This window comes from Acinetobacter sp. YH12235, assembly GCF_013417705.1.
Taxonomy (GTDB): domain Bacteria; phylum Pseudomonadota; class Gammaproteobacteria; order Pseudomonadales; family Moraxellaceae; genus Acinetobacter.
Genome location: NZ_VPDL01000003.1, coordinates 1 through 57671 on the forward strand (window position 1 = coordinate 1; position 57671 = coordinate 57671).

The 57671-nt window shown below is 43.4% G+C and carries 44 protein-coding genes (1 of these 44 running past the window's edge); 23 read left to right on the forward strand and 21 right to left on the reverse strand.

Annotated features, from left to right (window positions below; translation table 11 throughout):
• Positions 1-234 precede the first annotated feature (234 nt).
• The 3 genes from ilvC to FTV13_RS02425 form a co-directional block, all read right to left on the reverse strand.
• Entirely contained in the window at positions 235-1251 is a 1017-nt protein-coding gene (gene ilvC / locus FTV13_RS02415; RefSeq protein WP_005232140.1) for a ketol-acid reductoisomerase, read from the reverse strand.
• A 107-nt stretch (positions 1252-1358) separates the two neighbouring features.
• Complete coding sequence (ilvN, locus tag FTV13_RS02420; RefSeq protein ID WP_004782091.1) at positions 1359-1850, reverse strand: acetolactate synthase small subunit; 492 nt, start codon at positions 1848-1850, stop codon at positions 1359-1361.
• Positions 1847-3574: an acetolactate synthase 3 large subunit gene (locus tag FTV13_RS02425; protein ID WP_180010859.1), complete on the reverse strand. Its 1728-nt coding sequence runs from the start codon at positions 3572-3574 to the stop codon at positions 1847-1849. Before FTV13_RS02425 ends, ilvN begins: the two co-directional genes overlap by 4 nt.
• Before the next feature lie 681 nt (positions 3575-4255).
• Here FTV13_RS02425 and FTV13_RS02430 point away from each other — a divergent pair.
• The 4 genes from FTV13_RS02430 to holA all read left to right on the forward strand — a co-directional run bounded on the left by FTV13_RS02430 (position 4256) and on the right by holA (position 9170).
• The gene (locus FTV13_RS02430) at positions 4256-4606 is read left to right on the forward strand and encodes a DUF4124 domain-containing protein (RefSeq protein WP_180010861.1); all 351 of its coding nucleotides are present in this window, start codon (positions 4256-4258) and stop codon (positions 4604-4606) included.
• A 122-nt stretch (positions 4607-4728) separates the two neighbouring features.
• Positions 4729-7350 carry a leucine--tRNA ligase gene (gene leuS, locus FTV13_RS02435; protein ID WP_166139080.1) on the forward strand — a complete coding sequence of 874 codons (2622 nt, stop codon included), beginning with the start codon at positions 4729-4731 and terminating at the stop codon, positions 7348-7350.
• A gap of 278 nt (positions 7351-7628) precedes the next feature.
• Positions 7629-8162, forward strand: coding sequence for a hypothetical protein (locus tag FTV13_RS02440; RefSeq protein WP_180010862.1), 534 nt, complete (start codon positions 7629-7631; stop codon positions 8160-8162).
• A 9-nt stretch (positions 8163-8171) separates the two neighbouring features.
• Positions 8172-9170 (forward strand): DNA polymerase III subunit delta, encoded by a 999-nt coding sequence (gene holA, locus FTV13_RS02445; RefSeq protein ID WP_179992379.1) that lies wholly within the window; start codon positions 8172-8174, stop codon positions 9168-9170.
• On the opposite strand, the gene FTV13_RS02450 is transcribed toward holA, so the two are convergent.
• Positions 9167-9616 carry a bacteriohemerythrin gene (locus FTV13_RS02450; protein WP_166136355.1) on the reverse strand — a complete coding sequence of 150 codons (450 nt, stop codon included), beginning with the start codon at positions 9614-9616 and terminating at the stop codon, positions 9167-9169. The genes holA and FTV13_RS02450 overlap by 4 nt on opposite strands.
• Before the next feature lie 600 nt (positions 9617-10216).
• Here FTV13_RS02450 and FTV13_RS02455 point away from each other — a divergent pair.
• From FTV13_RS02455 to FTV13_RS02465, 3 genes are read left to right on the forward strand one after another with little or no spacing between them, the layout of a single operon-like run.
• The gene (locus tag FTV13_RS02455; protein ID WP_180010864.1) at positions 10217-11590 is read left to right on the forward strand and encodes a MacA family efflux pump subunit; all 1374 of its coding nucleotides are present in this window, start codon (positions 10217-10219) and stop codon (positions 11588-11590) included.
• Positions 11591-11592: 2 nt separating this feature from the next.
• A complete protein-coding gene (locus FTV13_RS02460; RefSeq protein ID WP_180010866.1) occupies positions 11593-13569 on the forward strand; it encodes a MacB family efflux pump subunit in 1977 nt (658 codons plus the stop codon).
• A 10-nt stretch (positions 13570-13579) separates the two neighbouring features.
• Entirely contained in the window at positions 13580-14992 is a 1413-nt protein-coding gene (locus FTV13_RS02465; RefSeq protein WP_180010868.1) for an efflux transporter outer membrane subunit, read from the forward strand.
• Positions 14993-15048: 56 nt separating this feature from the next.
• Here FTV13_RS02465 and FTV13_RS02470 read toward each other — a convergent pair whose 3' ends face one another.
• Positions 15049-16863 (reverse strand): tetratricopeptide repeat protein, encoded by a 1815-nt coding sequence (locus tag FTV13_RS02470; RefSeq protein WP_180010870.1) that lies wholly within the window; start codon positions 16861-16863, stop codon positions 15049-15051.
• 102 nt (positions 16864-16965) lie between these two features.
• Complete coding sequence (locus tag FTV13_RS02475; RefSeq protein WP_180010872.1) at positions 16966-17736, reverse strand: ThiF family adenylyltransferase; 771 nt, start codon at positions 17734-17736, stop codon at positions 16966-16968.
• A 198-nt stretch (positions 17737-17934) separates the two neighbouring features.
• Here FTV13_RS02475 and FTV13_RS02480 point away from each other — a divergent pair, with 198 nt between their 5' ends.
• Positions 17935-18183: a hypothetical protein gene (locus FTV13_RS02480; protein WP_159124233.1), complete on the forward strand. Its 249-nt coding sequence runs from the start codon at positions 17935-17937 to the stop codon at positions 18181-18183.
• A 35-nt stretch (positions 18184-18218) separates the two neighbouring features.
• Here the strand turns inward: FTV13_RS02480 and orn are convergent, their stop codons facing one another.
• Complete coding sequence (orn, locus tag FTV13_RS02485; protein WP_004782074.1) at positions 18219-18773, reverse strand: oligoribonuclease; 555 nt, start codon at positions 18771-18773, stop codon at positions 18219-18221.
• A 125-nt stretch (positions 18774-18898) separates the two neighbouring features.
• Between orn and rsgA the strand changes: the two genes are divergently transcribed.
• From rsgA to secB, 4 genes are all read left to right on the forward strand, one after another.
• Complete coding sequence (gene rsgA, locus FTV13_RS02490) at positions 18899-19957, forward strand: ribosome small subunit-dependent GTPase A (RefSeq protein ID WP_179992385.1); 1059 nt, start codon at positions 18899-18901, stop codon at positions 19955-19957.
• 93 nt (positions 19958-20050) lie between these two features.
• On the forward strand, positions 20051-20458 hold the full coding sequence (locus tag FTV13_RS02495; protein WP_005232169.1) for a rhodanese-like domain-containing protein: 408 nt from the start codon (positions 20051-20053) through the stop codon (positions 20456-20458).
• 21 nt (positions 20459-20479) lie between these two features.
• On the forward strand, positions 20480-20734 hold the full coding sequence (gene grxC / locus FTV13_RS02500; RefSeq protein ID WP_004782071.1) for a glutaredoxin 3: 255 nt from the start codon (positions 20480-20482) through the stop codon (positions 20732-20734).
• 35 nt (positions 20735-20769) lie between these two features.
• Positions 20770-21228, forward strand: a complete 459-nt coding sequence (gene secB, locus FTV13_RS02505; RefSeq protein WP_004782070.1) for a protein-export chaperone SecB — start codon at positions 20770-20772, stop codon at positions 21226-21228.
• A 51-nt stretch (positions 21229-21279) separates the two neighbouring features.
• On the opposite strand, the gene FTV13_RS02510 is transcribed toward secB, so the two are convergent.
• From FTV13_RS02510 to FTV13_RS02545, 8 genes are all read right to left on the reverse strand, one after another.
• A complete protein-coding gene (locus FTV13_RS02510) occupies positions 21280-21678 on the reverse strand; it encodes a cytochrome b562 (protein WP_180010873.1) in 399 nt (132 codons plus the stop codon).
• A 189-nt stretch (positions 21679-21867) separates the two neighbouring features.
• Positions 21868-22674 (reverse strand): enoyl-ACP reductase, encoded by an 807-nt coding sequence (locus tag FTV13_RS02515; RefSeq protein WP_004782067.1) that lies wholly within the window; start codon positions 22672-22674, stop codon positions 21868-21870.
• A gap of 128 nt (positions 22675-22802) precedes the next feature.
• Entirely contained in the window at positions 22803-23624 is an 822-nt protein-coding gene (locus tag FTV13_RS02520; protein WP_171505610.1) for a TatD family hydrolase, read from the reverse strand.
• Positions 23621-24583 carry an RsiV family protein gene (locus FTV13_RS02525; protein WP_180010875.1) on the reverse strand — a complete coding sequence of 321 codons (963 nt, stop codon included), beginning with the start codon at positions 24581-24583 and terminating at the stop codon, positions 23621-23623. The genes FTV13_RS02520 and FTV13_RS02525 overlap by 4 nt, the downstream gene beginning before the upstream one ends.
• Before the next feature lie 49 nt (positions 24584-24632).
• Positions 24633-25460, reverse strand: a complete 828-nt coding sequence (locus FTV13_RS02530) for a hypothetical protein (RefSeq protein WP_180010877.1) — start codon at positions 25458-25460, stop codon at positions 24633-24635.
• Between the two features lie 95 nt (positions 25461-25555).
• The gene (locus tag FTV13_RS02535; protein WP_180010879.1) at positions 25556-27148 is read right to left on the reverse strand and encodes a peptide chain release factor 3; all 1593 of its coding nucleotides are present in this window, start codon (positions 27146-27148) and stop codon (positions 25556-25558) included.
• Positions 27149-27435: 287 nt separating this feature from the next.
• Positions 27436-29493: an EAL domain-containing protein gene (locus FTV13_RS02540; RefSeq protein ID WP_180010881.1), complete on the reverse strand. Its 2058-nt coding sequence runs from the start codon at positions 29491-29493 to the stop codon at positions 27436-27438.
• 426 nt (positions 29494-29919) lie between these two features.
• Positions 29920-32109 (reverse strand): carboxy terminal-processing peptidase, encoded by a 2190-nt coding sequence (locus FTV13_RS02545; RefSeq protein ID WP_180010883.1) that lies wholly within the window; start codon positions 32107-32109, stop codon positions 29920-29922.
• Positions 32110-32308: 199 nt separating this feature from the next.
• On the opposite strand from FTV13_RS02545, the gene nagZ reads away from it, so the two are divergent.
• On the forward strand, positions 32309-33331 hold the full coding sequence (gene nagZ / locus FTV13_RS02550; protein ID WP_180010885.1) for a beta-N-acetylhexosaminidase: 1023 nt from the start codon (positions 32309-32311) through the stop codon (positions 33329-33331).
• Positions 33332-33454: 123 nt separating this feature from the next.
• Positions 33455-34318, forward strand: a complete 864-nt coding sequence (locus tag FTV13_RS02555; RefSeq protein WP_180010887.1) for a class I SAM-dependent methyltransferase — start codon at positions 33455-33457, stop codon at positions 34316-34318.
• A 30-nt stretch (positions 34319-34348) separates the two neighbouring features.
• Here the strand turns inward: FTV13_RS02555 and FTV13_RS02560 are convergent, their stop codons facing one another.
• A complete protein-coding gene (locus FTV13_RS02560; RefSeq protein WP_166136318.1) occupies positions 34349-35686 on the reverse strand; it encodes an alpha/beta fold hydrolase in 1338 nt (445 codons plus the stop codon).
• Positions 35687-36010: 324 nt separating this feature from the next.
• Between FTV13_RS02560 and FTV13_RS02565 the strand changes: the two genes are divergently transcribed.
• The 3 genes from FTV13_RS02565 (at position 36011) to pta (ending at position 41098) form a co-directional block, all read left to right on the forward strand.
• Positions 36011-37276 (forward strand): glutamate-5-semialdehyde dehydrogenase, encoded by a 1266-nt coding sequence (locus tag FTV13_RS02565; RefSeq protein ID WP_180010888.1) that lies wholly within the window; start codon positions 36011-36013, stop codon positions 37274-37276.
• 406 nt (positions 37277-37682) lie between these two features.
• A complete protein-coding gene (locus tag FTV13_RS02570; protein WP_166136315.1) occupies positions 37683-38906 on the forward strand; it encodes an acetate/propionate family kinase in 1224 nt (407 codons plus the stop codon).
• 53 nt (positions 38907-38959) lie between these two features.
• Positions 38960-41098, forward strand: a complete 2139-nt coding sequence (gene pta / locus FTV13_RS02575; RefSeq protein WP_180010890.1) for a phosphate acetyltransferase — start codon at positions 38960-38962, stop codon at positions 41096-41098.
• Between the two features lie 307 nt (positions 41099-41405).
• Here the strand turns inward: pta and FTV13_RS02580 are convergent, their stop codons facing one another.
• Positions 41406-41645 carry a DUF2171 domain-containing protein gene (locus FTV13_RS02580; RefSeq protein WP_166136309.1) on the reverse strand — a complete coding sequence of 80 codons (240 nt, stop codon included), beginning with the start codon at positions 41643-41645 and terminating at the stop codon, positions 41406-41408.
• 777 nt (positions 41646-42422) lie between these two features.
• Here FTV13_RS02580 and FTV13_RS02585 point away from each other — a divergent pair.
• Positions 42423-43949, forward strand: a complete 1527-nt coding sequence (locus FTV13_RS02585; RefSeq protein WP_005232211.1) for a fumarate hydratase — start codon at positions 42423-42425, stop codon at positions 43947-43949.
• A gap of 60 nt (positions 43950-44009) precedes the next feature.
• Here FTV13_RS02585 and FTV13_RS02590 read toward each other — a convergent pair whose 3' ends face one another.
• The 4 genes from FTV13_RS02590 to tig all read right to left on the reverse strand — a co-directional run bounded on the left by FTV13_RS02590 (position 44010) and on the right by tig (position 48361).
• Positions 44010-44726, reverse strand: a complete 717-nt coding sequence (locus tag FTV13_RS02590) for a DUF2846 domain-containing protein (RefSeq protein WP_004781989.1) — start codon at positions 44724-44726, stop codon at positions 44010-44012.
• Positions 44727-44893: 167 nt separating this feature from the next.
• Entirely contained in the window at positions 44894-46204 is a 1311-nt protein-coding gene (clpX, locus tag FTV13_RS02595; RefSeq protein ID WP_004781987.1) for an ATP-dependent protease ATP-binding subunit ClpX, read from the reverse strand.
• A 29-nt stretch (positions 46205-46233) separates the two neighbouring features.
• Complete coding sequence (clpP, locus tag FTV13_RS02600) at positions 46234-46839, reverse strand: ATP-dependent Clp endopeptidase proteolytic subunit ClpP (protein WP_004781985.1); 606 nt, start codon at positions 46837-46839, stop codon at positions 46234-46236.
• Positions 46840-47029: 190 nt separating this feature from the next.
• Positions 47030-48361, reverse strand: a complete 1332-nt coding sequence (gene tig, locus FTV13_RS02605) for a trigger factor (protein WP_004781984.1) — start codon at positions 48359-48361, stop codon at positions 47030-47032.
• A gap of 503 nt (positions 48362-48864) precedes the next feature.
• Between tig and FTV13_RS02610 the strand changes: the two genes are divergently transcribed.
• From FTV13_RS02610 to FTV13_RS02630, 5 genes are all read left to right on the forward strand, one after another.
• Complete coding sequence (locus tag FTV13_RS02610; protein WP_180010892.1) at positions 48865-51102, forward strand: TonB-dependent siderophore receptor; 2238 nt, start codon at positions 48865-48867, stop codon at positions 51100-51102.
• Positions 51103-51514: 412 nt separating this feature from the next.
• Complete coding sequence (locus FTV13_RS02615) at positions 51515-53770, forward strand: catecholate siderophore receptor Fiu (RefSeq protein WP_180010894.1); 2256 nt, start codon at positions 51515-51517, stop codon at positions 53768-53770.
• Between the two features lie 79 nt (positions 53771-53849).
• Positions 53850-54533, forward strand: a complete 684-nt coding sequence (locus FTV13_RS02620) for a Fe2+-dependent dioxygenase (protein ID WP_180010896.1) — start codon at positions 53850-53852, stop codon at positions 54531-54533.
• Complete coding sequence (locus FTV13_RS02625) at positions 54533-55639, forward strand: alpha-hydroxy acid oxidase (protein ID WP_180010898.1); 1107 nt, start codon at positions 54533-54535, stop codon at positions 55637-55639. The genes FTV13_RS02620 and FTV13_RS02625 overlap by 1 nt, the downstream gene beginning before the upstream one ends.
• Positions 55640-55955: 316 nt before the next feature.
• Positions 55956-57671: the 5' portion of a TonB-dependent siderophore receptor gene (locus FTV13_RS02630; protein ID WP_180010900.1), read on the forward strand. The gene runs 603 nt beyond the window's last position; the window shows 1716 of its 2319 coding nt (coding positions 1-1716); the start codon lies at positions 55956-55958; its stop codon lies beyond the right edge, outside the window.

A 57671-nucleotide genomic window follows, 5' to 3' on the forward strand; every position in this document is an offset into this window, starting at 1 on the left:
TTCGCAAGAGATGCGATGGATGTCTGGTGATTTGTAGTCATAAATTTTAGTCCCCACTTGTTTTTAAGTGGGGACTAAATTAAGGCTTATAGGATGAATTCATAAGGTGTGTTCAGCGGACGCTTACGATCTTTCATCTTATCTTTTTATATTTATTTAAATTATTATTCGACTATATAAAAAAACCCACTCTAGTGAGTGGGTTTTCGCATTCAAATCAATTGATTTGAGAAATTAGTTTTTCTCTTTATCAACGATTTTGTTTGCTTGAATCCAAGGCATCATCGCACGCAATTTAGCACCAGTTTGTTCGATACCGTGTGCAGCATTTTGACGACGACGAGCAGTCATAGATGGGTAGTTCAACGCACCTTCTTGGATGAACATCTTCGCATATTCACCAGATTGGATACGTTTAAGTGCATTACGCATTGCTTCACGAGACTGTTCGTTGATTACTTCAACACCAGTTACGTATTCGCCGTATTCAGCATTGTTAGATACTGAGTAGTTCATGTCAGCGATACCGCCTTCGAACATCAAGTCAACGATCAATTTAAGTTCGTGTAGACATTCGAAGTAAGCCATTTCTGGAGCATAACCAGCTTCAACCAGAGTTTCGAAGCCCATTTTAACCAGTTCAACAGCACCACCACAAAGAACCGCTTGCTCACCGAACAGGTCAGTTTCAGTTTCTTCACGGAAAGAAGTTTCGATGATACCTGTACGGCCGCCACCTACACCTGAAGCGTAAGAAAGAGCTACGTTACGTGCATTACCAGAAGCATCTTGGTGGATCGCGATTAAGTCAGGAACACCTGAACCACGTTGGTATTCAGAACGTACAGTGTGACCAGGAGCTTTAGGCGCAACCATGATTACGTCTAGGTCTTTACGTGGAACAACTTGGTTGTAAAGAACAGAGAAACCGTGAGCAAATGCTAGAGTCGCGCCTTCTTTGATGTTTGGCTCGATCACGTCGCGGTAAAGTTGAGCTTGGAACTCATCTGGAGTCAAGATCATGACTACGTCAGCTTGAGCTACAGCAGCAGGAACTTCAGCAACTTTAAGACCAGCGTTTTCAGCTTTTTTCCAAGAAGTAGAATTCGCGCGTAGACCAACAGTTACGTCAACGCCAGAATCTTTAAGGTTAAGCGCGTGTGCGTGACCTTGTGAACCATAACCAATGATTGCTACTTTCTTAGATTGGATAATAGATAAGTCGCAGTCTTTATCGTAAAAAATTTGCATTGCTGTCTCCGCTTAAATGCTTGTGTGTCCGTTTCATCAGGCAATGATCCTTGATCACATTGCCTGAAGCCCCCTTCTTATTAGAATGAGGAAATAATTTAAAAAATTTAGATGGTTAGTACTTTTTCGCCGCGTGCAATACCCGACACGCCTGAACGCACCACTTCCAAAATCGTGTTTTCTGCTAATGCGTCAATAAAACCGTCGATTTTTTCAGTCGTACCTGCGATTTGAATCGTGTAAGTTGTTGGCGTTACGTCAACCACCTGGCCACGGAAAATATCGGTCGTACGTTTGATTTCATCACGGGTTGCGCCTAAAGCTTTCACTTTGATCAGCATCAATTCACGTTCAATGTGTGCACCTTCAGACAGATCCACCACTTTAACCACTTCTACCAGCTTGTTCAGCTGTTTGGTGATCTGTTCGATCTTGTGATCATCACCATACGTGGTCAAAGTCAGACGTGAAAGTGTTGGGTCTTCAGTTGGCGCAACGTTCAATGTTTCAATGTTGTAGCCGCGTTGTGAGAACAAACCTACCAAGCGAGAAAGCGCGCCTGCTTCGTTTTCTACGAGTACAGAGATAATATGTCTCATTTCGTGCGCTCCCCTTTTGCTAACCACATATCCTGCATCGATTGACCCGCAACTAGCATTGGATATACGTGTTCTGTACGGTCAACCATTACGTTAATAAATACGCACTTATCATTGATTGCCATCGCTTCTTCAAGCTTAGATTCAAGCTCGTCTGCGTGGTCAATCTGAATACCTACATGACCATAAGCTTCCATCAATTTTGCAAAGTCAGGTAAAGACTCTACATAAGAGCTAGAGTGACGGCCTTCGTAGTTCATGTCCTGCCACTGTTTCACCATACCCAAGGCACGGTTGTTCAGGCACAAAATTTTTACGTTCAAGCCATACTGCTTACAGGTAGAAAGTTCCTGGATACACATCTGAATTGATGCTTCACCGGTGATACACACTACTTGCTGATCCGGGAATGCAAGTTTCGCCGCCATTGCATATGGCAGACCTACACCCATCGTACCTAGACCACCAGAGTTAATCCATTGACGAGGACGTTTGTAGCGATAGTGCAACGCGCCGAACATCTGGTGCTGACCAACGTCAGAGGTGATGATCGCTTCACCATTGGTGACTTTGTCTAGAGCACGAACCACTTGCTGTGGCTTCATAGAACCATCAGTCGGTACATCAAACTTCAAGCCATGAACCTGACGCCATTCATCAATCTGTTTCCACCATGCCGCAATCGCTTCAGGATTTGGCTTGGACACATTCATTTGCTTCAACTGGTTCAGCATTTCGTTCAGTACAGGTTTTACTGCACCCACGATTGGAATGTGCGCCATGATGGTTTTAGAAATGGTCGCCGGATCGATGTCAATGTGAATGACTTTGGCATTCGGACAGAATTTCGCCGGGTTATTGGTTACACGGTCATCGAAACGTGCGCCTACACACAGAATCACGTCTGCATTGTGCATGGTCATGTTGGCTTCGTAAGTTCCGTGCATACCCAACATGCCGATGAATTGTGGATCATCGCCTGGGAATGCGCCAAGGCCCATCAGGGTATTGGTAACCGGGTAACCCAATAGATGTGCAAGCTCAGTTAATTGTGCTGAAGCATTGCCCTGAACCACGCCGCCGCCTGAGTAAATGACTGGGCGTTTCGCATGAATCAGTTCATCAATCGCTTTACGGATTTGACCTGAGTGACCACGATATGGTGGTTGATACGAACGCATCTTCACTTTTTCAGGATATTCGTAAGCAAATTTCTCTGCCGGGTTGGTTGCATCTTTAGGAATATCAACTACAACTGGACCTGGACGGCCAGATGACGCGATATAGAATGCTTTTTTGATAATTGAAGGAATTTCGCTGGCATGGCGAACCTGGAAGCTGTGCTTCACGATTGGGCGAGAAATACCGACCATATCAGTTTCTTGGAACGCATCCTCACCGATCAAATGGCTTGCAACCTGACCAGACAGGATCACCATTGGAATGGAGTCCATATAAGCCGTTGCAATTGGAGTAACGGTATTGGTCGCGCCTGGGCCAGAAGTGACCAGCACAACACCAGTTTTACCTGTTACGCGTGAGTAAGCATCCGCCATGTGACCGGCAGCTTGTTCGTGACGTACGAGGTAATGATTAATTTTGTCTTGTTGAAATAGCGCATCATAAATATGCAGTACTGCGCCGCCTGGATATCCAAAAACATGTTCAACGCCTTCATCCGCTAATGCGCGAACGAGCATTTCACCACCAGATAGAAGTTCCAACGTGATTCACCCTATATTATTCACTGCACAAATGGGAGGCATTTGCAGTGTTCATTCATTAACTGTCTGCACTGTTATAGCACACAAATTTCATAGTTTTCAAAGCAATAGGAATAAAAAATCCGATCTACCTGCTGTTCGAGCAATACAAGATCTAAAACATGTTGGGGTAAACATATTTTGTTCGCTTTGTTCAATTTTTCGGCTAGAAAAATTGCCCATTGCATGACATGACACTTATTCGAAGGGTGATCGATCTAAGGCATATAAAACTATTGCTGCATTCTTGTGTTTTCAGCCTTTAAAGTCAAGTTTAAAAAACAGGCTATTATTGTTTATACGTCTAAAATTTGCTGCTTTTACAGGCAATTTCGACTTTAACTCTGGTTTTTAGCTTTAAAATTCTAATTTAAATTAATAAATTTCATATACTTAAAACTTTAATTTTATAAATTTTTAATATGTCTTATATAAAAAAATTGAATGAATTTTTAAGAAATTCAATGCAACTGTTTATAAATAAATTTTTTTTATATAAAATTACTCTTTTTAGTTATCAGCTCAAAACATTAAGATCACTACTGATCACAAAATTAATTGAATTAAAAATCATCTTATGGCAAAAAATTCTCTACAATAACAACTCTATTTAACCGCTTGAAATTTTCAGGACTTTTACTCATGAAAAGATCTTTCCTGACCGCAGTAAGTTTTGCCACTACGCTTGTTTTAGGTGTAGCAAGCAGCCCTGCTTTAGCGATTGAATATTATAAATGGGTCGATGCCAAAGGCGTGACTCACTATACCAAAACCCCGCCTCCTAAAAATGCCAAGCATAAAAGCAAAGTAGAAACCTATGGCTGGACCAATTCCGCGCCTACCCCAGCAAGAACAACCGAAAATGAGAACCGGACCGAAACGGGTAACTCAAACTCATCTGCACCTGTGCCTGTCGTTTCTGAAAATGAGCAGCAACAGCGTGAAGCCAATGAAGCTTTACAACGTGGTCAGTCTGAGCATGTAGCCTTCTAATCATACTCGTCTGCCAATTTAGATTTTTCCTGCAGAATCCCGTACGCAAAATTCACTTTTAGGTGCATTTTGCGCTATGCTGTGCCTTATATTTTTTTTAACCGTTCTCTTGTATTACGTATATGACTACTCACATTGACTCAGAATATCAAGCCAGTGCGATTGAACCTCAAGTCCAGCAGGACTGGGAATCTCGCAAAGCCTTTAAAGTTGCCGACACTGTAGAAGGTCCACGTCGTTATATCCTCTCGATGTTCCCTTACCCAAGTGGCAAACTGCATATGGGTCATGTGCGTAACTATACCATTGGTGACGTGATCAGCCGCTTTCACCGTTTAAAAGGTGAAACTGTATTACAACCCATGGGTTGGGATGCTTTCGGTCTTCCTGCGGAAAACGCTGCAATTGCACACCAGGTCGCTCCTGCAAAATGGACTTTCGAAAATATTGATTACATGCGTAATCAGTTGAAGAAACTTGGCCTGTCTGTAGATTGGGACCGTGAATTCGCAACCTGTACACCAGAATACTATCGCTGGGAACAATGGTTATTCGTTCAGCTTTATAAAAAAGGTCTGATCTACCGTAAACTTTCCACTGTGAACTGGGACCCTGTCGACCAAACCGTTCTTGCCAATGAACAGGTTGAAAATGGTCGTGGCTGGCGTTCAGGTGCATTGGTTGAAAAACGTGATATCCCAATGTACTACTTCCGCATCACTGATTATGCGCAAGAATTACTGGACGATCTTGAAACACTGAAAGACGGCTGGCCACAACAAGTCCTGACTATGCAACGCAACTGGATTGGTCGCTCACAAGGTATGGAAATCACCTTCCCTTCAGCGAATCCGGAAGTCTATGCAGACGGTTTAACTGTATTTACCACGCGTGCCGACACATTGATGGGTGTAACTTATGTTGCAGTTGCAGCAGAACACCCAATGGCGTTAAAAGCTGCGGAAAATAATCCTGAGCTTCAAGCATTCATCGAAGAATGCCGTATGGGTTCTGTGGCAGAAGCGGATCTTGCGACTGCTGAGAAGAAAGGCATGGCAACAGGTCTTTCTGTGAAACACCCTGTAACAGGTGAAGAAGTTCCAGTCTGGATCGCAAACTACGTTCTTATGTCTTACGGTTCAGGTGCGGTGATGGCGGTGCCTTCACATGATGAACGTGACTTCGAATTTGCCAATAAATATGGCTTAACCATCAAGCAAGTGATTGATGCCAAAGGTGCAGAAGATACAGACTTTGACGCAACTCAATGGCAAGAATGGTACGGCTCTAAAGACGGTAAACTGGTTAATTCAGGCGAATTTGACGGTTTAGACTTCCAAGGTGCGTTTGATGCATTCTTGGCGAAACTTGAACCACAAGGTCTTGCGAACGTTAAAGTTCAATTCCGTCTACGTGACTGGGGTGTATCTCGTCAGCGTTATTGGGGTTGTCCAATTCCAATGATCAACTGTGACAAATGTGGTCAAGTGCCAGTGCCTGAAGATCAACTGCCTGTGGTACTTCCAACTGACGTGGTTCCAGACGGTTCAGGTAACCCGCTGAACAAGATGCCTGAGTTCTACGAAACTAAATGTCCATGCTGTGGTGGTGACGCGCGTCGTGAAACAGATACGCTAGACACATTCGTAGAATCATCTTGGTACTATGCACGTTATGCATCTCCAGACTTTACTGATGGCATGGTAAAACCTGAAGCAGGTCAAACTTGGCTTCCTGTAAACCAATACATCGGTGGTGTTGAACACGCGATTCTGCACTTGCTCTATGCACGTTTCTTCCACAAATTGATGCGTGACGAAGGCGTGGTACAAGGTAACGAGCCGTTCACTAACTTGCTCACTCAAGGTATGGTGCTTGCGGATACTTATTACCGCGAATCTGAGTCTGGCAAGAAAACCTGGTTCAACCCTGCCGACATCGAACTTGAGCGTGATGAGAAAGGTCGCATCACTTCTGCGAAATACAAAGGTGATGGTCAAGATGTCATCGTTGGCGGTCAGGAAAAAATGTCGAAATCGAAAAACAACGGTATCGACCCGCAAGCGATTATTGACCAATACGGCGCAGACACTGCACGTGTGTTCATGATGTTCGCAGCCCCACCTGATCAATCACTTGAATGGTCTGATGCCGGTGTTGAAGGTGCAAACCGCTTCCTGAAACGTGTATGGCGTTTGGCAACCGGTTTCCTTGAAAAAGGTAATACCGCGACTGACTTCGATAAAGCCGCTCTTTCTACAGCTGCGCAAGATTTACGCCGCAAGACTCACGAAACCATCCAGAAAGTGGGTGATGACATTGAACGTCGTCACGCATTCAACACTGCGATTGCAGCAATGATGGAACTGTTAAATGCGAACAACAAGTTTGAAGCGAAAGATGATAATGACGTTGCTGTAGCACGTGAATCGATCACTACGCTTCTTACTTTATTGGCACCATTTGCACCACATTTAAGTCAGACTTTATTGGCTCAGTTTGGAATCGAGTTAACTCAAGCGCAGTTCCCACAAGTGGATGAATCTGCATTGACTCGTAATACCCAAACCATCGTGGTTCAGGTCAACGGTAAACTTCGTGGCAAACTTGAAGTGTCTGTGGATGCATCTAAAGATGACATTCTTGCTCAAGCCAAAGCATTGCCAGAAGTTCAGCAATTCTTGACTGGCCCAACCAAGAAAGAAATTGTGGTACCGAATAAGCTAGTGAACTTGGTGGTTTAATTTCCTTGAAGCCTCCTTGAGCAAGATATAAAGCACTGCTTTATATTGAAGCGCAAGAAAGGGAGGTTTGGAGGGATTTAATCTCCCCTAACCCCTCTTTAATAAAGAGGGGAATTCCCGTCCATATATAAAAAATGGGTTCTCCTCCCTTTTTTAAAGGGAGGTAGGGAGGGATTAAAAAACAATTCCAAACAAAGCCCGTTGCCAGCCAACGGGCTTTGACTTTACAATCCGGTTCAGGATTTCAAATATTTCCCTGAGGGAAAAAGAGGATACTCATGCATTTAGGCAAACGTTTAGCAGAAATTGTTTTAACTTGTGGTCTAAGTGCAGGCCTCGTTGGCTGTGGCTTTCATTTAAAAGGAACCAATCCGAGTTCCGCACCTGTAGCTTACTCAGTCATGAGTCTGGCCTTACCTGACAATACTGAAGATCTTCAGGAAAAACTGGCTGTTTACCTGGGTGCTGCTGGAGTACAGCTGAGTAATGCACCTGATGCTTATGTCTTACGTGTCCTAGATTACACCCCTCGCCGTTTAGAATTGAATGGCAAACTGGTGGAAACCTTATTGCGTCTGAATGTGACTTTCCGAATCGAAGATGCACAAGGCAATCCGGTGACTGAACCTCGTACGGTAATTGCGACCCGTACCTATCAATATGATATTGAAACCGTGAATACGGATGACCAGGAACAAAAATTCTTAAATCAGGTCCTGATTGATGATGTGGCCCAGCAGATTGCCCGTCAAATTTCATCGAATCGTTTGCCATTGGCAAAACCAGAAACTTCGACTCAACCAGCCCAATAAGACGACCCAATGAAACTTGACTACCTCCAGGCATTAAAACGTGTCAATGAAGCTCGCGGTGCCTGGGTGTTACATGGTCAGGAGCCTTTGCTGGAACAGAATCTGGTAGATGCCTTTCGTAGCAGCTGGCAAAGCCGTGAAGTTGAACGCCAGCGTTATGATATTAGCTCTGCCTCTGACTGGAAAAATGTCTTCAATGCTTTAAACAGCCTGTCATTATTTTCTAGCCAACTGGCAATTGAAGTGCATGGCAATATCAAACCGGATGCCAGCGGTCTCAAACTGTTAAAAAGCTATCTGCAGCAGGACAGTGATAACCTGCTGTTGGTGGTCATGCCGAAACAGGATGCCAGCAGCCTGAAATCCAGCTTTTTCCAGACCATTGATGCCAATGGCGTAAATGTATCGCTAGTGGCCAACTACCCAAAAGATCGTCAACAGATCCTCGGAATTGAAGCGGAAAAACTGGGAATTAAGCTGGCCAATGACGCCTGGCAATGGCTAGAGCAGCATCATGAGCACAATTTGCTGGCAGCCAAAAATAGCCTGATGCGCGTAGCAGATACCTTTGCTGAAGTAGATATTATCCAGATTGACCATCTATATGCCTGCTTGCAGGATCAGTCCCGTTACAGCACCTATGATCTGAGTGATGCCTTGCTCAATGGGAATTTGGCACAATCAATTAAGATCTTTCAGTATCTGATTGCCTCAGGTGAACCGATGAGCCTGATTTTGTGGAGTATCAGCAAAGAAATGCGTCTATTGATGCAATTATTTGAACAGCCACAAAATGCCTTACAAATCGGTATCTGGAAGACTAAAGTGAGCTTATATCAGCAAGCCTTGCGTCGTTTAAGTCCACAGCGCTTTTTAAGCTGGCCTCAGCTTTTGATCCGGATCGATGCTGCAATCAAAGGGATGTCCAGAGAGAACCCTGAACATCTGATCTTGCAGGCCATTGCTGAAATGTGCGGTCAAAGCTTGTTTGCATCTCCGAGTGCCTAACTAAAGAAACGCGCAAACCAGCCTTTGCCTTTTTTCTTCTCCTGCGTTCGCAGGTAGCTCAGCATATTGTCCCGTACTGCTTCTACATAATCCTGATCATCGTGCTGAATATGGTTGATGAGCCATTTGGACAGAAGACGATATAAATCTTTTTCAATGGACTGACCTTGCTCAAACTTCAGACGATAATCATTTAATTTTTTGACAAATAATTCATGTATGCCGCGATGTGAAGGCAAATATTGATAACTCACCTGTTCCAGCAGGTTTTCTTCAAAGCTGAAATGTGACTGAGTATAGTCGATCAAATCATCTAAAACCTCCCGGATTTTATCGCGATCTCCGGTACTTTTGACCTGCTCTAAAGCATTTATATAGTCCAGAATCTGGCGATGTTGATGATCAATCACCTCAATTCCAATATTGTAACTTTCATTCCATTCCATCTATGAACCTCATCAATTTTCTTAGTAAAGTCGTATTATTTTTCCGCTCATTAAATGATCATATTCTCTTAATGAATAAACCCATATTTTTTTTATGGAATTAGATATTACAAACTTTATTTGCTTAAATCTATATGTAAAACATAGATTTTTTAAATTTTAGTAGAACACATCGTTCGAAAAATTAGATTAAAAATGAAAGAGGTTGGCTTTAGCGCAGAATTATTTTTACAACAAATATCATTAAAAACTTCCATGATATTGAGCAGCATTATGGCGTATTTTTACCAGCAGTTTAGTGGCCAGGTTTTTGCATGCAGTATGTCTGAGAAGTACTTTATACTCCCATGAAGTTTTAATTAATTCATCATATGATCAATATTTTTTGGATAGCTAAATCGTATAAAATTTCACCTAAAAAAGATGATTCCAATAGGAGTAGGTCAATGAATCCTTTATATAAAATCAGGTTTTATCTTATATGCTTTTTTAAACCAGGCAGTGGAAAATAGTTCTCATTTTAAATAAAAAAAATTCACGTTTTATCCTAATTTCGCTTTTATAATCAACTGTTATCCTACGACCCGAATCTGAATCCATATGCCAAAAATAAAACCTGCGAAACTCATTATGGCGATTGTAATTGCCATCCTGGTGGCAGTCACTGCCTGGTATTTTCTGAAACCAAAAGAGCAGCAGCCACAATACATTACAGCTGAAGTGACCCAAGGGGATATTGAAAATTCGGTACTGGCAACTGGTGTACTTGAAGCCACCAAAATGGTCAGTGTCGGTGCCCAGGTTTCGGGTCAGGTTAAAAAAATGTATGTGCAACTCGGCGATCAGGTCAAACAAGGCCAACTGATTGCCCGAATTGACTCTGTTCGTCAGGAAAATGATTTAAAGACTGCTGAAGCCAGCATTAAAAACCAGATGGCACAGCTTGCCGTGAAACAGGCCAACCTTGCCAAGGTGGAAGCCGAGTATAAGCGTCAGCAAGCCATGTATGCCCAAGATGCAACCTCGCGTTCAGAACTGGAATCTGCATTAGCCAGCTACAAAACCGCTCAGGCAGATATCACTGCGATTAATGCACAGATTGAGCAGTCACGTTTAACCTTGGCAACCGCGAAAGAAGATCTCGGTTATACCCAAATCGTGGCACCCATGGATGGAACTATCGTAGCGATCGTGACTGAAGAAGGTCAGACTGTAAACGCCAATCAAAGCGCACCAACGATTGTGAAACTGGCACAACTGGATACCATGACGATTAAGGCTGAGATTTCCGAAGCCGATGTCATGAAAGTTCAGGAAGGCCAAACAGTGTACTTCACTACTTTGGGTAATACTGATAAGAAAATTTACGCCAAACTTCGTCAGGTTGAACCTGCACCAAATTCAATTAATACCGAAACCAATACTTCAAGCTCAACTTCAGGCTCTGCAGTGTATTACAACGCCCTGTTTGATGTACCGAATGAAGATGGCAAGCTGCGTATTGATATGACGGCGCAAGTCTATATCGTTCTTGATGAAGCACGAAATGTACTGACTGTTCCGGCGGCTGCCATTCAAGGTTCAAACCGTCCACAACGTCCGAATCGTGGTGAAGGCTCTTGCGGTGCCGTTGACCCATCTGCACGTGGTGAAGGTCAGGATCAAGCCCGTGGCGATAGTAAACGTCCGGCAGGTGACCGCCCTCCTCGCTTAGAACTTTCTGATGCTGAACGTGCCCTGGTTGAACAAGGTAAAGCTCAGCGTGCCATGGTTCGTGTATTGCAGGCAGACGGAACAGCAAAACCAACCCCTGTCCTGATTGGTCTGAATAACCGTGTAACCGCACAAGTGATCAAAGGCTTGAAACGTGGTGATCAGGTTGTGATTGCAGATGGCTCTGATACTTCTAATGACGGTGCTAAACGTGGCGGCAGTGGCCGTGGTCCTGGTGGCGCCGGCCCAATGAGAATGTAAGCATGAATCAACAACAGCAACCTCTACTCGAGGTCAAGAATCTGGTTCGTGAATTCCCTGCGGGTGAAAGCACGGTCCAGATTTTAAAAGGGGTCAATCTGGAGATTTATCCGGGCGAACTGGTCGCCATTGTCGGTCAGTCCGGTTCGGGTAAATCCACCCTGATGAATATTCTGGGCTGTCTGGATAAGCCAACCAAGGGCAGCTATAAAGTTAAAGGCCGTGAAACCCGCGAACTTGAAGCTGATGAACTGGCGCAGTTACGTCGTGAATATTTCGGCTTTATTTTCCAGCGCTATCATCTGCTCGGTGATTTGAGTGCGGCAGGTAACGTCGAAGTTCCAGCGATTTATGCCGGTGCAGATTCAGATGCCCGTCATGAACGTGCTGTCAAGTTACTGACTGATTTAGGCTTGGGTGAAAAAACTCAGAACCGTCCGAGTCAATTGTCTGGTGGTCAGCAGCAGCGTGTTTCGATTGCCCGTGCCCTGATGAATGGCGGTGACGTGATTCTTGCTGATGAACCGACTGGTGCACTGGATAAGAATAGCGGTATTGAAGTGATGCGGATTCTGCGTGAGCTGAATGCCAAAGGTCATACCATTATTCTGGTCACGCACGATCATAATGTGGCAAAAAATGCGACGCGCATTATCGAGATTTCAGACGGGAATATTATTTCAGATAAACCAAATGTCCCTGAAGTTGATGATGGTTTCGAGAAAGAAAATCTGGTTCGAAATGAACAGAAGAAAATCTCGAGCTGGCGTTCCGCGGTAGACCGTCTCGGTGAAGCTTTCCGTATGGCTTTATTGGCCATGAATGCACACCGGATGCGAACCTTCCTGACCATGCTCGGGATTATTATCGGGATCGCGTCGGTTGTTTCAGTCGTTGCGCTCGGTAATGGTTCACAAAAGCAGATTCTGGAAAATATCAGCAGTCTCGGGACCAATACCATTACCGTATTCCAAGGCCGGGGCTTCGGGGATAATTCACGATCCTCCCAATCTAAGACGCTAATTCCCGCTGATGCCGATGCACTGGCAGAACAGCCTTATGTGGATGGGGTCAGCCCATCGGTCAACAGCAGTGTGACTGGACGCTTCAAAGAGATCGAAGCATCGACCACTGTCAACGGCGTTAGTGAAGACTTCTTCTATGTCAAAGGTATGACCTTTAAATCAGGTCAGCCATTTGATAAAGAAAGTATCATTGAACAGGCGCAGGATGTGGTGATTGATACCAACACCCAAAATACTTTCTTTGCAGATGGCACCAATCCTGTCGGTCAGGTACTGCTCTTAGGCAGTGTACCGAGCCGGGTGATTGGCGTCATTGATGCGCAAAAAGGCATGATGGGGAATAATGATAGCCTGAATGTCTATCTACCCTACTCTACCGTCATGAGCCGTATGCTGGGTCAACCGAATGTGCGTCAGATCATTGTGCGTATTAAGGATGAATATCCAAGTGCAGCCGCGGAAAATGCCATTTTAAATCTACTGGTCCAACGCCACGGTGCGCAGGATGTGTTTACGCAAAACGCAGACAGTATCCGTGAAACGATTCAGCAAACGACCCAGACCATGACCTTGCTGATCTCGGCAATTGCAGTGATTTCACTGGTTGTCGGTGGGATCGGGGTAATGAATATTATGCTGGTTTCCGTGACTGAACGTACTCAGGAAATCGGAGTACGGATGGCGGTCGGTGCGCGCCAAAGTGACATTCTGCAGCAGTTCCTGATTGAAGCTGTTCTGGTTTGTATTCTGGGCGGTATCTTAGGCGTATTGCTGTCACTCGGTATCGGTCAGCTGATTACGCATTTTGCTGGAGGAACCTTCCAGATGGCATACTCGACCACATCGATTGTCGCGGCCTTTGTCTGCTCAAGCCTGATCGGTATTGTGTTTGGCTTTATCCCGGCACGTAATGCAGCCCGTTTGAATCCGGTCGATGCACTTTCTCGAGAATAAGGAATCTGATATGCATACTCTTACCAAACTTGCCAGTGCCCTGATTCTAGGGAGTTCATTGGTCGGCTGTGCGGCCGTGGTGAAAACGCCGTATGAACAACCTGCTGTACAGGTGCCTAACAACTTTCAAAACAGTAAAGCTGTAAGCCAGCAAATCCATGCTGATATTCTGGCAGATCAATGGTGGACTCTATTTAAAGATCCGCAATTGAATAGTCTGGTGAATGACGTACTGGCAGCCAATAGTGATCTGGCCGTAGCCGGGATTAATTTGCAGCAAGCCCGTATTCAGGCCAGACAGACACAAAGTCAGCAAGGTGTACGCATCAGTGATGCAGGACTAACCACGCGTAGAAGCTTTGATCTGGAAGATGGCAGTAGTTCATCCGGTTTTGGGGTTAATTTCCCTGGCTTAAGCTATGAACTGGATCTGTTCGGTAAATTGGCCAATCAGACTGAAGCAGCACGCTGGGAAGCCCTGGCATCTGAAGAGGACTTGCAGGCGACTGCACAAAGTCTGATTGGTACGACTGCTCAACTGTACTGGCAGCTGGGTTATCTAAATGAACGTTATAGCGTAGTTCAACAAAACCTAGCGACTGCACAGCGTACCTATGATCTGGTCAATGTCCAGTATCGCGCCGGGGCAGTATCTGGTCTCGATCTGACTCAAGCTGAACAGGCGATCCAAAGCCAGCAAGCGACCTTAAGTCAGATTGAACAGCAACGTGTGGAAACGCGTACGGCGCTGGCAGTACTCATGAATATGCCTGTGCAACAGCTTTCGATTCAGGAACCTAAACGTTTACCGAATATTACTTTACCGTCGATTGAAGCCGGCTTACCTGCTAGCCTTCTCTCCCGTCGTCCTGACTTGAGAGCCACTGAACTGCGTTTGCGTAAAGCCTTGGCCAACAAGGATGCCAATAAAGCCAGTTATTATCCTTCGATCAGTCTGACTGGCAGCCTAAGTACCGGCGTGGGCACCAGTTCATCATTGTCAGATGCACTTAAAAATCCGGTGGCGACCTTAGGTGCTGGACTCAGCCTGCCATTCCTGCAATGGAATGACATGAAGCGTGATTTGCAGGTGAATGAACTGGAATATGAAAAAGCGATTATCCAGTATCGTCAGACCATGTATGAAGCTTTTGCCGATGTAGAGAATGCCTTGTCTAATCGTACTGAACTCACCAAACAGGTTGCGTTACAACAGCGTAACGTTGAACTGGCTGAACGTACTGAACGTTTGACCGAAGTGCGTTATCGTAATGGTGCAGTAGCATTGAAAAATCTGCTGGATGCACAGGAAACTACGCGGAATGCCCGTCTATCTTTGGTGCAAACCCGACAAAGCCAATACAATGCTTATGTGACCCTGATGCAAGCTTTGGGTGGTAGCCCGATCAAACAACTACCTTAAGCAATATATTTGACTCAAAAAAGACCGCTGTTAGTCAGCGGTTTTTTTATTGAAGTTTACATATGCAGATAAGCATTTACATTGTTGAGCTGTTCAATAGAAGGCTCATGTCCTAACAGACTGCCTTTTTCTAGCCATTGACGGGCAATTGCAATATCACGTTCTACACCAATGCCTTTGGTATATAAGCGCCCCAGATGACTATAAGCATCAGCATTCACCTGCGCAGCCGCTTTACGATAGCACTGGATTGCCTGATCCAAATTGGCTTCAATGCCAATTCCTTGTTCCAAAGCCTCACCTAAAGCATTTAGTGCGAGACCATTATGCTGGCTCGCAGCCTGTTCCAGATATTTCAGTCCTAAAGCCGTATCCTGCTCCACCTTTTTGCCCTTTAAATACATTAAGCCTAATTCGGTCTGGGCTTGTGCATTGCCCAATTGAGCTGCCTGATGCAGATAACGTTTGGCCTGTTCCTCATTCAATTCAAAGACTGGATAAAAACCAGAATATGCTTGATACAGATACCAGGCAGCCTTACTTGATCCTTTCGCCACCGCCTGATTCAAATATTGAATTGCCTTTTCTCGGGTCGGCAGCGGATATTCAGGCAAGCCATAAAAACGTCCCACTATATAAATCAGATCAGCTTCAGACTGTGCTACAAGTTGCTCTTGCTGTGCAATTGCCTGAATCATTTGGGTAGCTTTAGCCGTATCTTTGGCTATACCTACTCCGTTTAAATAACAGAGTGCCAGGCCCATCTGACTGAAGCCATGATCAGGATCATTTTGCAAAGCATGTTGATAGAGTTCAAATGCTTTCTCCGGTTCATGTTCGACCAGATAGGATTCAAAATATAGTGCAGCAATCAGACTCAAGGCCTGAGAATGCTGGGTTTGTGCTGCTTCAGACCAGTAACGAAATGCCATGGTTTCATTTTTTTGCACATACCAGCCATGAAAATAAGCCAGACCGATCAGGGTTTTGGCCTGTGCATCTTTATGTTCTTTGGACTGCTGTAATAGATGCTTAAACACCCGTTGACGTTGATCAGGATCAATAGTACCGAGTAACACGCCGGCATAGTAATCATATAAACCACTCTGATCACCGAGATGAATACAGCGTTTAATGAAACTCAAAGCCTGCTGTTGATCTTTGGGCAAGATTTTGCCATTTGCATAGGCTTCGGCAATATCCTGATTGGCCGCCAAGTGGTCCTGCTGTGCTGCCAGAAACAGATAGTGAATACCCAGACTTAAATCTTGCGCTGCACCATCCGCCAAATAATATTGGGCTAACTGATACTGTGAATTGGCATGTCCCTGCTCGGCATTTTGAATTAACAGTTGCAGACGTTGCTGTTCTGCAGTGTCATGGTCAGATTCAGCCAGCTCAGTGATGCGATACTGCGCATCCAGATGACCACGCACGACCGCATGCCGATACCAGTACAAGGCTTTTTCAGGATCATTTAATTGGTATTGATGACCATCATAGATCTGGCCTAAATGATAGGCCGCATCCTCACCACCTAAACTATAAGCTTTTTCAAGAAAACTAATCGCTTTTTCTGTGCTCTGCTCACAGCCCTGTCCGTTTAAGTGCATTAGGGCCATGCCCACATAAGCCTGCGGCAATTCCTGCTGCTGGGCCAGCCCCTGATAAATTTGATAGGCACGTCCATAGTCCGGGTGATGCGGATCCGTACTTAGACGGGTTGCATACTTCAATTGAGCATCAATCTGTTCAATCCATAGATCATGATGCACGGCTTTGGCCTGATCACGTTTCACCGGATCAGGACGTTTCCACATCCAGATTGCTAAAGCCCCAATCCCCAAAACCAGCACTAGCAAAAACCACATAGCTGCTCCAAAACCAAAAGATTGTTTTTGTTATATGTATAAAAATTCATTTTAAACTTAGCATAAAAAAAAGCACAGATCGTGTGCTTTTTTTTGACTCAATCAGGCTTTAAGTCTTTTACTATCGAGCTTTTTCAATACTTCCGATACCGCAACCATGGCGAAGCTAGATGTCACTACCACTGCAGACCCATAACCACCACAGCGTAAGCCTGCGCTTGCACAAACATCTGCACTCGAGAATGGGTTATCGATAGAGTAGACACAAGTGATGCCAAATTTTTCTTTTGGCTTTTTACAGATGCCTTTAGCACGTAATTGCGCACGTAATTTTGCCAGCATTGGATCCTGTTCGGTTCTGGATAAATCGGCTACCCGGATTTTTAAGGGATCCAGTTTACCGCCTGCTCCACCGGATACAATCAATGGAACCTTGTTAAAACGGCAATGCAGCATCAAGGCAAATTTCGCTTTGACGTCATCGATACAGTCCAGAATGATGTCAGGATTTCCTGACAGAATTTCTTTCACATTTTCTGGCGTCAGATAATCGTCAATCAGATTGATCTTGATGCGTGGATTAATCGAACGGCAGCGTTCTGCCATGATTTCGATTTTTTCACATCCTAGTGTCGCCGTCATAGCTGGTAACTGACGGTTAATATTCGATGCTGCGACCACATCCATATCGACCAGTGTGAGCTCACCAATCCCGGTACGTGCCAATGCTTCGACTGCCCATGAACCAACACCGCCAATTCCGATCACCATCACGTGACTGTTTTCATAATGATGAAAGCTATCGTTACCATAAATTTTGGCTACACCCGCAAAACGGCGGTCATACTCATCATCTTGAAGCAGATCAGTCATAGGTCATCAATAGCAAGAAAAACACCAGAGCATTTTAGCAAAATCATGGACACTTTACTGCCACTAAAATTCAGATACAAAATCAGTCAAAAAAGCTTTCTTGTGCCATCGTTAACACACGTAAAATCGATCAAATTACAACCATCATAAACTTCACAATATTTCAATTATTATTGTCCTAAAGGGAGCCAGATCAGCATGCTATTTAACGCCCTTTTTGCCCTGATGGTTTTCCTGTTCCTGCTCTATCTTTACGGTTTAACCTTTAAAAAGCAGAAAAATTATTATCTCAGTATCATGATCCGTATCCTGACTTTGGGATTATTTGCTTTGATTATCTTGGATCAATATGAAACCCAAACCCATCTTGCTCTGGTGCTTCTGACCTGGGTACTGTTTGAAAGCAGTGAAAACTTTTATCACAAGAAACTTTCTGCCAAGCAATAAAAAAGAAGCTTTCGCCTCTTTTTTATTTGCTCGGATTATTTATTCATAATGAAGAAATATTCACGATAATATTTCAGTTCAGCAATCGAATCACGGATATCATCCATCGCTAGATGCGAAGCATTTTTCTTCAGACCACTCATGATTTCAGGGCGCCAGCGTTTTGCCAGCTCTTTTACTGAAGATACGTCTAGATTACGGTAATGGAAATACTGTTCCAGTTCAGGCATTAAACGGTGCAGAAAGCGACGGTCCTGACAGATCGAGTTACCACACATCGGCGATACTTTTGGATTGACCCATTTTTTCAGGAATTCAATCGTTTCACGTTCTGCATCCTGAGCAGTCAATTTACTGCGGCGTACACGCTCAATCAGGCCAGACTGACCATGCTGGCGAGTATTCCACTCGTCCATCGCATTCAGGATACGGTCAGATTGATGCACAGCTAGCACGGGCCCTTCGGCAAGAATATTTAGGTTATCGTCCGTTACAATCGTGGCAACTTCAATAATCTGGTCATTATCTGTATCCAGACCTGTCATTTCCAGGTCAATCCAAATCAGGCGGCTATCCGGGGTGCTGCTCATAAATGTGCAATCTTATTAGGCTATAAAACATTTATAGTAGCAAATTTATTACGTCGATGCTGTAACTGACACCCCGCTTCATGCTATTTTTGCCATCTCGCTCCCATGGTTTTTTTAGGATTTGAATGGCTTTAATACGTAAACGTCGTTTAACTGAACAACAACAACGTCGTATTCAAAAACAGCACAAAACGCGTCAGGAAGAGATCGATACCTCTCAAGACCTGGAAGGACTGGTCGTGCAGCATTATGGCCGCCAGCTTGAAGTCCAGGCCTTGTCTGTACCTGAACAGCATCCTGAAAAACCGGTCGTGGCTGAAGGTGAACCTGAGCCATTCTGGAAGCCGATTGAACTAGGGAGTGTCTGGCGCTGCCATACCCGAACTAACCTGGAATTGCTGGTAACAGGTGACCGGGTCAAATGGCAGGCTGATCCCAATACCGGACTCGGCATTATTACAGCGATTCATCCGCGCACTTCTTTGCTGACCCGTCCTGACCGTTACCACAAGGTTAAACCGGTTGCCGCCAATATTTCCCTGATTGTGATTGTGTTCGCCCCATTGCCTGAACCAGCACCGGGTTTGATTGACCGTTATCTGGTGGCTTGCGCAGATGCAGAGATTCCAGCACTTTTAGTTCTGAATAAATCAGATTTGCTTAAGGAAAATGATCCAATTCTGGATCTGCTTAAAGAATATAAAGATTTGGGTTATGAAGTGATGCAAACCCAGTCCGATGGCGATCTGACAGAACTATCCGCTCGTCTGAATGAGGAAACTGTAGCGTTTGTCGGTCAGTCTGGTGTAGGTAAAAGCACGCTGATTAATGCGATCGTCCCGGATGCTGCACAGAAAACTAATGTCATTTCTGAAAACTCGGCACTGGGTCAGCATACGACGACCTCCACACGTCTGATTTCCTTTGGCGATGGCGCTGCTCTCATCGACTCACCAGGGATTCGTGAATTTGGTCTCTGGCATCTGACCTTGGATAAAGTCCAAAGTGGTTTTCCGGAAATTGAAAACTTGCTCGGTCACTGCCAGTTCCGTAACTGCACACATAAGCATGAAAAGCAGTGTGCCTTACGTCAGGCAGCATCAACAGGGGAAATTTTGCCGCGCCGGCTGGAAAGCTATTTACGTTTAATCGGCGAAATTAACGAAGCGCAGCAAAAAAATTAATTTTCTTAAGGCTTAGCCCTTGAAGCGGTGATTTTGATCACCATATTTATGAGCTATACTCTTGGCAATTTTAAAATTGTAATTAGGTGAATTGTGGAACGTTGGTTCGAGTTTATGGGGAATCACCCCTTCTTGTTTGGAACACTCGCGGTACTCGTGGTTGTCTTCTTCATCATCGAAGGTCAACGTAATGGTCGCAAAATCTCTCCGCAATCGCTGGGAATTTTAGTTAAAGCAAAAAATGCCATGCTGATTGATTTACGTGATGCCAAAGACTTCCGTGAAGGTCACATCAGTGGTAGCCGTAACATTCCATACAGCCAAATTACAAAACACGTTGATGAGTTAAAAGCATCTGATCGCCCGTTGGTGTTCATTTGTAATCTTGGGCAAGTTGCAGGTTCTGCGCTTCAACAGGTAGGTCATGCAGATGCCTACCGTCTGGATGGCGGCATTACAAACTGGAAAGCTCAAGGTTTACCTTTGGTGAAAAGCAAATAATCTGCGAACAGGAGATTGATCATGGCTGAAGTTACTATCTATTCGACGACAGTATGTCCGTATTGTATCCGTGCAAAACAGCTCCTTGAGCGCAAAGGTGTTGCATTCAAAGAAATTAATTTATCGAATGAAGCCCCTGAAGTGCGTCTTGAATTGATGCAACGCACCAATCATCGTACCGTGCCACAGATTTTTATTAATGAACAATTTATCGGCGGTTTTGATCAACTTTATGCCCTAGAGCGTGAAGGCAAACTAGACGAATTATTGGCTTAATTTACTAAAACCTACCTCATATCAAGGATTAAAGAATGAGTGAAGAACAACAAGCTCAACCACAATTGGCATTAGAGCGTATTTACACTAAAGATATTTCTTTTGAAGTTCCTGGGGCACAAGTTTTTACCAAGCAATGGCAACCTGAGTTAAACATCAACCTTTCTTCTTCTGCAGAAAAAATTGATCCGACTCATTTTGAAGTGGCTTTAAAAGTTGTGGTTCAAGCAACCAATGAAGGTGATACAGCGTTTATCGTTGACGTGACTCAAGCAGGGATTTTCCTGATTGATGGCGTTGAAGAAGAGCGTCTGCCATACATTCTTGGTGCTTACTGCCCGAACATTCTGTTCCCGTTCCTTCGTGAAGCGGTGAATGATATGGTCACTAAAGGTAGCTTCCCGCAATTGCTGCTTACTCCAATCAACTTCGATGCTGAATTTGAAGCGAACATGCAACGTGCGCAAGCTGCTGCTGTTGAAGGTCAAGCTTAATCACTTGATCTTGAAGTTAAAAAAGACCGCAATTGCGGTCTTTTTTATGGCTTATTTAAAGGCTTGATGCCCCTGCTTTTTAATCTGATCCATTTTCCCTGTCAATGTTTGTGCTTTGGCTAGCTGATTGGCTGCAACAAGTTGCTCAGCTTGTTTAATCTCTTTCAATAAGTCAGTTAACAATCCCTGATAAGCCGTAATTTTTGCATCTTTGGATTTTAGCTTTTGTAGACCTGAGGGTAAATTTTTCTGGCAGACTTCCACAGATTTTTGCATGCCTTGCAATGCTGCCCGCGCTTCTTTGCTATCCTTGGCAGATTTGAAATTTTTTAAATGATGGTCAAGTTCATGCATATTGTCATGATAGTGATTGTCTGCTGCCATGCCCGACGTGGTGATCCCCACAGTTCCCATCACAAAAATCATGCTGATTAAAAAATTTTTAAACATCCTTAATTGTCCTGTATTGTTTTTATATTAAGCATCTTAGTGGGAAAGTCCTGAAAGATAAATTATTTTGATCCAAATTCTTGTATCACTTGTCATCAGACTTACATCATTAACAATTAGAGTTAAAAATAAAAAACCCTCAAAAACTTGAGGGTTTTTCTCTGCTGAGAATTAATCTCTTAAAGAGACTTATTCTGCATCCAGCATCAGTTCAGCACTCATGCCCACTGTATTATAACCAGCATCGACATACATGATTTCACCAGTAATCCCGTTCGCCCATGGTGAGCACAGGAACAATGCTGCATTACCGACATCTTCAATGGTCACATTGCGTTTTAGTGGAGCCACTTTTTCATTCAGATCCAGCATTTTACGGAATGATTTAATGCCAGATGCTGCCAATGTACGGATTGGACCAGCTGAGATGGCATTCACACGGATACCTTCTGCACCCAGGCTAGATGCCAGGTAACGTACACCTGCTTCTAAAGAGGCTTTCGCCAGACCCATCACGTTGTAGTTTGGCATCACGCGTTCAGAACCTTGGTAAGTCAGCGTTAACAGGCAGCCTTGACGTGCAGCCAGTAATGGCTTCGCAGCGCGTGCCATCGCGATAAAGCTGTAAGCACTGATATCATGGGCAATCTTGAAACCTTCACGGTCAGTCACATCAGTAAAATCACCATCTAGGGTATGTGCTGGTGCAAAACCGATTGAATGTACGACACCATCCAGACCATCCCAGTGTTTTGCCAGTTCTGCAAATGCATTGTCAATTTCAGCATCTACGGCCACATCACAAGGAAAAACCAATTCCGAACCGAATTGTGCAGCAAAATCATCTACACGTTTTTTCAGCTTTTCATTTGGATAAGTAAAAGCGAGTTCTGCACCTTCACGATGTAATGCCTGAGCAATACCAAAAGCAATTGATAATTTACTTGCAATACCTGCGATCAAGAAGCGCTTACCCGCCAATAGTCCTTGTGCCATGTGAATCTCACTCAAAATAATTTATATGCATGATGCCAAGTCTAAAGCATTTTAGAAATTGCATAATGCACCTTTTTTCACTGGATCATACATTGAAATACGCTTTCCGACCGATGTAGGGTTTTATCTTAGATCGCCAGATGTAAAGCCTGATGGGTGTTTTTCCAGAGCTGCTGTGCCAGTTCATCCTGATCCATATGCAGACTCTTGGCCAAGCCTTGCAGGACATAAGGCAGATTGGCAGGCGTATTGCGAGTCCGCTGTTCTGTCGAATGCTGGCAACATAAGGGCGTCATGTCCGGACAATCGGTTTCAAGTACCAGATGTTCCGGTCCTACCTGCTGTACTACCTGATGCAGTTTTTTGGCATTCGGATTGGTGATTTGTCCTGTTATTCCAAGCTTGAAGCCCAGCTTGATAAAGGCTTTGGCTTCTTCAATCCCGCCACCAAAGGCATGGGCAATACCGCCCTGTTTAAACTGATGCTGTTTTAGAATCTGTAAAACATCGGCATGAGATTTGCGGATATGCAGTAACACAGGTTTATCAAACTGCTGCGCCAGTTCCAGCTGTGCAGCAAAAAAATCTTTCTGTTTCTGAAAAAGTTCCGGCTGTTTATGCCGTTTATCGAAAGTATCCAGACCAATTTCACCAATGGCAATACAAGGCTCTGTGCTTAATAACTGCTCCAGATCCTGTAAATGCTCAGGTTGATGCTGCTCAATATAAAATGGATGCAGGCCGGGTGCCAGATGACTTTGAGGCGCATTGTCTAACTGATTAATAAAATGATGCGTCTGCAATAAATCCTTAAACCGGCTCTGTAAAAAACCGATTAAAACCAGATGCTCCACCCCTGCTGCTTTGGATGCATAAGCCAGCTGTTCCCGATCATGATCAAAATCGGGAACATCAAAATGGGTATGGGTATCAAATAACGAAACCATCAGCGTGCTTTGGCAGGAGTTGCAGGCTGGGCTTCTGAAGCAGCGTTCTCTGTTTGAGGCAGATATTCAGGTTTCAAAATGCCATTCAACTGTTCATAAGGAATGACCAGACGTGGCAAACCGACCACATAAGGACCAATTTCATATTCAGCATATTGCAGCGCCAGTCCCTGTTTAGACAGATAGAAATTATCCGTCAGTTTGAATTTCCAGGCCTGTTCATATTCGGCTACATCATTGGCCAGTTTAGATTCCATCACCCAGGTTTTAAAAGCCTCATAAGCTTTGGCTTCGAGCTGAGCCTTTTGTTTAGGCAGAATGATATCGTCCAGCTTAAACAGCTTTTTCTGCTCAAGATCAAAATTGTAGTAGGTTTGAGCAGAAGCGCCATGCGCACCACCGAGATAATGAGTACTGTTTAAGACCACAGTCGCGAGTGGATCACCAGACTGTAGAATTCTCGGTTTGATCATCAGGCTAATACTATGACTGGCACTGAGTGCTTTCAACTCCTTATCCAGATTCAGGAAAGTCTGCATATGCGGCTGAATCTGCTGTTCAAGCTGCTGTTTTGGAGTTTTGACATTGGCTAATGCGGTTTGCGGTTCGGAAGCAGCGGCTTCAGCTTCACTGGCAGCCGATGCTTTCGCCGGTTCGATCGCATCAATAGACAAAATACCCTGTAGCTGCTGCAGAATCTGCTGATCTATCCATTCATCAATAAATGGCTGATTGCTTTTCAATCGCTCAATAGAAATCTCAGGACAGTTTTTTCCTTCACATTCAGGCAAGGCCAGTTTCAGCTTCTCAGTATCACCGCTCAGCTTCAGCACTTCAGGCTGAGCCTGTACCACTTCAGGTGCAGCAGGTTCTTTCGGCTCTCTTTCCTTAGGCTGGCAGGCACTCAGCAAAACTGCTGATGCCAATACTGACAGACATAAAACATTCTTATAATTTGACATGCATTAACCTTTATTCAACATCATCATTTATCCTTGCAGGACCTACCTGTTAGAACATATTCTGATAAATATCCACTTTCAAGACTTGTTGTGTTTGTTCTTTGGTTAAATAGATGTCCAGTTGTTTGGCATCTTTGCTAATTTCCTGACTCCGATAATGTAGACCAATTCCTTCCTGATCAAAGAACCAGTCCGCCTGCCCCCAATACAGTTTTTTTGGAGCTTTCTGCTGGACTTCTGCATTATTGTCCTTTAACCATTTTTGGTAAGCCTGCTGCACAATTTGGTCCATCTGCAACTGCTGTTCAGGATTGATAATATCCAGAGGACTGAGTATTTTTTGCTGCAGCCGGTCAGCCACAAAAAAATAATAGCGTTCATTAACGCGGATATTTTCCTGTGTGCTGTCTACCCCAATTTGCATTAACACAAATTGATTACGCTGATAAGGAATGCGGGTATAAAGAGATAATTCGTAGGCCTTATTCAGTTTGAGCTGGGCTTGCCAGGCATCGGATTTTTTTACATAGGCATTAACCGCCTGCTGCAGGCTCATATCCTGCTTTAGGCCAATTTGATCCTGAATCACTTTCGCCTGCTGCTTTTCAATAGACTGGTTTAGCCAGGCATCGGCTGTCTTTAAGGTCTGAATATCCAGATTAATACAGTTTTTGGTCTCACAAAATGGCAAGGCAATATCGGCCGATTTCTCCTGAATATTCAGGTAAGGCAAAAATTTGGCTTTTTCTTCAGGGGTGACTGCTGCAGATTTTTTTTGTTCTGTCGCTGGCTGTTTTTTTTCATTTTTATCACATGCTCCAAGTAACAAACTACAGCCAATGACTGAACCGAGCAGGATTTCCTTACTAAACTTCATGATTTTTTAGAGATATAAGTAATGAGTGGTTTAAATGTAGCACAAAATAAAACAGCTTCCGGAGAAGCTGTTTAACATTTTCCAAGCCTGAAGGCTTAGTGTTCGCGTGTATTACGGAATACGATATCTGGATAACGTTCTTGCATCAGCTGTAAGTTCACTCGGCTTGGTGCAAGATAAGTCAAATGACCCCCACCATCAACAGATAACTGGTCATGGGCTTTTTTCTTGAATTCGTTGAATTTCTTCTCATCTGCACAAGACACCCAACGTACTGTATTGATGCTCACTGGCTCATAAATACAGTCCACCTTGTACTCTTCTTTCAGACGATATGCTACCACTTCGAACTGCAGCACACCCACAGCACCAACAATCAGGTCATTGCTGTTTTGTGGCATGAATACCTGAGTCGCACCTTCTTCAGAAAGCTCTTTCAGACCTTTTTGCAGCTGTTTTGACTTTAATGGATCTTTCAGACGGACACGGCGGAACATTTCCGGTGCAAAGTGCGGAATACCAGTAAATTGCAGTTTTTCACCTGAAGTGAAGGTATCACCGATCTGGATGGTACCGTGGTTATGCAGACCGATAATATCACCCGGCCATGCTTCTTCCAGATGCTGACGGTCACCAGCCAGGAAGGTCAAGGCGTCGCTAATGCGGATATCTTTATCGATACGCACATGCTTCATTTTCATGCCTTTTTCATACTTACCTGAACAGATTCGCATGAAGGCGATACGGTCACGATGTTTCGGGTCCATATTGGCCTGAATCTTGAAGATAAAGCCTGTGAAACCTTCTTCATCTGCCTCTACTTTACGGTCTTGAGTCGGATGCGCTTTGGGAGGCGGTGCATATTCGCTAAATGTATCCAGAACATGGTCGACACCGAAGTTACCTAAAGCTGTACCGAACAGCACTGGAGTTTGACGGCCTGCCAGGAATTCTTCACGATCTAATGGCTCATTCGCCATTTGTACCAGTTCCAACGATTCTTCAAACGCAGCCCAAGCCAGCTCTCCGACTTTTTCACGTAAGTCTGCATGATCATAGCCATCACGAACTTCGATATCAGTAATCACTGAACCAAAACCGGCTTTATAGACATAGAACTTTTCTTCGAGCAGGTTATAGACACCTGCAAAGTCACGTCCTGTACCGAGTGGCCAGGTAATCGGCACACATTTAATTTTCAGGACATTTTCAATTTCATCCAGCAGCTCTAAAGGCTCACGGATTTCACGGTCCATTTTGTTGACGAAAGAAATGATGGGGGTGTCACGCATACGACACACTTCCATCAATTTAATGGTACGTTCCTCGACACCTTTTGCACCGTCAATCACCATCAGCGCTGAGTCTACCGCAGTGAGGGTACGGTAAGTATCTTCCGAGAAATCTTCATGTCCCGGGGTATCGAGCAGGTTAATCATCTTGTCCTTGAACGGGAACTGCATGACGGACGTGGTGATCGAAATCCCACGCTCTTTTTCCATTTCCATCCAGTCAGAAGTGGCTGCACGATCCGATTTACGGCTTTTCACCATACCTGCAACCTGAATGGCCTGACCCCATAACAGCAGTTTTTCTGTCATGGTGGTTTTACCGGCATCGGGGTGGGAAATAATGGCGAATGTACGTCGCTGAGCGACCTGTGCCGCTAACTCATCTTTAAAACTCATGGAAAATACCTACTGCAGAACCGCAGTGCTCAAGATCAAATACGATCAATATGAAAAATTGACGATATTGTAGCAGATTTCTAGAGCCAATAAGCAGCCCTATAAACTGGAGAAATCGCAGTTTCCCATTCTCTTTTCTGGTTGAACTGATATTTTTTTGGCTCGTCGATTTAACGGATTTAATTCACTACCCAATCTAGAAATTATAAATCGATAACCACATAAATTTTATAATTTACAATTGATTAGTTTAATAATAAAAAATTCTAAATAGTGATTTACCGGGTTCAAGAAACAAAGGCCCTAGCTTCAAGTTGCTCGACATCCATCGGTTTACCCAGCAGATAGCCCTGCATCTGCTGACAGCCCAAACGGGTTAAAATTTCTGCCTGCTGCACAGTTTCAATTCCTTCAGCTGTCACTTTTAAACCGAGTTTAATGGCCAGCTGAATAATACTTTCAAGAATCATTTCTTCCTTGGAACCTGCACTCAGACCCTGAATAAATTCCTTGTCAATTTTCAGCTCATCGACAGGCAGGTTTTTTAAATACAGGAAGCTAGAATGCCCGGTACCAAAATCATCAATCGCCAACTGGATGCCCATTTGACGCAACTGCTGCAAAGTCCGGATACTCGAATCAATATGATGCATGGCAGTCGATTCGGTAATCTCGATCATCAAATGTTGAGGATCAATTTCATATTGATTCAGAAGTTGTTCCAGTGTGCTGATCAGATGCTTATGCTCAAACTGAACCGCAGATAAATTGACGCCGATTGGGAAAAAATCAGCATGATCAGCTTCCCAGAGCTGAATCTGTTTGCAGGCCTGCTCTAGAGCCCAGTAGCCCATCGGAATAATCAAACCGGTTTTTTCTGCTCCGGGAATAAACATATTCGGACCCAGCAAACCATGCAATGGGTGCTTCCAGCGGATTAGCGCTTCTACACCACAGATCTGCTCATCATGGGTAAATTTTGGCTGATAAACCAAGATAAATTGCTGTTCTTCTACTGCCTTATACAGATCATTGATCAGTTTACTCTGGCTTTTGCTTTCATGCTGATCGGTCGAGAAATTAAAAACAGAATAGGTATTCCGTCCCTGATACTTGGAAGTCAACATGGCGGCATCTGCATTGATCAGCAGATCCTGCAGATTCTGGCCATGCTTCGGATACATGGCGATCCCGATACTGCCCGAGATATTGATGGTCTTGCCACTGATCTGGAAACTTTCCTGAATCAGTTCCAGAATCTTTTCTGATATTTTCGAGGCCTGCTCTACTGTAGTATTTTCCAGCACCAGCAGAAATTCATCGCCACCGATCCGCAGCAGTTTGGAATCATCTCCCAGAATTTGATGAATACGATAAGCCAGCTGAATCAGTAGCTGATCCCCAACGTGATGGCCAAACACATCATTCACGGCTTTAAAGCGATCCAAATCAATATATAAAAAAGCGATTTCATGCTGAGCATCTTGCTGCCGGCCAGAAAACAGCAATTGTGCATATTTGACCAGATATAAACGGTTTGGCAGTTTGGTGAGATTATCCTGAATCGCCTGATTCGCCAGCTCTTTATTGGCCAGCATCAGCTGACGGTTACGTGATTCAAAGCGTAACTCCAGCATGGCTACGCCAAATGCAGTCACCAGTACCAGACAACTAATCAGGATGACTGAAAATAGCAAGTCATAGTGGGAATGACTGATCTGGCTCAATGGATGGGCATTTTCATAAAAACTGAGTGCCGCCATTCCCGTATAATGCATCCCGACAATGGTCAACGTGAGCATACTTGCGACCACGAGCTTCATCCGGATCGTACTTTGCACTGCCTGTCGATATTTGAATGCCACCCAGAAACTGAGTCCAGCCCCACTTGTCGCAATCAGAATCGAACAGATCATTAATAAAGGGTGATAGGCAGTCACATGATTTTTAACATTCAGGCCCAGCATGCCCACATAGTGCATTCCTGACATACCCAGCCCCATCAGGACAGCCCCTAGAATCAGACGGGCACAAGGCAAAGTTTTACGGGTGGTGAGCCAGATGGCAAAGGTTGCTCCCACAAAGCCAATCACATAAGAACTTAAGGTGAGTGCAGTATCGATATCATAAGCATCAGGAAAATGAGCTGCCGTCATGCCGACATAATGCATTCCCCAGATTGCTAGCCCCAGCAAGCCACCGCTGAACAGTAAAATAAGGGTTTTCAACCTTAGCGATACATTACGAAATAGCATCTGCTCAAGCGTAAGCGTCAAATAGCAGGCAATAAATGCCACAGCCATCGATCCAATGAGCAGACTGACATCATGATGAGCATGAATCATATAAAATGTTCCATCTGGGCGATCATTTTTATTTTATTGCGCAGCTGTATTCGCACGATTCCCCGCTAAATTTACGCCCTATAAAAAATAAAATACTCTTTTCAGAGTTCATCCCGACTGCTTCAAACTTGAAGCTATATACAAAATTTATTGCAATATTTTTATCTCTTCAGTAGCTGGAGTGAAGTTTAAAATTGCCCTGAATCGATAAAATAAAAATTCAGCTTATATATTAGAAGTCTTTGAGATTTTATCAATTGATTAAATTTAATATTCCAGCTTTTTTATTCGACATAAATCACAAATTTTTCTTTTTTATTTAGTTACATAGCACTTTATATTTAATTGATATTGCATTTTATTTGCACAAAAAAACAGCCTATCGAAATAGGCTGTTTTTAGAACTTATATTACTTTATGTTAAAGTTACTGTTTTGACTGTACTTGAGCATAGTCAGCCAAGACATGTGCGGCTTCCAGCACAAAAGCTTCTTCTTCCGGTAATGCCGGACGCTCTTTGGTTTTCATTTTCGCCCGGGCTTCAACCATGGCATCCAGAGATGCCTGATAACTTTCCCAGTTTGGATAAGGTTTCAGGCCGGTTGCAGCACGGCGGGCATTTTCAGCTTCTAAAGCTTTACGCTCGATATCCAGCAACTCAGCTTTACGCTGTTCCAGATCCAGAACTACACGTTTTTGGTCTTCGACTTTTTTCATAGCCGCTGTACGCTGTTCCAGATACTTGAATTGAGGATTCTGAGCGACACGCTGTTGAGATAACTTGGCCAGTTCCGGTACATATTTTTGTACCACACCTTCACGTTTAAATGGTGCAGTTGGAATCGTATCCCACTCTAGGGCATTTTTAGCCTTACGTTCACCAAACTCTTCGTTATAGATATCGACCAGCTTGATATCCGGAATCACGCCCTTGTTTTGGGTACTACCCCCCGTCACACGGTAGAACTTACGCTGAGTCAGTGTTGCCTGACCATGTGCCAAGCTATCCAGCTGAACCTGCGCAGTTCCTTTACCTGTTGTGGTACTACCAATCACGATGCCACGTTCATAATCCTGAATTGCTGCTGAATAAATTTCACTTGCAGATGCAGAAGCCAGGTTCACCATTACTGCCAATGGACCGGCATAAGTTTGTGCACCACCATCATCATCTTCAAAGACGCTGACATTACCGTTACCATCACGAATCTGAACCACAGGACCTGACTTGATCACCTGTCCCAGCATACGTGCCACTTCTTCAAGTGAACCACCCGGGTTATTGCGCAAGTCTACAATAATACCGGCAACATTCTTCGCAGCCAGCTCTTTCAGGGCCTTATTGGTATCTTCTGATACGGAACGGTAGTCGGTACCCGCACGACGGGCACGATAGTTCAGATAGAAAGATGGAATTTCAATCACACCATATTGATATTTTTTACCATCACGCTGGATTTCAACGGTACGGGTTCTAACCCCGGCATCTTCTTCCTGAATCACATCACGTACAAGACTAACATTACGCGCCTGTCCCATGGTCGCACCCGGGCCTAATAACTTCAGCGTTACTTTGGTGCCGCGCTTACCACGAATCAGGCCAACAATTTCATTGCTCGGCCAGCCGATTACATCAACCATCTGTTCGCCGTCTTGAGCAACGCCAACAATACGGTCACCTGATTTTACCTGTCCTGATTTGCTGGCAGGCCCACCTTCTACAATGGTTTCAATCTTGGTGTAATCTTCATTACCACGTTCCGGACGAATCGACACCCCAATCCCTTCCAGCTGCAATGTAGTCTGACGGTTCAGCTCCATCGCATCTACAGGCGGGAAATAATTACTGTGCGGATCATAAGTCAGCATCATCGCATTCAGGGTTTTGTCCAGCACATCATCACTCTTGATCCGGCTGAGACGCTCTAACTGACGGGTATAACGCTTAGTCAGAGTTTGAGCAGGCGTTAAATCTTCCGGCCCAGTCAGATCCTGGCCATTTGCCAGTTCTGGATTGGCTTTGAGTGCATTCTGCTTAGCTTGCTCTTCTTCCTTACTGATCGTCAGGTTAATCAGCTGAGAAACCAGCATTTTTGACCAGTGAGCACGTTGTTCAGCCTGAGTTTTAAAGAATGGCGCTTTTTCGCGATCCGTTTCAATATATACATTCTTCTGATTCAGGTTTTGCGGTTTTTTCAGTTCTTCCAGCATAAAGGTATAGAACTGGGCTAAACGCTCACGATACTGCGCATGAATTTCATAAGGGCCAGACAAATTGCCGGCTTTCAGATTGGCACCGAAAGTAGCGCCATAGCGTTTTTTATAATCTTCTATTTCAGATGCCAGAAAAAGACTGTGATCTGCATCCAGACTATCAATATAAAAATCAAAGATACGCTGTGAAGTCTGAGCATCCAGACGCATATTCAAATAATGTTGGCGATCAACGAGAGTTGCCAGTTGTCGGGATACCAATGCCTGTTCTTGAGAAGGTTGAAGCACTGCTTTGCTGACTACTTCTTTACCATCAGCTGCAATTGCATCATTCACCACATGGGTAAAAAATAATCCGCCTGTCGCAATCGCAACTGCACAAGCTATTGTTTGAAATTTCATAAATAATTCGTACTTCCTTGGCCTCAAGACCAATTTGACCGTGTTGCTTTTCGAGCAGAACTTAAAGTATTCAGCATCTTAAACAACTTAATATGTTTATGTCGTGTAGTTTTATCATATTCTGTGCTGACAAAGTGTAGCAAATCATTGCAGAATTCAGGTATTGTTTTCCCCGAAAATTCTAAAATGGATTCCGCATATGATTGGCGCATTGATGCTCGACATCGCAGGCACTACCCTTACTCAAGAAGATATTGAACTCTTGGGTGCACCACAAGTCGGTGGTGTGATTTTATTCGGTCGCAATATTGAATCTCCTGCCCAAGTCCGCGCTTTGACTGATCATATGCGTCAGGTCCGTCCAGATATTCTGATTGCGGTGGATCAGGAAGGTGGCCGGGTACAGCGCCTGAAACAGGGCTTTACCCTGCTGCCTGCCATGGGCAAATTTGGTGAGCTTTATCAGACGGATCGTGAAAAAGCGCTGGAACTGGCCGAGAAATGTGGCTGGTTGATGGCGACTGAAGTACTGGCTGTCGGAATTGACTTCAGTTTTGCGCCTATACTGGATCTGAATGATATTAGTGATGTGATTGGCGACCGTAGCTTTGCCAGAAATATTCAGGATATTATTCCACTAGCTAGTGCTTTTCTGAAAGGTATGAAGCGTGCTGGCATGGCTTCGACCGGTAAGCATTTCCCGGGACATGGTTCGGTTAAGGCCGATTCGCATGTGACCGCTGCCATTGATATGCGCAGCTATGAAGAAATCCAGCAAAAGGATATGCAGACTTTTATCCAGTTACAATCCCAACTGGATGCGCTTATGCCTGCCCATGTTATCTATAGTCAGGTTGATCCAAATCCAGCCGGTTTTTCAGAATTCTGGATTCAGAAAGTGTTACGTCAAGAACTTGGATTCGACGGCGTACTGTTCTCGGATGATTTAAGCATGCAGGCTGCCTGTGTGGCTGGTGGTGCCGATGCCCGTATTCAGGCGGCATTGAAAGCAGGTTGTGATATGGGGTTAGTCTGCAATGATCGCGCAGCACAGTGTATCGCACTTGAAGGCATTCAGGAGCTACCGCTGCCAAATCAGCAGCGTCTGGAACGCATGCGCGGAAAAATTGCAGAGATTCAGATCGGCACTGAACTGAATCTTGGAGATGAGTGGTGCCAGATCCGTGATGAAATCAGCCAGTTTAGAGATCAGGTTCTGTAATTTTTAAATGATCTGAATACGACAAAGGAACACGACAAGGTGTTCCTTTTTTATTATCATGTTGAAAAGACTGCTATATTGATGAGCAGCATTGAATTAAAACAACAATAAGGTCAGGACGACATGACAGAATCTCTTTCACAACACCGCCATATTTCTTTTACTGCACATTATACTGGCTATATCTGGTACAAAATGGGGATTTCACATCCGGTATTTGCCACCTCTAAAGGTAAATTCCTTGCCAAACTGGTTCATCCATTGGAGTCATGGGCTGAGCGTCATGTAGGTGGCAGTATGCGCACCACCCTGAAACAGCGTCATCAAATGATTGACGAACACTTAGGTCAGTTAATTAGTGAATATCCTCAATTACAGGTACTGGAAATTGCCAGTGGCTTATCCCCACGCAGCTGGAATTTTAGACAGAAATTTCCCGGGATTAATTATCGGGAATTGGATCTGCCCGATATGGCCAAGATCAAAACTAATGCTTTGCAGCAGATTGATCAGGATGCCCCGGAAGTATTGAGCGGCGATATTTTTAGTGCAGAACTGGCGAATATTTTTAAAGTCTTTGACCCGCAGCAGCCTTTAGTCATTATTAATGAAGGCCTGATCAATTACTTTGATCAAAAAATGCTGTTTACCTTGCTCAAAGGTATTAACGAATATGGTCAAGGTTTCAGTGAAGTGCATTATCTCAGTGATATTTACCCTGAACCGGTCAAAAACAGACTGGCAAGCTTTATCTGGGCCTGTAGTCGTCTGCTAAAATTTATCTCACGCAGTGCATTCACCTTTCATTTTAAATCGCCCCAAGAACTACAGCAGTTTTTTCAGCAAGCTGGGTTTATGCGGGTGGAGGTCGAACAGCCACAACGTTATTTTGCAGAACCTCGACAGCAGAGTCCTCATTATGAACAGGATGAACATTTGGGCGATTTAGTCTGGATGATTCATGCGGTGAAAAAAAACAGCGTTTAATTACGCTGTTTTTTTATGAATTCTATTGTTTTAGATGACTGCATCGAATACTTCAGCCTGTTGAATTGCTTTCTCTTTCTGGACAAACCGTAATAAACGCTCTGCTACATCAAAACTGCCATGCTTGAACAAAGCACGTAACTGAGTGCCATCATGCTCGAAGATTAAACATTCGATCTTAAACTCCCCTTCTTCATCTTCCAAATGTAAAGCCAGATCACGTGGATATGCGGCTGCCTGATCGGTTAATCCAGGTTCCAATTCCAGCAACACCCCAAAGAAATTCATATCGATAATTTCTGCCTTGAATACCAGATCAGAATGACGATGACTTAAATAACGCTGTGGATCCTGAACCGTAATCCGCTCTTCCCCACGTCGTTCGATCTGCTGCATCTGTTCACGGGTGAACGGGATAATACCTTCGAGTTGATCAACCGGCTCATCACGCAGGAAAGTTGCAAATAGATGCATGGTTTCTTTACGGCGCTGTAACTGAGGCACATGATCTGCAGAAGCAATCTGCACATACTGCATATTTGGACATTGCAGGGCAAAATTGGCATTTTCATGCGGCAAGGTAAAGCTGTCATACTGCCCGCAAGCCACCAAAACTTTGCATTGAGGAATCGGTACATTGGTCAGTCTTAAAAGACGGTTACAGTTGATGTCATAGCGGTCCTGTTCTGTCGCTGTAAACTCGGACATCTGCTTAAAGAACAGCCGTTTTGCTGTTGGTGACATGCGGGTTTCCTTTAAACGTGCATGATTGACCAGATACAGAATCACCGCTTGGCCAAATTCGTCCATGCGCTGTTCTTTCATTAAATGTAGAGATTCTTCCAGCAGCATGCGCCAGCTTTTGCGGGTTTTCTGCATTACACCCATCAAAATCATACGGTCTACCAGTTCAGGACGCTGATCTGCCAGGCAGGAAGCCACCACTGAACCTAAAGACATTCCCAGAATAGCCACCTTAGGCAGTTGCATCTGCTCCAGCCATTGGCCTAGCATCGCTGCCAGATCTTCCAGTTCAAGTGTTCCTGCAGATAAGCCGGTATCAACGTTAGTAATTTGCTGGTTGGCCCCCATGGAAGGTAAATCAATTAAAATAATAGGTCCCGCATCAAATAACTGTTCTACACAATATTTGTAAGAATTAAAGTTCTGAAAAGCTCCCCCAATAATCACCATTGGGCGCATATGCAAAGTATCAGGACGCGCAATGGCCATATACTCGATTTTCCAGCCATCGATCCATGTCGTACGTGCTGGTTGCTTGAAACTGTGCTTATCATAAAGATCAAAAAAACCGTAATGGCTATGTTGGTCCAATGCCTGGGCATCCATCTGGATAATGGAATTCATATTCCTTTCCTCCGTCCTTGCCTTATTTTTATTGTGCAAGTCATTATTTACAGATCTTATGCTTCAGGATTATTCCGATTATCCTGAACACGCATCCTGCGCTGTAGTAATTATATCAATGACATCTATGTCGCTACATTTCATTCTATACAGAGCGGCTTTTCACAAGCAACTGATTCGACAACCACTTATCTGCTTTTAAAGATAAAACAATTTCAAAATGTTTAGAAACAGTGAAAAGCTTATGATTTTTAAGTGATGGGCTTCATTGTCCGGCATCAGACTGTTAATATCAAAGTGAAATTTCTAAGTGATTGAACCGCTATGCAAGAGTCTATTGAACAATATATGCAAACGGTAGGACAGCAGGCACGCCAGGCTTCTCGCATTTTGGCTCGTGCGTCTACCCAAACTAAAAACAGCGCATTGTCAGCAATTTATACCGCTTTAGAAAACAGTCAAGCTGCTATTCTGGCTGCTAACCAGATTGATATGAATAAAGCTCACCAGAACAATCTGGATAGTGCCCTGCTTGATCGCTTAGAACTCAACCCCGCACGCTTTAAAGGTATGTTACAGGGCCTGAAAGATGTGATCAGCCTGAAAGATCCAATTGGTGAAATCACTGATATGGCTTACCGTCCTACAGGGATTCAGCTTGGCAAGATGCGTGTGCCTTTGGGCGTAGTGGGCATGATTTATGAATCACGTCCGAATGTAACTCTGGAAGCTGCTTCACTGGCATTAAAATCTGGAAATGCGATTATTCTGCGTGGCGGTTCAGAAGCTCTGGAATCTAACCAGGCCATTGCAACTGCCATCCAGCATGGCTTAAAAGTGGCAAGTTTACCTGAAGCATCAGTTCAGGTGATTAATACGACTGACCGTGCTGCAGTTGGCCAGCTGATTACTCTGACTGAATATGTCGATGTGATCGTACCGCGTGGTGGTAAAGGCTTAATTGAACGCATTACTGAAGAGGCACGTGTGCCTGTGATTAAACATCTGGACGGGAATTGCCATGTCTATGTCGAAGCACAGGCTGATCTGCTCAAAGCCCTGCCAATTGCTTTAAATGCCAAAACCCATCGTTATGGCGTATGTAATGCCATGGAAACTTTGCTGGTTGATGAGAAAGTGGCTGAAGATTTCCTGCCTCGAATTGCTGAGCTGTATCAGGAAAAACAGGTGGAACTTCGTGGTTGTCGTGAAACCCAGCGTATCTTGGGCAATCAGGTAGTCGCAGCGACAGAAGAAGACTGGTACACCGAATATCTGGGTCCGATTCTGGCAGTTAAAATCGTATCGGGTGTTGAGGAAGCCATTGAACATATCAATAAATATGGCTCGCATCATACTGATTCAATTATTACTGAGAATTACAGCATCGCTCGTGAATTTTTAGCTGGTGTAGATTCGAGTTCAGTAATGATCAATGCCTCTACCCGCTTTGCCGATGGTTTTGAATATGGCTTAGGGGCGGAAATCGGTATTTCGACGGATAAGATTCATGCCCGCGGCCCGGTTGGCCTAGAAGGCCTGACTTCTCAGAAATGGGTAGTCTTCGGTGATGGTCAGATTCGCCAGTAAATAGATAATAAAATCAGCCTTGTTCGCAAGGCTGATTTTTTATGCATTAGATGAATAAAAGATATGTTCAAGTAAATATGCAGCCTTTATAAAATTGCATATAATTTCTTCATATCCATACCTAAAAGGTAGAATAAATAAACATTATTTTTAAGAAATATAAGTTACAGTTTAATAGATCATTTTTTAGCAGTATTTTATTTATAAATGAAAACTATGAACTGATAAATTTTAATTATTATTGTCGCTATGGTCGATAATGCTTAAGTCTAATCGGCTAAAGTCTATCTAGGACAGTAAAAAAACCCATGTTAAAACATGATCACAGACCTATCTTGTGTCGCTTTTGCCAGCAGACAGGTCAACGAAATGGATGAGAATTTTAATTAGAATCGGGTAAACAATCGTGTCTAAATCAGTATTAGTTATTAATTGTGGCTCTTCTTCAATCAAGTTTGCCCTATTGCTTGAAGAACAGAATTTCCGTATTCACGGCTTAGCTGAAAACTTAGGCACAGAAAATGCCCGTATTAAAGGTGTGACTGTCGGTAATGAACCCGTCGATATTCATATTCCTTTTGCAGATCATAAAAAAGCGTTAGAAGTAGGTTTAGAGCGTCTGGCAAACTATAAGCCGGATGCGATCGGTCACCGTGTGGTACATGGTGGCAGTCTGACCAAAGCTGAACTGATTACTGACGAGATTATTGAAAAAATTCGCGAAGCAACTCCACTTGCGCCTTTACACAACCCGGCTCACCTGATCGGGATCGAAGCGACTAAACGTTTATTCCCAGACTTGCCACAAGTCGCAGTATTTGATACTGCTTTCCATCAAACCATGCCGGCACATGCTTACCGTTATGCGCTGCCTAAATTCCTTTATACTGAATATGGCGTACGTCGTTATGGTTTCCATGGTACCAGCCATGCTTATGTGTCCGATCGCGGTTCTGAACTGGCTGGTAGCTTTAAGCAAGGTGGCTGGTTAACAGCACATCTCGGTAATGGTAGTTCGACCTGTGCGGTATGGAATGGCCAAAGTGTAGATACCTCAATGGGTCTGACGCCACTTGAAGGTGTGGTGATGGGGACCCGTAGTGGTGATGTCGATCCAAGTTTGCATAGCTTCCTGGCTGCAAACCTAGGCTGGGATGTATATAAAATTGACAAGATGCTCAACAAAGAAAGTGGCTTGCTTGGTTTGTCTGACAACCTGTCTAATGACATGCGTACCCTGATTGAAGCCTCAGAACAAGGTAGTGAAGATGCGACTCTTGCGATTGAAGTATTCTGCTACCGTCTGGCGAAATCTTTAGCTGCTTTAAGCTGTGGTCTGCCACGTATTGATGGTCTGTTCTTTACCGGTGGTATTGGTGAAAACTCGGCGTATATCCGTGAAAAAACCATGGCTTATTTACCACATTTCGGTTTCAACCTGGATAAAGACGCTAATAGCAGTTTGAAACGCGGTACAGAAGGTCGGATCGATAACGGTACAGGCCCACAAATCTGGGTAGTTCCGACTGATGAAGAAGGCCGAATCGCGAAAGAAACTCATTCTGTGGTAGAGAATGAAGTGGAGCAAGCCACTGCAAAAAAGTCTGAACCTGAAGCTGCGCTTGCATAAGCAAGCCCGGTTCCCTTTTACCTAATTTCTATTATTGCGCGACTGATATTACTATGAAAACGATTTTATTGGTGCCGACCGGGGAAGGCGTCGGCTTAACTTCAGCCTGTTTAGGTTTGGTATATGCTTTAGAATGCCAAGGGGTAAAAGCAGGTTTTGTGAAACCTTTTTCACAGGAAAAAAGTCAGGAAACAGATCGCACTACAGCACTCTATCGTCATTTATCCCAAAGTGAAACCGTTGAACCGATTGCTTATGAAAGTCTGATTCAGCGCTTTAATCTGGGTGAAACAGATGAATTGCTTGAAGATGCAGTACGCCTGCATCGTGAGATTGCCAAAAATCACGACCTGATTATTGTTGAAGGTTTGGTACCAAATAGCCGCGATACCTTTGCGCCAAGCTTTAATGCGGCATTGGCGCAGGCACTCGATGCCAAAGTCATCATTGTCAGCAATGCTGATATCAACCAGCCTGAAGTGGCGGCTGAAAAAGTTGAAAGCCAATTACGTTATCTGGGTGGATCCTCTTCTACCCGTATGGCTGGCGTATTGTTTATGCGCACCAAAGGCCTACCGGAAGATTCTGCACAGATCCCGGTGACTATTGATCCTGGTTTACGCCTGATTAGTGATACCAACAAATTTATAGCAGCTATTCAGAAAACTCATGCCCATATTGGGTCTGAAAAGCTTCCAGTCATTGGTCTGGTTCCATTCAGTAATACTTTAAGTGTGCCACGTATTTCTGACCTGGCAGCGCATATTTCAGCAGACTGGGTGAACTTGGGTGAAGCAAAACAGCGCCGTGTCTTACACAGCAGTTTAATTGCGTCCAACATTGAACATGAATTGCATAAATTTGTAGCTGGCGAACTGATTATTAGTGCATCAGACCGTATTGATGTCTTGCTGGCAAGTAGCTTAGCGAGCAGCAATGGCATTCCATTGGCAGGTCTGGTACTGACTGAACATTATGAGCCAAATTCGGCTGTACTGGAGTTCTGCCAGACAGCGATTAAACATGGTCTGCCTATTCTGCATACGCCACTTAGCACTTTTGAAACTGCCCAAAGTCTGGCCAATTTAAGCAATGAAATTCCATGTGATGATACTGAGCGTGCTGAACAGGTGACCCGTTTTGTATCCAGTCACTTAAATGAAGAATGGATCGCACAGCTAATCAATGGTTCTTATAAGCCACGTCTGTCGCCTTCTGCATTCCGTCATGAACTGGTACAAAAATCGATTGCTGCGAAAAAACGTATTGTGCTTCCGGAAGGTGATGAACCACGTACCATTCAGGCAGCTGCGATCTGTCAATCTCGCGGGATTGCACACTGTATCTTATTGGCAAAACCGGAAGAAGTGGTGGAAGTTGCCAAAGCACGCAATATTGAATTACCGCACGATCTTGAGATTATTGATCCAGACCTGATTCGCGAGAATTATGTGGAAAAAATGGTTGAACTGCGTAAAGGCAAAATCAATGAATTGCAGGCGCGTGAACAGCTACAGGATACTGTCGTACTCGGCACCATGATGCTGGCACTTGATCAAGTGGATGGTCTGGTTTCTGGTGCAGTACATACGACTGCCAATACCGTTCGTCCTGCTTTCCAGTTGATCAAGACAGCGCCTGAATATTCACTGGTTTCTTCTGTGTTCTTTATGCTGCTGCCAGATGAGGTCTATGTTTATGGTGACTGTGCGATTAATCCAGATCCGGATGCTGAACAACTGGCTGAAATTGCAATTCAGTCTGCTGACTCTGCAAAAGCCTTTGGCATTGATCCACGTATTGCCATGATTTCTTACTCTACCGGGACTTCAGGTACCGGTGCAGATGTGGAAAAAGTCGCGGAAGCTACACGCATTGCCAAAGAACGTCGTCCTGATCTGTTGATTGATGGTCCACTGCAATACGATGCCGCTTCAGTTGAAAGTGTAGGGCGTCAGAAAGCACCAGATTCACAAGTCGCTGGTCGTGCCAATGTGTTTATCTTCCCTGATCTAAATACTGGTAACACCACTTATAAAGCGGTACAACGTGCGGCAAATGTCGTGAGTGTCGGTCCGATGCTGCAAGGCTTGAACAAGCCGGTGAATGACCTGTCACGTGGTGCGCTGGTCGATGACATTGTATTTACTATAGCCTTAACTGCGATTCAGGCAGATCAGCAAGCTAGTTAATTTTCTTTACTTACTCCACAACCATCCGGTCAAAAGATCGGGTGGTTTTTTTATTGATCTATTTATAAGTTTTCTCAGTAATCATTAGGCGTTCTATCATCTACAGATCGTCTAGCTCAAAAAATTATGCAGGTTCGTAATCCGCGCTATGAGTAAATAAAACTAAAATAAAAAGATTGATGATACAAAATAAATGCCAGCCGAACAGGCTGGCATTTACCACTTTAACAGATCAGAGTGCCTATTTAAGCTTGCATCCAGTTTGACTATTTAAGCCAAACCAGAACAAGTCAGGCAACGATCATGCTTATACCGTGGTCCATTCTTTGTGCACATCTTCTGCTGTTTTATTCAAGATCACGCTGTCATCTTTCACTTCGCTTACCCAGCTGACCGGAATCAGATGATGCTCATTATTCTCGTCATCACTTCTTGTCAATTTAATCTTGTCCTGACCTTCTAAATGATCCACTTTACCAACTTGAGTACCATCTGAAGCAATTACTGAAGCATGTTCTTTGATGTCATTTGTATTAAAGTTACTCATTCCAATTGCCCTATTTATAGAAGTTGAGAGACCTCAGTCTAAGCCCTAAAAAATTGGCTGTGTGTAAGGGTTTTCAGGCTTTGGGTTTTTCTGGGTTAATAATGTAATGAAGAAAAATAACTGTGTCACAGGCGTGTTGTGGCAAGGCCAAGATGATTGAAATATTGTTTTTTTATTAAGGTAATTTGAAGATTTGAAGATTTGAAGATTTGAAGATTTGAAGATTTGAAGATTTGAAGATTTGAAGATTTGAAGATTTGAAGATTTGAAGATTTGAAGATTTGAAGATTTGAAGATTTGAAGATTTGAAGATAGGCTAATTTTTTAGCTCTTAAAATGTAAAAAAGAAGATAAAGCTTAGGCTTGATCTTCTTTCTGGCCGTAGAACCAAGTAGCAGCGATATAAAGACTAAAAGCAATTACCATCAATACACTAGTCAGGGTCATAAAGAAAACTCATCATTCATTTGATAAGCGCATTATGTAAAAGTTTTATGACAGTTATATGACAATGATGAAATTTTCATAATTTTAATTAATTAATAAAAATCATATATTTAGAATATATTTAATTATATTCCAATAAATTTTAAGCTGAAATATGACAGTAAATATGACAAAAACCTGTCATTTTTAACCAATCTTTCAGCCAAAGTAATTTTCCTTATTGCTTAAACTATAAACTTTTGGCCAATGTCCCTGCAAAACGCCCACAACCGGATTCATTTGTCTTATAATTTAGCCCGCTAGCTAACAGCCCGCTCAAGAGATATTTGTATGACAACTATTATCAAGCAAGATGACTTGATCACATCGGTTAAAGATGCGCTTCAGTTCATTTCTTACTATCATCCACAAGACTTTATCCAAGCGATGAGCCGTGCGTACGACCGTGAAGAGAACAAAGCTGCGAAAGATGCGATCGCGCAAATCTTAATTAACTCACGCATGTGTGCAGAAGGCCACCGCCCTATCTGCCAGGATACTGGTATCGTCAACGTATTTGTTGAAGTGGGCATGGACGTTAAATTTGATTTAACCATGAGCCTGGACGATGCGATCAACGAAGGTGTACGTCAAGGTTATCTTGAAAACTCTAACGTACTTCGTGCATCTGTACTGGCTGACCCTGCTTTTGGCCGTAAGAACACCAAAGACAACACGCCTGCTGTGATCTATCACAAACTTGTTCCAGGTAACAAAGTAGACATCACTGTTGCTGCTAAGGGTGGCGGTTCAGAAAACAAATCTAAACTGGCAATGTTGAACCCGTCTGACTCAATCGTGGACTGGGTATTAAAAACTGTTCCAACTATGGGTGCAGGCTGGTGTCCTCCTGGTATGCTGGGTATCGGTATTGGTGGTACTGCTGAAAAAGCCATGATGCTTGCAAAAGAAGCATTGATGGAAGAGATCAACATGGACGAATTGCTTCGTCGTGGCCCACAAAACAAACTTGAAGAACTTCGTATCGAAATCTTCGAGAAAGTAAACGCATTGGGCATTGGTGCTCAAGGTCTTGGTGGTTTAACCACTGTTCTAGACATCAAGATCAAAGATTACCCTTGTCACGCTGCGGGCAAACCAGTCGGCATGATCCCGAACTGTGCTGCAACCCGTCACGCACACTTCACACTTGATGGTTCAGGCGTTGCGCATATTCAAGCACCAAGCCTTGAAGACTACCCATCAGTCACTTGGGATTCTTCATCTTCTAAACGTGTTGACCTAGACAACATCACTCAAGAAGAAATGAACTCTTGGAAACCAGGTGATACGCTGCTTCTAAACGGTACAATCTATACTGGCCGTGATGCTGCACACAAACGTATGGTAGACATGCTGAACAACGGTGAAGAACTCCCTGTTGATCTAAAAGGCAAATTCATCTACTACGTAGGTCCTGTTGATCCAGTGGGTGACGAAGTTGTAGGTCCTGCAGGTCCAACAACTGCAACTCGTATGGATAAATTCACTCGTCAGGTATTAGAAGCAACTGGTCTTTATGGCATGATCGGTAAAGCGGACCGTGGTCCTGCTGCTGTTGAAGCAATTAAAGACAACAAAGCGACTTACCTCATGGCGGTTGGTGGTGCTGCATACCTCGTATCTAAAGCAATCCGTGAAGCTGAAGTGGTTGCCTTTGCTGACCTAGGCATGGAAGCGATCTACAAGTTTGTAGTGAAAGATATGCCTGTATCTGTAGCAGTTGACGTAAATGGTACATCTGTACACGCGACTGCTCCAAAAATCTGGCAAGCAAAAATTGGCAAAATTCCAGTAGTTGACGCTGCTGCGGGTTAATTTAAGCTATATAAAAAAGCACCCTTAATGGGTGCTTTTTTATTGGAATTTTAAAATTAATTACCAGGTTCTTGGATCCCAGAGTTTAAACGGTGTGGTTAACTGTACATCTGTAGATGGATCATATTCAGTTGCCTTAATTTTCTGAGCTTTCTTGCGGATTTTCCCAGTTTCCTGATCCTGTGCAAAAAAGTTAAAACTGTCCGATTTTAACTGGGTAAAAGCAATTTCATTGAGGCCCACACTGCTCGGCATCAGCATCAGAGGTCCCGGAACACTACGACGGGTGCTTAGATTTTCTTCATCATACTTAATAAAATAGGATTGACCCGCTTCTACGGTAAAGTCCAGATATTTAGGTTTCTGGAAGTGCAAAGCACCTAAAGGACGGCTGGTACTCAAACGATACGTGCCTGCAGGTAACTCAATCCAGTAATGATGATTATGCAATAAACTCGGAATACGATGCTGATTGATAAATAGGCTGGCAGCGACAATTTCCTGACGGTTCCATTTGGAATCCGGGCGGTATAAATAAACAATTGCTGCATCCTCATGCTGAGGTTTAACTGCCTGAAAATGATTGCCCTGTTTCTGGTTGACCCAGCCGCCAATTGTAAACATCCCCACCCGATGCTGTTCGACGAAGCCTGGTTTTTTTTCAAGATCAATATTTTTTAAAGTGCTGAGTGGCTGTGTAGGCTCAACTACGGCTTTTTTACCGTGACAACCCATCAGCGCCAAACTGCCGATGAGCACCATTGCGACTCCACGCATGCTTATCCCTCACTGCGTCTTTATTCTTGTATGCAAGTGCTTTGCGATATATTTTTATAGCTTTCGGCGTCCACGCCTAGATGTTGAGATTAGCATCTGCTTTTATCTTTTGGAAATAAAAAACGTGCGAAAACACGGGGTTTTCGCACGTTTCTGACGAATAGCAATCAAGCAGATTTGCTATTCACCACCTTTAAATCAACTTTTGCCGCTGTTTCTGGCTCGTCATGTGGTTGACGTTCAGCACGAAATTCTGGTGCAGCTTCACCATTAATGACAGCTTCATTCACCACCACGGTGCCTACATCGCTACGACTCGGCAGGTCATACATGGTTTCTAGCAATGAATTTTCCAGAATTGAACGCAGGCCACGCGCACCAGTATTACGTTCCAGTGCTTTTTTCGCAACGGCACGTAGTGCTGAATCTTCAAAGACCAAGTCCACATTTTCCATCTCAAACAAATGTTTATATTGACGAGTTAATGCATTCTTCGGCTCAGTCAGAATCTGCATTAAAGCTTCTTCATCGAGCTCATCCAAAGTCGCAATCACGGGTAAACGACCAATGAATTCTGGAATCAGACCAAATTTCACTAAGTCAGTCGCTTCGACCTGACGGAACAATTCAGACAACTTTTTGCTTTCGTCTTTATTACGGACTTCTGCAGTAAAGCCAATACCACCTTTCTCCTGACGCTGCTGTACGATTTTCTCAAGACCTGAGAATGCACCGCCACAGATGAACAGGATATTCGAGGTATCAATCTGAATGAATTCCTGCTGCGGGTGCTTACGACCACCTTGTGGTGGAATTGAAGCAACCGTACCTTCGATCATTTTCAGCAAGGCTTGCTGTACGCCTTCACCTGATACATCACGAGTAATGGATGGGTTTTCAGATTTACGGGTAATCTTGTCGATTTCATCGATATAGATAATGCCCTTTTGCGCTTTTTCGACATCGTAATCAGCTTTTTGCAAAAGCTTTTGTACAATGTTTTCAACATCTTCACCCACATAACCCGCTTCAGTTAGGGTTGTTGCATCTGCCATGGCAAATGGAACGTCCAGAAGACGGGCAAGGGTTTGTGCCAGCAAGGTTTTACCTGAACCGGTCGGACCGACCAGCAGGATATTACTTTTGGCAATTTCAACGGAATCATCTGCTTTCTTACCATTGGTCTGTACTTTCAGACGTTTATAATGGTTGTATACGGCCACAGATAATGTCTTTTTCGCTACGTCCTGACCAATCACATATTGATCGAGCGCCGCACGGATTTCATGCGGTTTCGGTAAAGGACGGTTCGCCCAGTCATTGGTTTCGACCTGTTGACTGGTTTGAACCAAATCTAAGCATACGTCCACACATTCATTACAAATGTATGCGTCCTCGCCTGCAATCAGCTTTCCGACTTCAGACTGCGTTTTACCGCAAAATGAACAATGCTTTTGTCCTTGAGGATGTTCGGACATATTTACTCCAATATCTCAATCTCTAAAACTTATGGACGTTTCGTTAGAACTTCATCCACAAGACCGTATTCTTTCGCTTGCTGAGCAGTCATGAAGTTGTCACGGTCTGTATCGCGTGCCACTTTTTCATAGTCCTGACCGCTATGTTCAGCCATTAAACGGTTTAAACGTTCTTTAATGAACAGAATTTCACGTGCGTGAATTTCAATATCTGATGCCTGGCCTTTGAAACCACCCAAAGGCTGGTGAATCATGACACGTGCATTTTCAAGGCAGTAACGTTTGCCTTTAGTTCCTGCATTGAGCAGGAATGCACCCATTGATGCTGCCTGACCCATACAGTAAGTCACAACATCCGGTTTAATAAACTGCATGGTATCGTAGATCGCCATGCCAGCAGTCACTGAACCACCCGGTGAGTTGATATATAAATGAATATCTTTATCTGGGTTCTCAGCTTCTAAAAACAACATTTGCGCAACGATCAGGTTGGCCATATTGTCTTCAACTTCACCTGTCAGAAAAATTACCCGCTCACGTAAAAGGCGTGAATAAATATCAAAAGAACGCTCACCACGAGAGGATTGTTCTACCACCATTGGCACTAAAGCGTTTTCAATCGTTGGAACATACATAGGTTTATTTATTCCTAAATTTTTGTGACTTAATCCATAATCACAATATGAGGGATAATCAATGAAATTGCAAAATAATCGCGAATAATTCCATCATATTTTTTGCATTAGTTTTGTGAAAATCAGATATGTCAAGAAATTACTAATATGAAAAAAGGCGCACGAAGCGCCTTTTTATGGAAAGCTTGAATTAGCCTTGTTGACGAGCTTGTTGCTCTTTCAATAAGTCTTCATAGCTTACAGTCGCATCAGTCACTTTAGCAGATGACAGAATGTGATCAACAACTTGATCTTCAAGTACAACTGCTTCGATTTGAGCACGTTGTTGCTTGTCATTTTTGAAGTATTCAATCACTTCGTTTGGATCTTCGTAAGAAGAAGCCATGTCTTCGATATAAGCTTCAACGCGCGCTTGATCTACTTCGATTTTCGCATCAGCAAGAATACGGCTTACCAATACGCCAAGTTTAACTGATTTCTCAGCTTGTTCTTTAAACAGGTCATCTGGAAGCATGCTTGAATCAAATGCTTTCGCGCCTTGAGCACCGAACTGTTGAGTGAACTGCTGGATCATTTGTTGACGTTGACGGTCAATTTCTTGAGCAACCATTGCAGATGGAAGTTCAACTTCGTTTGCAGCTACAAGTGCATCGAAAGTTGCGCCTTTAACCTGGTTACGCAGGCCGTTTTTCACTTCACGTTCCATGTTTTTACGAACGTCAGCTTTCAGTTTTTCAACGCCATCTTCTTCAGAAATACCGAAGATTTTCAGGAATTCAGCATCAATTTCTGGAAGTTTTTGTTTTTCAACAAGTTTCACATTGATTTTGAATTGAGCTTGTTTACCAGCAAGGTTTTCAGCTTGGTAATCTTCAGGGAAAGTAACATCGATCACTTTCTCTTCGCCTTTCTTCATACCGATGATGCCATCTTCGAAGCCAGGGATCATACGACCAGAACCTAAAACAAGTTTAAAGTCTTGCGCAGCGCCGCCTTCAAATTTTTCGCCATCAACAGTACCTTCGAAGTCGAAAGTTACTTGCATGTCTTTTTTAGCCATGCCTTTAGTTTCAGCCCAAGAAGCGCGTTGTTTTTGAAGATTTTCAATCATCTTCTCAACGTCTTTATCATTTACTTCAGACGCTTTACGTTCAACTTCCAGACCTTCGAATTTCACTTCAACTTCTGGATAAACTTCAACAGTCGCTTCATAAACTAAAGCATCATCTTTCATTTCAGTTTTTTCGATGTTTGGCATACCAACAGCGTTGATTTTTTCTTGTTGGATTGCTTCGAAAACTGTGTCACGAATGATGTCGTTGACAACTTCTTGGTAGATACCAGCGCCGTATTCACGACGAACTACGTTTACAGGTACTTTACCTGGACGGAAGCCGTTGATCTTCGCAGTTTTAGCAGTGCGTTTTAAACGAGCTTCAAATTGCTCATTAATACGGCTCGTCGGTACAGAAACATTTAAACGACGGGCAACGCCCGAAACCGCTTCAGAAGTTACTTGCATGGCTTCCTCTATATATTTGGTAATAACAGGTTTATAAAAATGTGCCACATTATATGACAACATTTGCAGATATACAAAACACAATACTTGAATCGTCTTTATTGATGCTGTAATAATCAAATTTATTCAGTCAAATTCATTTTTCTTTGATTAAATATCCCTTCCCTCAAATAAGAGTAGATATATTGATTACTCAAACTGGACAGATCATCTCATTCATCGGCATTTATGGATTTTTATAGGACTTTTAGTAAACTTTTCTTTATCTTTTCTTCAAAATTTTTAAACTCTAATAATCTCAATAAAAGTAACGATAATAATCTATTAATCAGATCTATTTTAAATACATTAACTTAGAAACATTTTGATACACTATCACATTGATCAAACCAATTAATACAATCCTTAAAATCGTCATTTCCTATCGGCAAGTAATTCTTAATTTAAATAAGAATTATTATTATTCGCATACATAAATTTTAAGCTTTTTTTCGGGTTCCCACATGTCGTTTATCAAATCACGTAAAAAACTCGTTTCATCGGCGATTGCCTCTTCCCTCTCGATTGTAACCGTAAATGCTGTGGCTGATGAAAATGTGGTCAAGCTCGAAACTATTCATCAAGAAGTTAAAGCTGAACAGACACCAAGTTTAAAAGTAGATAATTCCGCAAATAAGAAATTTGTTGCACCTTTACTGGATACACCTAAATCTGTATCAGTCATTTCTAAGCAACTGATTGAAGACACTCAAGTCACTACACTTTCTGATGCTTTACGTACTGTACCTGGTATTACTTTGGGTGCGGGTGAAGGTGGCAACCCGAATGGCGATCGTCCATTTATTCGTGGTTATAACTCTGAAAGCTCAATGTATGTAGATGGAGTTCGTAGCGCGACTTCACAAAACCGTGAAATGTTTGCGGTCGAACAGGTTGAAGTGACCAAAGGCTCTTCTTCTGCAATGGGCGGTGCCGGTACGACTGGCGGTAGCATCAACATGATCTCTAAGGTTGCTAAAGCTGGTGATTCTTTAGAAGGTTCCATTGCACAAGGTACCGATAATTACCAGCGCATCACTTTAGATGGCAACAAAGATTTCGGTAATGGCATTGCAGCGCGTATTGCTGTGATGGGTCATCAAAATGAAAAAGCTGGTCAGAAAGACGGCGCTGAATATAAACGTGTAGGTATTGCACCAAGTATCAGTTTTGGCCTGGATACTCCTACTCGTGGGACTTTAAGCTATTACTACTTAAAATCTGATGATACGCCTGATGCTGGTGTTCCATATAATTATGACAAAGATAAAAAAGCGACTGTCGGTAAACCTATCGATGTTAAACAAGGCATCTACTATGGTTTATTAAATCGTGATTTCCAGAAACAAGAAAATCAGATTGGTACACTTAAATTAGAACATGATCTGACTGATGATTTGACTTTGAGTAATACTGCTATTTATAGCAAGTCAAAAAATGATTATCTATGGACGCAGCCTGATGACTCAAAAGGTAACGTACTCAATGATAAAGTATGGCGTCGTATTAACTCACGGATTACAGATACAGAAACCTTTAGCGATCAACTTTCTTTAGCAGGTAAGTTTAATACCGGTGCTCTAAAGCATAGCTTTAATACAGGTGTTGAATACTCTAAACAAGAATCTGATAAAGGTAACTATTCAACCACCTACCCTGGCTACCCTGATAGCACGACAGGTGGATTTAACAGTGATTGTGCAAATAATGATGCATGGTGTACTTCTTTAACCAATCCAAACTCACGTGATCAATGGTTAGGTGCTCGTACAGCCAACAGAGCTACCACGACCACTACCACAGAAACAGCTTCTATTTATTTACTGGATAACATTGAACTCAATCCGCAATGGTTATTGGACTTAGGATTGCGTTGGGATGACTTTGATACCAAGCAAAAAACCAATGCTTCAGGTGAAACCATTTCAAGTGACGCTGATTTCTTCACTTACCAGGCAGGTCTTACTTTTAAACCGCGTGAAAATGGATCTATTTACACAAGCTTCGCTACTTCAGCCAACCCTGTAGGTGTTGACTCAGGTGATGGTTCAGAAGGTATTGCAGAAAATTATAGCAATCTCGATCCTGAAGAAAGCCGCACATTTGAAATTGGTACGAAATGGGATCTATTTAATGACAAATTGAATTTGACTGCTGCAATTTTCCGTACTGAAAAACAGAATGCTCGAGTTCAGTTAACACCGACTACTTATGCTAACGTTGGTGAAAGTAAGGTAGATGGCTTTGAGCTTGGTTTAAACGGTAATCTTACTGATAAATGGGCAGTCTCTGCGGGCTATACATACCTAGACAGTGAAGCTGTTGATAATGGAAAAAAATGTAGCGGTCGACCAACTGTATGTACAAATGAAGATAGTCCATACAATGGAAATAAAATGCCTAACGTTGCGAAAAACTCAGCCACACTTTGGACGACTTATGATCTAACCCCTGCGTTAACAATCGGTGCTGGTGCAGTTGCGATGGACAAAGTGTATGGTGACCTAGCGAATACTAAATATGTTCCAGGTTATGTACGCTATGATGCCATGGCACGTTATAACGTAAATCAAAATGTTGACCTGCAGTTAAATGTAAATAACTTATCTGATGAACGTTATTTCACTAAAGCTTATGCATCTCACTATGCAACTGAAGCAGAAGGCCGTAACGCAGTTCTTTCTCTGAACTTTAAATACTAAGTTTTAGCTTCTTCCCTCATCAAAAAATAGCCTCATTCGTGAGGCTATTTTTATTTTCTGAAAGATATAAAACTTTAAATCTAGATTTAGTTGTATTTATAAACCTTTTGATAAAAAGCTTTAAATAGAAAATAATTACATTTTTTAATCTTAGGTAAAAAACTGAAAAATAAGTTTATTTTGAAATTTTTCTTAATAGAAATCCCAGATTAAAGTTTGAATATTAAACAGTAATTTCATCCATAAATTCATAAGAATGATTTAATTAAATATTGTTAATGATAATTATTATCACTACAATTCGCAAAATTGTTAAAGGCCATAACAATAACTCCATAATTGCTGCTATTTGATGAACTCGAGCATATCAAGGTGGTAAGGGAAATATTATTCAATTCAGGAATTCTGTCACATGGCGCATATCAAAAGCCGAAAACATCATTACAAGACTTCATTGGTCGCACTTGCTGCAACTTTGCCACTGATCACTCATGCAGATAACATCACCAATGAAGGCGTTATTCAGCTTCCAGGAATTACAGTTAAGAATAAAACTGCAAATGAATATAAAATGGATCAATTAAGTTCTGCTAAATCTAGCCAAGCTTTAGTAGATACGCCTCAAACCGTTTCGATTATCAACAAGAACTTATTAAAAGAACAAGGTGCAACCACCCTGGTTGAAGCCTTACGTAATACGCCAGGAATTACCCTGCAACTCGGTGAGAATGGGAATACCAGTGCTGGCGATGCTTTCCAGATGCGCGGCTTTTCAACTCAAAGCTCGACCTATCTGGATGGTATTCGTGATCTGGGTGCTGTGAGTCGTGATGTATTTAATCTGGAGCAGGTGGAGGTTGTAAAAGGCCCGGCAGGTGCAGAGGGTGGACGTGGTACAGCATCCGGTTATGTAAATCTGGTCAGCAAGCTGCCTCATCTGGAAAACAGCCGTGAAGTGTCTGCAACCTATAACACGGCAGAACATACACGCCTTGCTACCGATATTAATCAGGCCATTAATGACAGCATCGCCATTCGCCTGAATGCGATGGGACAAGATGGCGGTGTGCAAGGACGCGATTATATCGAAAATCAAGGCTGGGCTATTGCTCCTTCCATCGCCTTTGGTCTGGATAGCGATACTCGTTTATATCTTTACTCACAACACATTCGTCAGCGTAATATCCCGGATGGCGGTATTCCGACTATTGGCATGAAAGGTTTCTGGAATGCTGACCCGCTGATTGCCAATGCAGCTAAAGTGGATCGTGAAAATTATTATGGTCACGCAGATGACCATGAAGATATTAATGCTGACATGTTTACAGCCAAAATCGAAAGTGACTGGGCTAAAAATCTGAAATTTACCAATATTACCCGCCTGGGCAATACCCAGATGCAGCGTACCTTGACGGGGATTAATACGATTTCAAGAAACGATTCTACTAATCCTCAAGACTGGACAGTCAGCCGTTCGCGACAAGGGGTGGATCAGGAAAATAAAATTCTAGCTAATCAGAGTACGATCAACTGGAATGTCAAAACTGGTTCAGTAGAACATGATATGGTCGCTGGCGTAGAGCTATTAAAAGAGCGGCAATATTCTAGAACGCTGGCAACACAAATGCCGGGACAACCAAGCAACAGTACACCACCCGCGAATCTATATCATCCTGATCGTTACCAGAATCTGCCGGATCCTGTTTATACGGGTGCTTATTCAGATGGTGAAACCCAGACGGCGGCAGTTTATCTTTTTGATACACTCAAGTTTGGTGAACGCTTCCAGTTAAACGGAGGTATCCGTGTCGACTATTATGATACCAATTACGATGCATTGGGTTACTCAACCGACAGTAATACCTTGGCAGTGACTGAAACTAGAACAGATTTAAAAGCACATGATACTTTATTCAGCTGGAAGCTTGGTGGTTTATATAAGCCCACAGCCTATAGCAGTGTCTATGCCTCTTATGCCAAGTCCCTGACACCTCCAGGTAGCAATAATTTTAGCCTTTCAACTACAGGAGCAAACAGCTCGGCTGCTGATCCTCAAGAAACCCATCATTATGAAATCGGGACCAAATGGGATTTACTGGAGGGTAACCTGGCTTTAAATGCTGCGGTATACCATACTGAAAATGAAAACCAGTTTACTCAAGACCCGATCACCCGCGAGTCTATTCAGGAAGGTAAAACTGTTGTTAAGGGAGTCGAGCTGGGTGCTGTCGGTAAAATTACCGATGCCTGGAATATTTCAGCTGGCGTAGCCCATATGAAAACCGAGCAAAAAGACCAGTTCAGTGTCAACTCCAACACGGGTGTAGTGACCCAGACCAATAGTGTACGTTGGTCACCTGAATGGACCGCTTCTTTATGGACGACCTATAACATTGCTGGTTTAAAACTGGGCTTGGGCGCACGTTATGTGGATGAGCAAAAACGTGTGATTACCGATAGTACTGCAGCAGCGAATATGCCAAGTATTCCAAGCTATGTGGTATTTGATGCTATGGCCGGTTATACCTTTAATGACCAAACTTCCTTAAACCTGAATGTTTATAATCTGGCAGATAAAGAGTACATCAGCACGCTGAATAATGGAGGTGGCCGTGTGATCTTAGGCCAACCACGTTCAGCAGCTTTAACCCTGAACTATAAATTTTAATTCAGCTTTTATCTCTATCTATCAATATCGTGTATTCTCTTGAATGCACGATATTTTCAATTGCAGGAATGCTTTTAAAATGATGTTACATATCCCGGCAGTATTAAGTAAAGCACAAGTTGCCGAACTGAGACAGCAATTGGATCGCTCAGAACACTGGATGAATGGGCAACTCAGTGCGGGGAGTCAGGCACAGAAAATCAAAAAGAACCTACAACTAGATTCTTCTTCTGTCTTGTATCAGCAGATTAGCCCTATCATTTTACAGGAGCTTAAAAGTCATCATTTAATTACCTCTGCTGCCCTACCGAAACATATCCTGCCGCCCCTGTTTAACTGCTATCAGGATTCTGGCACCTATGGCAATCATGTCGATAATGCCATTCATTACTCCCCTCTACTCGGACAGGCCATTCGTACCGATGTGTCACTGACTTTATTTTTATCTGAAATCGATGAATATGAAGGTGGCGAGCTGATCGTTGAAGACCAGTATGGTTGCCATGAAGTGAAACTGGACGCTGGTGATGTGATTGTTTATCCATCGACCAGCCTGCATCGGGTTGAACCAGTGACTCATGGCAAACGTATTGCTGCCGTGACCTGGATTCAAAGTATGATCCGTGAAGATGCCAAACGCAGCATGCTGTTTGATCTGGATATGACGATTATGAAGCTACGCCAGCAGATTGGCGATACTGAAGAAGTCCTGCAGCTCACCCATCATTATCACAACCTGATTCGTCAGTGGGGTGATTTATAATGTCACGTGAACCAATGGCGCCATTAACCCAGATCCCGGCCTACCTACAAACCATCGCTGATTATGAGGTCGAAGCAGAAAAACATCTCTCCAGCATGGTCTGGGATTATCTGCAGGGTGGCTCCATGGATGAAGTCAGTGTCCGGGACAATTTACAGCAATTTCAGGATATTCAGCTTCTGCCGCGTATGCTGAAAGATCTGACCCAAGGCAGTACTGAACTTGAAATGTTCGGACAAAAATTTCCGCATCCAATTTTTCTGGCACCGATTGGACATCAGCAGCAGTTTCATCCTGAAGCCGAAGCCGCTTCTGCCCTCGCCGCAGAAGTGATGGGTAGTAATATGATTCTCAGTACTTTTACGAATACTGACATGCGCGCATTGAAACAGGACAATCCACGCAAATGGTTTCAGCTTTACTGGCAAGGGAATCGGGAAAAATCTCTAGCTTTGGTCAAAATGGCTGAGGCACACCATTATACGGCGCTAGTGATTACGGTAGATTCACCACATACTGGCATCCGCGATCGTGAACGTCGTGCGTTTTTTCATTTACCGGAAGGCATGCAACATCCGCATACGCCTACGCATATTCCCTTACCAGAATTAAAGGAAGGTGATCATCCTGTCTTTAACGGACTAATGAAAATTGCCCCAACTTGGGAAGACATAGTCTGGATCGTACAGCAAACCCATTTACCCGTGATTCTAAAAGGAATCGTACATCCTCAGGATGCCCAGCAGGCGATTCAGCATGGGGTAAAAGGTCTGATTATTTCCAATCATGGCGGTCGTGTGCTGGATACCTGCATTTCTCCTCTCATTGCCTTGCAGCTGATTAAAAAGGTGGTGCCAGCAGATTTTCCTCTGCTCTATGATGGCGGCATCCGTCGTGGATCGGATGTATTCAAGGCAATTGCCCTAGGTGCTTCTGCTGTCCTGATTGGCCGTCCTTATATTTATGGTCTGGCGACTGCCGGAGCTTTGGGCGTAGCGCATGTGATCAAAATCCTGAAAGAAGAATTTGAGATTACCATGGCCTTAATGGGAACAGCGACCGTGGCAGATATTCAACCGAGCTGTCTATTTAGGGGAATTGATTAATTAGGATTTAATTGAAAATAAAAATGAAAAATAAATTAGTTAAATATCTTACCCTTAACTCCTTGAAGCGTCTTTAAAGGCAATTCAACATAGCTTTATCTATCAATAGCTATTATCAATAAAAACCAAATAAGATCCATATTTAATCAATCTATATTAAAAACATGGTTTTAATTCTCAGTTCGCACTCTAGTCTATCTATTTTTTAAATTGATTAAATTTTGTTCATTGCCAATATCAATGCAAGAAGGATAGCAACGATAACAATAATAATTATTATTTGCGAATCCAAACTTAAAAATAAAAAAGAATGATTATGAGCTATATAAAATCTCGTAAAAAAATAGTTTCTTCAGCCATCGTTTCTTCCCTTTCTTTTGCATCTGCACACACGATTGCACAGGAAAATGTGGTGCAGCTTGAGACCATTCATCAGGAAGTACAAGCTGAACCCGTGCCGGGTCTAAAAGTCGATCAGTCAGCCAATAGCAAGTTTGTTGCGCCACTCCTGGACACGCCAAAGTCTGTGGTCGTGATTCCCCAACAACTGATTGAAGATACGCAGGTTACGACCTTAGCTGATGCTTTGCGTACCGTACCAGGTATTACTTTAGGCGCAGGTGAAGGCGGCAATCCGAATGGGGACCGGCCTTTTATTCGAGGCTATAACTCGGAAAGTTCGATGTACGTCGATGGCGTGCGAAATTCGACTTCACAAAACCGGGAAATGTTTGCCATTGAGCAGGTCGAAGTTACCAAAGGTTCTGCTTCTGCCATGGGCGGTGCGGGCACTACGGGTGGCAGTATTAATATGATCTCCAAAGTGGCGAAAAAGGGAGATGCGCTGGAAGGCTCTGTTGCGGGTGGTACAGATATGTATGCACGTATCACTCTGGATGCTAACAAGGACTTCGGCAATGGCATGGCGGCTCGTATCGCGGTCATGGGCCACCAGAATGAAAAAGTGGGTCAACATGACGGTGCTGAATATAAACGTGCTGGTATTGCACCCAGCTTCAGTTTTGGCCTGGACAGCGCAACCCGTGGAACTTTAAGTTATTACTATTTGAAAACTGATGATATTCCAGACTCCGGCGTTCCCTATAATAATCCATTTGGAGCCACCAATGCCAATGTCGCTTTAAATGGTAATGGGAAACCAATTGATGTCAAAGCTGGTCAATACTATGGCTGGAAAGATCGTGATTTCCAGAAACAGGAAAACCAGATTGGTACTTTAAAATTAGAACATGATTTGAATGACAATCTAACCCTGAGTAATACGGCGGTCTTTAACCGCTCTAAAAATGACTACCTCTGGACCAACCCCGATGATTCACGCGGGAACTTCATTTTGAATGGCAATGTCTGGGCACGGGCCAATTCACGTATCGCAAATACCGATACCTTTACTGACCTACTGGCTTTAACAGGCAAATTTGATACTGGTGCTATTCAACACAGCTTTAACCTGGGTGCAGAATATTCAGATCAGGATACTGAACGTACCCAATATATTATTAATGGTCTGAATGCTACTGGAAGTTCTTTTGCGGCCTGTGGTACCCCTACCAATGTGGCCTTAGGCTGGTGTACTTCTGTAGACAATCCAGACCGGGGTGCGTGGACGGGGACACTTAATACAGATGGTGCGGACCGTTATGATATCGAGACCAAATCAAAGTCGATCTACTTACTGGACAGTATCGAATTGCATCCGCAATGGATTCTTGATCTGGGTGTACGTTGGGATGATTATAAAACCCAGCAAACCTTGACCTATGGACGATTCAATAATGCGGTGACAGGCGCAAACAATACGCCGATTACCGCCGTTCCAGGTGATCAGCTTACCCTCGAAAATGAAGAAGACTTTTTTAACTATCAAGCAGGTCTGGTCTTTAAGCCAAGAGAAAATGGCAGTGTTTATATCAGCTATGCCACTTCCTCTAATCCGGTCGGTGTCGATAGCGGTGATGGCTCTGAAAGTATTAGCGCAGCCATTGAAAATTTAAAAGCTGAAAAAGTCCGC

Bases quoted from the DNA above. Each gene is read 5' to 3' on its own strand.
- ilvC (WP_005232140.1), bottom strand. From the start codon at position 1,251: ATGCAAATTTTTTACGATAAAGACTGCGACTTATCTATTATCCAATCT.
- ilvN (WP_004782091.1), bottom strand. From the start codon at position 1,850: ATGAGACATATTATCTCTGTACTCGTAGAAAACGAAGCAGGCGCGCTT.
- FTV13_RS02430 (WP_180010861.1), top strand. From the start codon at position 4,256: ATGAAAAGATCTTTCCTGACCGCAGTAAGTTTTGCCACTACGCTTGTT.
- leuS (WP_166139080.1), top strand. From the start codon at position 4,729: ATGACTACTCACATTGACTCAGAATATCAAGCCAGTGCGATTGAACCT.
- FTV13_RS02440 (WP_180010862.1), top strand. From the start codon at position 7,629: ATGCATTTAGGCAAACGTTTAGCAGAAATTGTTTTAACTTGTGGTCTA.
- holA (WP_179992379.1), top strand. From the start codon at position 8,172: ATGAAACTTGACTACCTCCAGGCATTAAAACGTGTCAATGAAGCTCGC.
- FTV13_RS02450 (WP_166136355.1), bottom strand. From the start codon at position 9,616: ATGGAATGGAATGAAAGTTACAATATTGGAATTGAGGTGATTGATCAT.
- FTV13_RS02455 (WP_180010864.1), top strand. From the start codon at position 10,217: ATGCCAAAAATAAAACCTGCGAAACTCATTATGGCGATTGTAATTGCC.
- FTV13_RS02460 (WP_180010866.1), top strand. From the start codon at position 11,593: ATGAATCAACAACAGCAACCTCTACTCGAGGTCAAGAATCTGGTTCGT.
- FTV13_RS02465 (WP_180010868.1), top strand. From the start codon at position 13,580: ATGCATACTCTTACCAAACTTGCCAGTGCCCTGATTCTAGGGAGTTCA.
- FTV13_RS02470 (WP_180010870.1), bottom strand. From the start codon at position 16,863: ATGTGGTTTTTGCTAGTGCTGGTTTTGGGGATTGGGGCTTTAGCAATC.
- FTV13_RS02475 (WP_180010872.1), bottom strand. From the start codon at position 17,736: ATGACTGATCTGCTTCAAGATGATGAGTATGACCGCCGTTTTGCGGGT.
- FTV13_RS02480 (WP_159124233.1), top strand. From the start codon at position 17,935: ATGCTATTTAACGCCCTTTTTGCCCTGATGGTTTTCCTGTTCCTGCTC.
- orn (WP_004782074.1), bottom strand. From the start codon at position 18,773: ATGAGCAGCACCCCGGATAGCCGCCTGATTTGGATTGACCTGGAAATG.
- rsgA (WP_179992385.1), top strand. From the start codon at position 18,899: ATGGCTTTAATACGTAAACGTCGTTTAACTGAACAACAACAACGTCGT.
- grxC (WP_004782071.1), top strand. From the start codon at position 20,480: ATGGCTGAAGTTACTATCTATTCGACGACAGTATGTCCGTATTGTATC.
- secB (WP_004782070.1), top strand. From the start codon at position 20,770: ATGAGTGAAGAACAACAAGCTCAACCACAATTGGCATTAGAGCGTATT.
- FTV13_RS02510 (WP_180010873.1), bottom strand. From the start codon at position 21,678: ATGTTTAAAAATTTTTTAATCAGCATGATTTTTGTGATGGGAACTGTG.
- FTV13_RS02515 (WP_004782067.1), bottom strand. From the start codon at position 22,674: ATGGCACAAGGACTATTGGCGGGTAAGCGCTTCTTGATCGCAGGTATT.
- FTV13_RS02525 (WP_180010875.1), bottom strand. From the start codon at position 24,583: ATGTCAAATTATAAGAATGTTTTATGTCTGTCAGTATTGGCATCAGCA.
- FTV13_RS02530 (WP_180010877.1), bottom strand. From the start codon at position 25,460: ATGAAGTTTAGTAAGGAAATCCTGCTCGGTTCAGTCATTGGCTGTAGT.
- FTV13_RS02535 (WP_180010879.1), bottom strand. From the start codon at position 27,148: ATGAGTTTTAAAGATGAGTTAGCGGCACAGGTCGCTCAGCGACGTACA.
- FTV13_RS02540 (WP_180010881.1), bottom strand. From the start codon at position 29,493: ATGATTCATGCTCATCATGATGTCAGTCTGCTCATTGGATCGATGGCT.
- FTV13_RS02545 (WP_180010883.1), bottom strand. From the start codon at position 32,109: ATGAAATTTCAAACAATAGCTTGTGCAGTTGCGATTGCGACAGGCGGA.
- nagZ (WP_180010885.1), top strand. From the start codon at position 32,309: ATGATTGGCGCATTGATGCTCGACATCGCAGGCACTACCCTTACTCAA.
- FTV13_RS02555 (WP_180010887.1), top strand. From the start codon at position 33,455: ATGACAGAATCTCTTTCACAACACCGCCATATTTCTTTTACTGCACAT.
- FTV13_RS02560 (WP_166136318.1), bottom strand. From the start codon at position 35,686: ATGAATTCCATTATCCAGATGGATGCCCAGGCATTGGACCAACATAGC.
- FTV13_RS02565 (WP_180010888.1), top strand. From the start codon at position 36,011: ATGCAAGAGTCTATTGAACAATATATGCAAACGGTAGGACAGCAGGCA.
- pta (WP_180010890.1), top strand. From the start codon at position 38,960: ATGAAAACGATTTTATTGGTGCCGACCGGGGAAGGCGTCGGCTTAACT.
- FTV13_RS02580 (WP_166136309.1), bottom strand. From the start codon at position 41,645: ATGAGTAACTTTAATACAAATGACATCAAAGAACATGCTTCAGTAATT.
- FTV13_RS02585 (WP_005232211.1), top strand. From the start codon at position 42,423: ATGACAACTATTATCAAGCAAGATGACTTGATCACATCGGTTAAAGAT.
- FTV13_RS02590 (WP_004781989.1), bottom strand. From the start codon at position 44,726: ATGCGTGGAGTCGCAATGGTGCTCATCGGCAGTTTGGCGCTGATGGGT.
- clpX (WP_004781987.1), bottom strand. From the start codon at position 46,204: ATGTCCGAACATCCTCAAGGACAAAAGCATTGTTCATTTTGCGGTAAA.
- clpP (WP_004781985.1), bottom strand. From the start codon at position 46,839: ATGTATGTTCCAACGATTGAAAACGCTTTAGTGCCAATGGTGGTAGAA.
- tig (WP_004781984.1), bottom strand. From the start codon at position 48,361: ATGCAAGTAACTTCTGAAGCGGTTTCGGGCGTTGCCCGTCGTTTAAAT.
- FTV13_RS02610 (WP_180010892.1), top strand. From the start codon at position 48,865: ATGTCGTTTATCAAATCACGTAAAAAACTCGTTTCATCGGCGATTGCC.
- FTV13_RS02615 (WP_180010894.1), top strand. From the start codon at position 51,515: ATGGCGCATATCAAAAGCCGAAAACATCATTACAAGACTTCATTGGTC.
- FTV13_RS02620 (WP_180010896.1), top strand. From the start codon at position 53,850: ATGATGTTACATATCCCGGCAGTATTAAGTAAAGCACAAGTTGCCGAA.
- FTV13_RS02625 (WP_180010898.1), top strand. From the start codon at position 54,533: ATGTCACGTGAACCAATGGCGCCATTAACCCAGATCCCGGCCTACCTA.